The 54733-nt window shown below is 70.5% G+C and carries 55 protein-coding genes and 1 riboswitch; of the genes, 28 read left to right on the forward strand and 27 right to left on the reverse strand.

Annotation, left to right across the window (positions count from 1 at the left end; translation table 11 throughout):
• Positions 1 to 40: 40 nt before the first annotated feature.
• From B8W67_RS12910 to glpX, 3 genes are all read right to left on the reverse strand, one after another.
• The gene (locus tag B8W67_RS12910; protein ID WP_133056109.1) at positions 41 to 310 is read right to left on the reverse strand and encodes a hypothetical protein; all 270 of its coding nucleotides are present in this window, start codon (positions 308 to 310) and stop codon (positions 41 to 43) included.
• A gap of 114 nt (positions 311 to 424) precedes the next feature.
• On the reverse strand, positions 425 to 1822 hold the full coding sequence (locus tag B8W67_RS12915; RefSeq protein ID WP_069392498.1) for a class II fumarate hydratase: 1398 nt from the start codon (positions 1820 to 1822) through the stop codon (positions 425 to 427).
• 49 nt (positions 1823 to 1871) lie between these two features.
• Positions 1872 to 2933, reverse strand: coding sequence for a class II fructose-bisphosphatase (gene glpX, locus B8W67_RS12920; protein ID WP_197747574.1), 1062 nt, complete (start codon positions 2931 to 2933; stop codon positions 1872 to 1874).
• A gap of 54 nt (positions 2934 to 2987) precedes the next feature.
• Here glpX and B8W67_RS12925 point away from each other — a divergent pair, with 54 nt between their 5' ends.
• Positions 2988 to 3623, forward strand: coding sequence for a DUF4245 domain-containing protein (locus tag B8W67_RS12925; RefSeq protein ID WP_085304386.1), 636 nt, complete (start codon positions 2988 to 2990; stop codon positions 3621 to 3623).
• Between the two features lie 3 nt (positions 3624 to 3626).
• On the opposite strand, the gene B8W67_RS12930 is transcribed toward B8W67_RS12925, so the two are convergent.
• The 5 genes from B8W67_RS12930 to B8W67_RS12950 form a co-directional block, all read right to left on the reverse strand.
• Complete coding sequence (locus B8W67_RS12930) at positions 3627 to 4775, reverse strand: AI-2E family transporter (protein ID WP_069392500.1); 1149 nt, start codon at positions 4773 to 4775, stop codon at positions 3627 to 3629.
• Between the two features lie 168 nt (positions 4776 to 4943).
• Positions 4944 to 6029: a 3-beta-hydroxysteroid dehydrogenase gene (locus B8W67_RS12935; RefSeq protein ID WP_069392547.1), complete on the reverse strand. Its 1086-nt coding sequence runs from the start codon at positions 6027 to 6029 to the stop codon at positions 4944 to 4946.
• 85 nt (positions 6030 to 6114) lie between these two features.
• Positions 6115 to 6384, reverse strand: a complete 270-nt coding sequence (locus tag B8W67_RS12940; RefSeq protein ID WP_085304388.1) for an exodeoxyribonuclease VII small subunit — start codon at positions 6382 to 6384, stop codon at positions 6115 to 6117.
• Entirely contained in the window at positions 6374 to 7627 is a 1254-nt protein-coding gene (xseA, locus tag B8W67_RS12945; RefSeq protein ID WP_085304390.1) for an exodeoxyribonuclease VII large subunit, read from the reverse strand. Before xseA ends, B8W67_RS12940 begins: the two co-directional genes overlap by 11 nt.
• A 7-nt stretch (positions 7628 to 7634) precedes the next feature.
• The gene (locus tag B8W67_RS12950; RefSeq protein ID WP_069392503.1) at positions 7635 to 8237 is read right to left on the reverse strand and encodes a lipid droplet-associated protein; all 603 of its coding nucleotides are present in this window, start codon (positions 8235 to 8237) and stop codon (positions 7635 to 7637) included.
• A gap of 81 nt (positions 8238 to 8318) precedes the next feature.
• On the opposite strand from B8W67_RS12950, the gene B8W67_RS12955 reads away from it, so the two are divergent.
• On the forward strand, positions 8319 to 9326 hold the full coding sequence (locus B8W67_RS12955) for a 4-hydroxy-3-methylbut-2-enyl diphosphate reductase (protein ID WP_069392504.1): 1008 nt from the start codon (positions 8319 to 8321) through the stop codon (positions 9324 to 9326).
• A gap of 134 nt (positions 9327 to 9460) precedes the next feature.
• Here the strand turns inward: B8W67_RS12955 and B8W67_RS12960 are convergent, their stop codons facing one another.
• A complete protein-coding gene (locus tag B8W67_RS12960; protein ID WP_085304392.1) occupies positions 9461 to 10555 on the reverse strand; it encodes a DUF6542 domain-containing protein in 1095 nt (364 codons plus the stop codon).
• Positions 10556 to 10673: 118 nt separating this feature from the next.
• Here B8W67_RS12960 and ychF point away from each other — a divergent pair, with 118 nt between their 5' ends.
• The 5 genes from ychF to B8W67_RS12985 all read left to right on the forward strand — a co-directional run bounded on the left by ychF (position 10674) and on the right by B8W67_RS12985 (position 15503).
• On the forward strand, positions 10674 to 11744 hold the full coding sequence (ychF, locus tag B8W67_RS12965; protein ID WP_069392505.1) for a redox-regulated ATPase YchF: 1071 nt from the start codon (positions 10674 to 10676) through the stop codon (positions 11742 to 11744).
• Positions 11745 to 11761: 17 nt separating this feature from the next.
• Complete coding sequence (locus B8W67_RS12970) at positions 11762 to 12484, forward strand: phosphotransferase (RefSeq protein WP_085304394.1); 723 nt, start codon at positions 11762 to 11764, stop codon at positions 12482 to 12484.
• A 251-nt stretch (positions 12485 to 12735) separates the two neighbouring features.
• Positions 12736 to 14199, forward strand: a complete 1464-nt coding sequence (locus tag B8W67_RS12975; protein WP_218959023.1) for an MDR family MFS transporter — start codon at positions 12736 to 12738, stop codon at positions 14197 to 14199.
• Positions 14200 to 14296: 97 nt separating this feature from the next.
• A complete protein-coding gene (locus B8W67_RS21125) occupies positions 14297 to 14587 on the forward strand; it encodes a hypothetical protein (protein WP_197747575.1) in 291 nt (96 codons plus the stop codon).
• A 403-nt stretch (positions 14588 to 14990) separates the two neighbouring features.
• Positions 14991 to 15503, forward strand: a complete 513-nt coding sequence (locus B8W67_RS12985; RefSeq protein ID WP_069392508.1) for an OsmC family protein — start codon at positions 14991 to 14993, stop codon at positions 15501 to 15503.
• Positions 15504 to 15507: 4 nt separating this feature from the next.
• Here B8W67_RS12985 and B8W67_RS12990 read toward each other — a convergent pair whose 3' ends face one another.
• Positions 15508 to 16392: a LysR family transcriptional regulator gene (locus B8W67_RS12990; RefSeq protein ID WP_085304396.1), complete on the reverse strand. Its 885-nt coding sequence runs from the start codon at positions 16390 to 16392 to the stop codon at positions 15508 to 15510.
• Positions 16393 to 16467: 75 nt separating this feature from the next.
• Between B8W67_RS12990 and B8W67_RS12995 the strand changes: the two genes are divergently transcribed.
• Together B8W67_RS12995 and B8W67_RS13000 are read left to right on the forward strand one after the other, a co-directional pair.
• Positions 16468 to 17739, forward strand: a complete 1272-nt coding sequence (locus B8W67_RS12995) for an MFS transporter (RefSeq protein ID WP_338043106.1) — start codon at positions 16468 to 16470, stop codon at positions 17737 to 17739.
• Complete coding sequence (locus B8W67_RS13000; RefSeq protein WP_133056110.1) at positions 17705 to 17932, forward strand: hypothetical protein; 228 nt, start codon at positions 17705 to 17707, stop codon at positions 17930 to 17932. Before B8W67_RS12995 ends, B8W67_RS13000 begins: the two co-directional genes overlap by 35 nt.
• A 39-nt stretch (positions 17933 to 17971) precedes the next feature.
• Here the strand turns inward: B8W67_RS13000 and B8W67_RS13005 are convergent, their stop codons facing one another.
• Positions 17972 to 18652, reverse strand: coding sequence for a guanylate cyclase (locus B8W67_RS13005; RefSeq protein ID WP_109561789.1), 681 nt, complete (start codon positions 18650 to 18652; stop codon positions 17972 to 17974).
• 52 nt (positions 18653 to 18704) lie between these two features.
• Here B8W67_RS13005 and B8W67_RS20310 point away from each other — a divergent pair, with 52 nt between their 5' ends.
• Positions 18705 to 18863, forward strand: a complete 159-nt coding sequence (locus B8W67_RS20310; RefSeq protein ID WP_109470126.1) for a hypothetical protein — start codon at positions 18705 to 18707, stop codon at positions 18861 to 18863.
• Here B8W67_RS20310 and B8W67_RS13010 read toward each other — a convergent pair.
• Together B8W67_RS13010 and B8W67_RS13015 are read right to left on the reverse strand one after the other, a co-directional pair.
• A complete protein-coding gene (locus tag B8W67_RS13010) occupies positions 18860 to 19663 on the reverse strand; it encodes an adenylate/guanylate cyclase domain-containing protein (protein ID WP_069392512.1) in 804 nt (267 codons plus the stop codon). The two genes, B8W67_RS20310 and B8W67_RS13010, sit on opposite strands and share 4 nt — an antisense overlap.
• Before the next feature lie 2 nt (positions 19664 to 19665).
• Positions 19666 to 20526 carry an alpha/beta fold hydrolase gene (locus B8W67_RS13015; RefSeq protein ID WP_085304402.1) on the reverse strand — a complete coding sequence of 287 codons (861 nt, stop codon included), beginning with the start codon at positions 20524 to 20526 and terminating at the stop codon, positions 19666 to 19668.
• Positions 20527 to 20624: 98 nt separating this feature from the next.
• Here B8W67_RS13015 and B8W67_RS13020 point away from each other — a divergent pair, with 98 nt between their 5' ends.
• From B8W67_RS13020 to B8W67_RS13030, 3 genes are read left to right on the forward strand one after another with little or no spacing between them, the layout of a single operon-like run.
• On the forward strand, positions 20625 to 21539 hold the full coding sequence (locus tag B8W67_RS13020) for an alpha/beta fold hydrolase (RefSeq protein WP_085304429.1): 915 nt from the start codon (positions 20625 to 20627) through the stop codon (positions 21537 to 21539).
• 19 nt (positions 21540 to 21558) lie between these two features.
• On the forward strand, positions 21559 to 22788 hold the full coding sequence (locus tag B8W67_RS13025) for a WS/DGAT domain-containing protein (RefSeq protein ID WP_085304431.1): 1230 nt from the start codon (positions 21559 to 21561) through the stop codon (positions 22786 to 22788).
• Between the two features lie 54 nt (positions 22789 to 22842).
• Complete coding sequence (locus tag B8W67_RS13030; protein WP_372507486.1) at positions 22843 to 23352, forward strand: DoxX family protein; 510 nt, start codon at positions 22843 to 22845, stop codon at positions 23350 to 23352.
• A gap of 13 nt (positions 23353 to 23365) precedes the next feature.
• Here B8W67_RS13030 and B8W67_RS13035 read toward each other — a convergent pair whose 3' ends face one another.
• Positions 23366 to 24769: a short-chain fatty acyl-CoA regulator family protein gene (locus tag B8W67_RS13035; protein WP_084228866.1), complete on the reverse strand. Its 1404-nt coding sequence runs from the start codon at positions 24767 to 24769 to the stop codon at positions 23366 to 23368.
• A gap of 128 nt (positions 24770 to 24897) precedes the next feature.
• On the opposite strand from B8W67_RS13035, the gene prpD reads away from it, so the two are divergent.
• From prpD to B8W67_RS13050, 3 genes are read left to right on the forward strand one after another with little or no spacing between them, the layout of a single operon-like run.
• On the forward strand, positions 24898 to 26409 hold the full coding sequence (prpD, locus tag B8W67_RS13040; RefSeq protein WP_085304404.1) for a 2-methylcitrate dehydratase PrpD: 1512 nt from the start codon (positions 24898 to 24900) through the stop codon (positions 26407 to 26409).
• Positions 26409 to 27326, forward strand: a complete 918-nt coding sequence (prpB, locus tag B8W67_RS13045) for a methylisocitrate lyase (protein WP_085304406.1) — start codon at positions 26409 to 26411, stop codon at positions 27324 to 27326. The genes prpD and prpB overlap by 1 nt, the downstream gene beginning before the upstream one ends.
• 2 nt (positions 27327 to 27328) lie before the next feature.
• Positions 27329 to 28456 (forward strand): bifunctional 2-methylcitrate synthase/citrate synthase, encoded by a 1128-nt coding sequence (locus tag B8W67_RS13050; protein WP_372507487.1) that lies wholly within the window; start codon positions 27329 to 27331, stop codon positions 28454 to 28456.
• A 12-nt stretch (positions 28457 to 28468) separates the two neighbouring features.
• On the opposite strand, the gene B8W67_RS13055 is transcribed toward B8W67_RS13050, so the two are convergent.
• Positions 28469 to 29446 (reverse strand): acyl-ACP desaturase, encoded by a 978-nt coding sequence (locus B8W67_RS13055; RefSeq protein ID WP_085304408.1) that lies wholly within the window; start codon positions 29444 to 29446, stop codon positions 28469 to 28471.
• Positions 29447 to 29649: 203 nt separating this feature from the next.
• Between B8W67_RS13055 and B8W67_RS13060 the strand changes: the two genes are divergently transcribed.
• Positions 29650 to 30810, forward strand: a complete 1161-nt coding sequence (locus tag B8W67_RS13060; protein ID WP_069392519.1) for an acyl-CoA dehydrogenase family protein — start codon at positions 29650 to 29652, stop codon at positions 30808 to 30810.
• 77 nt (positions 30811 to 30887) lie between these two features.
• Positions 30888 to 32624 carry a DUF3556 domain-containing protein gene (locus B8W67_RS13065; protein ID WP_085304433.1) on the forward strand — a complete coding sequence of 579 codons (1737 nt, stop codon included), beginning with the start codon at positions 30888 to 30890 and terminating at the stop codon, positions 32622 to 32624.
• Between the two features lie 22 nt (positions 32625 to 32646).
• Here B8W67_RS13065 and B8W67_RS13070 read toward each other — a convergent pair whose 3' ends face one another.
• From B8W67_RS13070 to B8W67_RS13090, 5 genes are all read right to left on the reverse strand, one after another.
• Positions 32647 to 33507 carry a cyclopropane mycolic acid synthase family methyltransferase gene (locus B8W67_RS13070; RefSeq protein ID WP_085304410.1) on the reverse strand — a complete coding sequence of 287 codons (861 nt, stop codon included), beginning with the start codon at positions 33505 to 33507 and terminating at the stop codon, positions 32647 to 32649.
• Positions 33508 to 33722: 215 nt separating this feature from the next.
• The gene (locus B8W67_RS13075; RefSeq protein WP_109561788.1) at positions 33723 to 35090 is read right to left on the reverse strand and encodes a flavin monoamine oxidase family protein; all 1368 of its coding nucleotides are present in this window, start codon (positions 35088 to 35090) and stop codon (positions 33723 to 33725) included.
• Positions 35091 to 35141: 51 nt separating this feature from the next.
• A complete protein-coding gene (gene metE, locus B8W67_RS13080) occupies positions 35142 to 37430 on the reverse strand; it encodes a 5-methyltetrahydropteroyltriglutamate--homocysteine S-methyltransferase (RefSeq protein ID WP_234806752.1) in 2289 nt (762 codons plus the stop codon).
• A gap of 160 nt (positions 37431 to 37590) precedes the next feature.
• A riboswitch (cobalamin riboswitch) is annotated at positions 37591 to 37760 on the reverse strand.
• A 53-nt stretch (positions 37761 to 37813) separates the two neighbouring features.
• On the reverse strand, positions 37814 to 38530 hold the full coding sequence (locus tag B8W67_RS13085; protein WP_085304414.1) for an SDR family oxidoreductase: 717 nt from the start codon (positions 38528 to 38530) through the stop codon (positions 37814 to 37816).
• A gap of 50 nt (positions 38531 to 38580) precedes the next feature.
• Positions 38581 to 39534, reverse strand: coding sequence for a sensor domain-containing protein (locus B8W67_RS13090; protein ID WP_163797308.1), 954 nt, complete (start codon positions 39532 to 39534; stop codon positions 38581 to 38583).
• A gap of 174 nt (positions 39535 to 39708) precedes the next feature.
• On the opposite strand from B8W67_RS13090, the gene B8W67_RS13095 reads away from it, so the two are divergent.
• The 3 genes from B8W67_RS13095 (at position 39709) to B8W67_RS13105 (ending at position 42474) form a co-directional block, all read left to right on the forward strand.
• Complete coding sequence (locus B8W67_RS13095; RefSeq protein WP_069392525.1) at positions 39709 to 40857, forward strand: thiolase family protein; 1149 nt, start codon at positions 39709 to 39711, stop codon at positions 40855 to 40857.
• Positions 40854 to 41654: a crotonase/enoyl-CoA hydratase family protein gene (locus tag B8W67_RS13100; RefSeq protein ID WP_069392526.1), complete on the forward strand. Its 801-nt coding sequence runs from the start codon at positions 40854 to 40856 to the stop codon at positions 41652 to 41654. Before B8W67_RS13095 ends, B8W67_RS13100 begins: the two co-directional genes overlap by 4 nt.
• A gap of 100 nt (positions 41655 to 41754) precedes the next feature.
• On the forward strand, positions 41755 to 42474 hold the full coding sequence (locus B8W67_RS13105) for a CPBP family intramembrane glutamic endopeptidase (protein ID WP_085304437.1): 720 nt from the start codon (positions 41755 to 41757) through the stop codon (positions 42472 to 42474).
• A 160-nt stretch (positions 42475 to 42634) separates the two neighbouring features.
• Here B8W67_RS13105 and B8W67_RS13110 read toward each other — a convergent pair whose 3' ends face one another.
• Complete coding sequence (locus B8W67_RS13110) at positions 42635 to 43432, reverse strand: enoyl-CoA hydratase (protein WP_085304418.1); 798 nt, start codon at positions 43430 to 43432, stop codon at positions 42635 to 42637.
• Between the two features lie 89 nt (positions 43433 to 43521).
• On the opposite strand from B8W67_RS13110, the gene B8W67_RS13115 reads away from it, so the two are divergent.
• From B8W67_RS13115 to B8W67_RS13125, 3 genes are read left to right on the forward strand one after another with little or no spacing between them, the layout of a single operon-like run.
• On the forward strand, positions 43522 to 44607 hold the full coding sequence (locus B8W67_RS13115) for a CaiB/BaiF CoA transferase family protein (protein WP_069392528.1): 1086 nt from the start codon (positions 43522 to 43524) through the stop codon (positions 44605 to 44607).
• Positions 44608 to 44661: 54 nt separating this feature from the next.
• The gene (locus tag B8W67_RS13120; RefSeq protein ID WP_085304420.1) at positions 44662 to 45426 is read left to right on the forward strand and encodes a 3-hydroxyacyl-CoA dehydrogenase; all 765 of its coding nucleotides are present in this window, start codon (positions 44662 to 44664) and stop codon (positions 45424 to 45426) included.
• A 25-nt stretch (positions 45427 to 45451) separates the two neighbouring features.
• On the forward strand, positions 45452 to 46450 hold the full coding sequence (locus B8W67_RS13125) for an NAD(P)H-dependent flavin oxidoreductase (RefSeq protein WP_085304422.1): 999 nt from the start codon (positions 45452 to 45454) through the stop codon (positions 46448 to 46450).
• A gap of 188 nt (positions 46451 to 46638) precedes the next feature.
• On the opposite strand, the gene B8W67_RS21535 is transcribed toward B8W67_RS13125, so the two are convergent.
• Positions 46639 to 46770: a hypothetical protein gene (locus tag B8W67_RS21535; protein ID WP_109470128.1), complete on the reverse strand. Its 132-nt coding sequence runs from the start codon at positions 46768 to 46770 to the stop codon at positions 46639 to 46641.
• A gap of 193 nt (positions 46771 to 46963) precedes the next feature.
• Here B8W67_RS21535 and B8W67_RS13130 point away from each other — a divergent pair, with 193 nt between their 5' ends.
• Together B8W67_RS13130 and B8W67_RS13135 are read left to right on the forward strand one after the other, a co-directional pair.
• On the forward strand, positions 46964 to 49177 hold the full coding sequence (locus tag B8W67_RS13130; RefSeq protein ID WP_069392531.1) for an MMPL family transporter: 2214 nt from the start codon (positions 46964 to 46966) through the stop codon (positions 49175 to 49177).
• A 39-nt stretch (positions 49178 to 49216) separates the two neighbouring features.
• Positions 49217 to 49855 carry a class I SAM-dependent methyltransferase gene (locus B8W67_RS13135; RefSeq protein WP_069392532.1) on the forward strand — a complete coding sequence of 213 codons (639 nt, stop codon included), beginning with the start codon at positions 49217 to 49219 and terminating at the stop codon, positions 49853 to 49855.
• 10 nt (positions 49856 to 49865) lie between these two features.
• On the opposite strand, the gene B8W67_RS13140 is transcribed toward B8W67_RS13135, so the two are convergent.
• Positions 49866 to 50585 (reverse strand): NAD-dependent deacylase, encoded by a 720-nt coding sequence (locus tag B8W67_RS13140; protein ID WP_069392533.1) that lies wholly within the window; start codon positions 50583 to 50585, stop codon positions 49866 to 49868.
• 58 nt (positions 50586 to 50643) lie between these two features.
• Between B8W67_RS13140 and B8W67_RS13145 the strand changes: the two genes are divergently transcribed.
• Positions 50644 to 51069 (forward strand): Rv1152 family transcriptional regulator, encoded by a 426-nt coding sequence (locus tag B8W67_RS13145; RefSeq protein WP_069392534.1) that lies wholly within the window; start codon positions 50644 to 50646, stop codon positions 51067 to 51069.
• Here the strand turns inward: B8W67_RS13145 and B8W67_RS13150 are convergent.
• Together B8W67_RS13150 and B8W67_RS13155 are read right to left on the reverse strand one after the other, a co-directional pair.
• Positions 50991 to 51845, reverse strand: a complete 855-nt coding sequence (locus B8W67_RS13150; protein WP_372507488.1) for a class I SAM-dependent methyltransferase — start codon at positions 51843 to 51845, stop codon at positions 50991 to 50993. The two genes, B8W67_RS13145 and B8W67_RS13150, sit on opposite strands and share 79 nt — an antisense overlap.
• 17 nt (positions 51846 to 51862) lie before the next feature.
• Entirely contained in the window at positions 51863 to 52387 is a 525-nt protein-coding gene (locus B8W67_RS13155; protein WP_069392535.1) for a DUF1697 domain-containing protein, read from the reverse strand.
• A gap of 49 nt (positions 52388 to 52436) precedes the next feature.
• Here B8W67_RS13155 and B8W67_RS13160 point away from each other — a divergent pair, with 49 nt between their 5' ends.
• Entirely contained in the window at positions 52437 to 52880 is a 444-nt protein-coding gene (locus B8W67_RS13160) for a PPOX class F420-dependent oxidoreductase (protein ID WP_069392536.1), read from the forward strand.
• Here B8W67_RS13160 and B8W67_RS13165 read toward each other — a convergent pair.
• Positions 52810 to 54168 (reverse strand): acyltransferase family protein, encoded by a 1359-nt coding sequence (locus B8W67_RS13165; protein ID WP_085304424.1) that lies wholly within the window; start codon positions 54166 to 54168, stop codon positions 52810 to 52812. The genes B8W67_RS13160 and B8W67_RS13165 overlap by 71 nt on opposite strands.
• Before the next feature lie 63 nt (positions 54169 to 54231).
• Positions 54232 to 54534, reverse strand: coding sequence for a DUF732 domain-containing protein (locus tag B8W67_RS13170; protein ID WP_069392538.1), 303 nt, complete (start codon positions 54532 to 54534; stop codon positions 54232 to 54234).
• Positions 54535 to 54733 lie beyond the last annotated feature (199 nt).

The following is a 54733-nucleotide window of genomic DNA, read 5'->3' on the forward strand; positions in this document are numbered from 1 at the left end:
CCCCCCCCCCCCCCTTTTTTTTTTACACCCCCACCCCGCATTACCCCTTCGCGTCGCGTCTGGTGGGGTCGTAGTTGTTTATACGAGACTGGTAGCCGCCGCCGGGGTACTGCGGCGGCGGATACCCGCCGGGGGGCGGGCTCGTCGGGGCGTATTGGGTCTGCGCGTACGGGTCGACGCCGTAGGGCGGCGGGTAGCCGGGCTGACCGCCCTGCGGCGGCTGGCCCCACCCGGGGTTCTGGCCGTACGGGTCGTACGGGTTGGGGTCGTACGGGTTCGGGCCGTGGGGGCCGCCGGGGGGAGCGGTCATCTGCGCACCACCTTCACTGTCGTCGCGCACTGTCGTCGCGCCGGAAACCCGACGGTCAGCGCCACAGCATAGTCGGCCCGCCATGGTCGGCCGGTCATGGTCGGCCCCGCGGTGCTAGTCGGTCTGCGCCTTCGCCATCGCCAGCACGTCGAGGCGACGATCCAGCTCGGCTTCCGACAGCTTCTCCCCGATCAGGCCGCGGTCGATGACGGTCTGGCGGATCGTCTTGCGCTCCTTGAGTGCCTCCTTGGCGACCGCGGCGGCCTCCTCGTAGCCGATCGCGGAGTTCAGCGGCGTGACGATCGACGGCGACGATTCGGCCTGCTCGCGCATGTGCGCCTCGTTGGCCACCAGCCCGACGATGCACCGCTCGGCGAACAGCGTCGACACGTTCGCCAACAGCGTGAACGACTCCAGCAGGTTGCGCGCCATCATCGGGATGTAGACGTTGAGCTCGAACGCCCCACCGGCGCCGCCCCAGGCGATCGCCGCGTCGTTGCCGACCACCTGGGCGGCGACCTGGGTGACCGCCTCGGGCAGCACCGGGTTCACCTTGCCCGGCATGATCGAGCTGCCCGGCTGCAGATCCGGCAGCTGGATCTCGCCGAGACCGGTCAGCGGACCCGACCCCATCCAGCGGACGTCGTTGGCGATCTTGGTCAACGACACCGCGATCGTGCGCAGCGCCCCGGACGCCTCGACCAGCCCGTCGCGGGCGGCCTGGGCCTCGAACGAGTTCGTGGCGGTGGTCAGCTCGGCCAGTCCCGTGTCGGCGACGAGCACCTCGACGACCTTGGCGCCGAACCCGTCGGGGGCGTTGAGCCCGGTGCCGACCGCGGTGCCGCCGATGGCGAGCTCACCGAGGCGCGGCAGGCAGGCGCGGACCCGCTCGATGCCGGCGGCGATCTGGCGGGCGTAGCCGGAGAACTCCTGGCCGAGGGTGACCGGGACGGCGTCCATCAGATGGGTGCGCCCGGACTTGACCACGGTGCGCCACTGGTGGGCCTTGTCGTCGAGCGCGGTGTGCAGCACCTCCAGCGCGGGAATGAGGTGGCGCACGGCGGCCTCGGTGGCGGCGATGTGGGTGGCGGTCGGGAACGTGTCGTTCGACGACTGGGACATGTTGACGTCGTCGTTGGGGTGCACCGTGACCCCGCCCGCCGCGGCGATCGAGGCGATCACCTCGTTGGTGTTCATGTTGGAGCTGGTGCCCGAACCGGTCTGGAACACGTCGATGGGGAACTGGTCGTCGTGGCGGCCCTCGGCGATCTCGGCGGCCGCGGCGATGATCGCGTCGGCGCGGTCGGCCGCCAACAGCCCCAGGTCCTTGTTGACCTGGGCGCAGGCGCCCTTGAGCAGTCCGAGGGCGCGGATCTGGGTGCGTTCCAGGCCGCGATGCGAGATCGGGAAGTTCTCCACCGCGCGCTGGGTCTGGGCCCGCCACAAGGCGTTGACGGGCACCCGGACCTCGCCCATGGTGTCGTGTTCGATGCGGTATTCGGTGTCGGCCATCGGATCAGTCCTCGGTGTCGCGGAGTCGGGAATCGGTGAACAGGGGAAATCAGGGCAGCGGGTAGGCGGCTTTGGCGTCGCCGGTGAAATCCACCGCCGAGTACTCGGTGAGTTTCGACAGCCGGTGGTAGGCCTCGATCATGCGGACGGTGCCGGACTTCGAGCGCATCACGATCGACTGGGTGGTGCAGCCGCCCGGGTAGTAGCGCACCCCCGTGAGCAGGTCACCGTCGGTCACCCCGGTCGCCGAGAAGAACACGTTGTCCCCGGCGACGAGGTGTTCGGTGGTGAGCACCTCGTCGAGGTCGTAGCCGGCGTCGAGGGCCTTGCGCCGCTCGGCGTCGTCGGTGGGCGCCAGTTGCGCCTGGATCGCCCCGCCCATGCAGCGGATCGCCGCGGCGGCGATGATGCCCTCCGGGGTGCCGCCGATCCCGGCGAGCATGTCGGTGCCGGACTCCGGTCGGCACGCCGAGATCGCCCCGGCGACGTCCCCGTCGGAGATCAGCCGGATCCGCGCCCCCGTCTCGCGGGCGTCGGCGATGAGCTGGGCGTGGCGCGGCCGGTCCAGGATGCACACGGTCATGTCCCGCACCGACAGGCCCTTGACCTTGGCCACCGCGGCGATGTTGGCGCTGATCGGGGCGGTGATGTCGAGCACGTCGGCGGCTTCGGGGCCCACCGCGATCTTGTTCATGTAGAACACCGCCGACGGGTCGAACATGGCGCCGCGCTCGGCGACGGCGAGCACCGAGATGGCGTTGGGCATGCCCTTGCTCATCAGGGTGGTGCCGTCGATCGGGTCGACGGCGAAGTCGCAGTCCGGCCCGTCGCCGTTGCCGACCTCCTCGCCGTTGTAGAGCATCGGGGCGTGGTCCTTTTCGCCCTCGCCGATGACGACCACGCCGCGCATCGACACCGAGTTCACCAGTTCGCGCATCGCGTCGACCGCGGCCCCGTCGCCGCCCTCCTTGTCGCCGCGCCCCACCCAGCGGCCCGCGGCCATCGCACCGGCCTCGGTGACCCGCACCAACTCCATGGCCAGGTTGCGGTCCGGGGGTTCCGGGCGGGGCGGCTGCGCTGCGGCGCCGGGGGATTCGGTGGCGTCAGTCATGCCCCCGATTGTCCCAGAAGCACGTCGGCGGCCGTGAGCTGGGATACTGGCCCGGTGACTAGCCAGCCGCAGCCCGCGCCCAAACCGGATAAACCGCGGTTGCTCCAGGACGGCCGGGACATGTTCTGGTCGCTGGGGCCGCTGGTGCTCGCCTGCATCCTGCTGGCCGGGCTGGTCGGGATGTGCTCGTTTTCCCCCACCGGGGTGCACAACGGGCCGGTGCCGGACTACGACGCCGACGCCGCCCTGCACGCCGATGCCACCACGCTGGGCTTCCCGGTGCGGCTGCCGCGGCTGCCCGAGGGCTGGCAGCCCAACTCCGGGGCCCGCGGCAGCATCGAGGCCGGCCGCACCGACCCCGTCAGCGGGCAGCCGAGCCGCGCGGTGACCTCCACGGTCGGGTTTTTAAGCCCCACCGGCCAGTACCTGGCGTTGATCCAGAGCAACGCCGACGAGGAGAAACTCGTCGCCAGCCTGCAGCCGCAGGCCCACCCCACCGGCGTCGAGGACGTCGACGGCACCACCTGGGTGGTCTATGAGGGCGCCGACGTCGAACCGATCTGGACCACCCGGTTGACCGGCCCCGGCGGTGCCGCGCAGGTGGCGATCACCGGGGCGGGCAGCGCGCAGGAGTTCCGCACGCTGGCCGCGGCGACCGCATCCCAGCCCCCGCTGCCCGCCGACGAATAGCCCTCAGCGCCGGGCCAGCCGCGCGCGCAGCGCCTGCAGCCAGCGCGGCCCGTCCTCGGCGTCGTCGTCGCAGGAGGGCTCCTGGAGATCCACGCCCTTGTAGACGGCCAAATAGACGTCGATGGTGGTGACGATGACGATCATGATCACCGGCCCGATGACGATGCCCCAGAAACCGAACATGGTGATCCCGGCGAACACCGCCAGCAGCATCAGCGCCGGGTGCAGGCGGGCGTCGCGGGGCACCAGGAACGGGCGCAGCACGTTGTCGATGTTGGTCACCACCACCAGGTGGAACACGAAGACGAACACCCCGCCGGCGATGTTGCCGAAGAACATCATCCCGATCCCGAACGGCATGGTCACGATGCCGCCGCCGAGCGGGATGATCGACAGGGCCGTCAGCAGGATCGCGAAGATGAAAAAGCCGCGGTGGAACCCGCCGATGTAGATCGAGGCGGCACCGGCCACCCCCTGGCACAGCGCGATGACGAACTGTCCGCTGACGGTGCCGCGCACCATCGACCCCATCTTGGCCAGGTACAGGTCGGTGACGTCCTCGCCGAGCGGGTTGAGCCGGCGGATCAGCGTCTGGATGCGGTCGCGGTGGATCAGCAGCGCCACGAACACGTAGAGGAAGATGATCGCCGAGGTGACCGCCGCGGCGATGCCGCCGACCGCGCCCTGCGCCTGGCCCAGCAGCCACTGGCCGCCTTCCTGGCCGACCCGCACCATGCCGCTGCGCAGCATCTCCGGGGTCACCGTCACCTCGACGTAGGGCACCCGGTCGAGGGCGTCGTTGACCACGGTGAGTGCTTTTTCGCCGAGCTTGTCCGGGCTGGTGTCCCCGACCCACCCGGTGACCTGATCGACCATGTGCGAGACCTGGATGACCGCGAGCACCAGACACCCGCCGACCGGGATGAACACGACCGCCATCGCCGCCAGCAGCGTCGCGGTGGCCGCCAGGCCCGTCGACACCCGGCGGCACAGTCGGGTGAACAGCGGGGTGAACAGGTACGCCCCGACCGCGGCGACCACGATCAGCACGAAGTAGCTGCGCAGGAAGTACGCACCGAACGCCAGCGCGCCGGCCGTGGCGATCGCCAGGGCGCGCCGCTGGGTGAGGGTGAATTCCTGCTCAAGGGCCATGGTCTGTCCGCCCTCCCGTCTCGTCACCGCGTCGGCGGTGTACCAGCGATCTTTCCCGGCCGCCGCGCCGGGCGGGCACCGTTCGGCGGGAAAAGCCCCTACACCGCGGGCCGGCCGTAGATCGGCGGCGGGATCACCGCTGCCCGAAGCGGTGGCCCGCCGCAGGGGCTACCCGGCGTTGCGCTCCGCTTTGACCGTCTCGAACAGTTCGACGTAGTAGGGCAGGCACTGCTGCATGGCCTGCTCGGTGGTGTAGAGCGGCTCGTAGCCCAAATCGCGGCGCGCCTTGGCGATCGAGAAGTAGTTGTCGATGTAGAGACGTTCCACCGCGCCCGGCTCCAGCAGCGGGGCGGGCAGCTTGAACTTGTAGTGCGCCCACTGCCAGGCCGCCATCGCCGCGCGCACCGGCGCGCCGGGGATCCGCAACCGCGGGAAGGGTTGGCCGCAGGCCTCCATGACCGGCCGGGCGAACTCGAACATGTTGATCGGTTCGCCGTCGTTGATGAAGTAGGCCTGGCCCGGGGCGGTGCCGCCGGGCACCAGGTGTTCGGCGGCGAGGATGAACCCGTGGATGAGGTTGTCGACGTAGCTGTTGTCCAGCTTGGCGTTCTTGCCGCCGATGAGCACCTTCACCTGTCCGGAGAGCATGCTTTCGAACAGGCGGCGGAACATCGTCTGGTCGCCGGTGCCCCAGATGCCCGACGGGCGGATCGAGCAGGTGAGCATGCCGGCGCCGTCGTCGGGGTTCGCGCCGAGCACGAACTTCTCCGCCGCGACCTTCGTCTCGGTGTACAGGTCGTTGAACCGGGTGGTGTAGGGCATCGTCTCGTCGCCGTTGCGGATGTGTTGGCGTCCACCCATCACCACGCTGTTGGAGGCGGTGTAGACGAACCGCCGCACCCCGGCCAGCTGGCCGGATTCCACCAGGTTCTTGGTGCCGTCGACGTTGATGGCGAAGCTGCGCTGGCGCAGTTCGTCGGTGACCTCCGCACCGCCGGCCAGGTCGATGATCGCCGCGGTGTGGAACACGGTGTCGATCCCGTCGACGGCGGCGGCCACCGTCTCCGGGTTGGTGATGTCGCCCTGCAGCACCTGCAGTTTCGGGTGCTCGGCGATCGGGGAGGGGGCCCGGTCGAAGGCGCGCACCTCGTAGCCGCGCTCGAGCAGCGTGCGCACCAGGTTGGCGCCGACGAACCCGGATCCGCCGGTCACCAGGCAGCGGCCGAGCTCGGTGGTCAGTGATGCATCACCCATGGCGGGGAGCATAACTGAAACATGTTCCAGAGTTGCCGCTTCGGGGGGGGGATTCGGCCGCGGGCGCACCGCTGGTCACCGCGGTCTACTCCGGCGCGCCGTCGTCGGCGTCATCGCTGTGGAGGACCTCGGCCACCCGCTCGCGGGCCCCGGCCAGGTGTTCTTCGCAGCGCCGGGCCAGCGCTTCGCCGCGCTCCCACAGCGTCAGCGACTCATCGAGGCTCAGCCCGCCGAGTTCGAGCACCCGCACCACCTCGACCAGCTCGTCGCGGCACTGCTCGTAGCCCAACGCGCCGATGGGTGTCGCGTCGGCCTCGCCGGTCGCGTCGTGCTCGGCGTCGTGCTCAGTCGCCATCGGTGCTCCCCTCACTGATTGCCGCCACCGCCCCGTCGGCCACCCGGATCCGCAGCCGGGCACCGGCCGGGGCGTCGCTCACCCGGTGTACCACCGCCGGGCGGGCGTCGGTGCCGTCGGTGGGCATCACCTGGACCACCGCGTAGCCGCGGGCCAGGGTGGCCGCCGGGCCCAGCGTGCTCAGCCGGGCCGACAGGTGCCCGATCCGGTCGGTTTCGCCGGCGACCGCCCGGGTGATGTCGCGGCGCACGGCGGCGCGCGCCCGGGCGATCTCCTCGGCGCGGGTGGTCAGCGCCGCCAGCGGGTCGGCCAGCACCGGGCGGCTGCGCAGATGCTGCAGCGCCCGGCGCTCGCGGGTGACCCAGTTGCGCAGGGCCCGGGCGCTGCGGCCCCGCAACCCGTCGAGCAGCGCCTGCTCGGCGGCGATGTCGGGCACGATCTGTTTGGCCGCATCGGTGGGTGTGGCGGCCCGCAGGTCGGCCACCAGGTCGCACAGCGGAGCGTCCGGTTCGTGGCCGATGGCGCTGACCACCGGTGTGGTCGCCGCGGCGATCGCCCGGCACAGCGTCTCGTCGGAGAACGGCAGCAGATCTTCCACGCTGCCCCCGCCGCGGGCGATGACGATGACGTCGACCTCGGGATCGGCGTCGAGTTCCCGCAGTGCCGCCACCACCTGCGCCACCGCGGTGGGGCCCTGCACTGCGGTGTTGCGGATGGCGAACCGCGCCGCCGGCCACCGCTCGGACGCCACGACCGTCACATCGCGTTCGGCCATGCTGGCGCGTCCGGTGATCAACCCGATCATGTTGGGCAGGAAGGGAATCGGGCGTTTGAGGCGGGGGTCGAAGAGTCCCTCGGCGTCCAGCAGGCGACGCAACCGGTCGATGCGAGCGAGCAGTTCGCCGACACCGACGGCGCGGATCTCGGTGAGCCGCAACGAGAACGTGCCGCGTCCGGTGTAGAAGTTGGGTTTTCCGCAAACCACCACCCGGGTGCCCTCGGTCAGGGTCACCGGGGCGTTGGCGAGCAAGGTGGGCGAGCAGGTGACGGTCAGCGACATGTCGGCTGCCGGGTCGCGCAGCACCATGAACGCCGTTCGGGTGTTGGGCCGCAGTTTGATCTCGGTGAGCTGACCCTCCACCCACACGGTGCCCAGCCGGTCGATCCAATTCTTGACCCGCACGGCGACCGCACGCACGGGGAACGGGTTCTCCGCCGAGGCGCCCTGGGCCGCGGCGGTCACCGACGACTCACTTGGTCGACACGCGGGTGATCCTGTTGGCGAGCAGCGTCTGGAACGGGGCGCGAGCCTTGGTGGATTCCTCGTAGCTCAGCAGCGCCTGCAGGTCCTCGACGCTCAACGACGTCAGGCGCGCACGCAACTGGGCCAGGGTGAGGCTCGGGTAGTTCAGCTCGGTGACCACCGCCGGGGTCTGCGGCGCGGCCTCGGCGGCCGGCGGCGCCGGTCGGTCCTCGTCGGGCGTGCCCTCGGCGGTGGAGTACAGGGCGAAGCGGCCCGCCGTGCGGCGCTCCCCGTTGCCGGCCGCGTCGCCGGACTGGTCACCGCGCTGCGGCGCGGTGTCACCGGCGTCACCGGCGCCCTCGGGCAGGTCCTCGTCGAAGACCGCCCACTCGGGCTGCTCGTCTTTGGGGGGGAACAACGTCTCCAGAGTGGCGTCACCCTTGATGACCACCTCGGCGATGTTCTGCTGCACCGACATCACCAGGTGCGCTGCCTGACTGGCCAGCGTCATGGGGTACATCAGGACGTTTCGTGGCAGTTTGCGGGTCTCTTCGACAGCGATCGCGGCCGCGCCGACCAGCAGTCGGACTCCGTACGGTGCACTAGACATGCCTCCAGCCTGCCTTAACCTGCGGTCGAGGCCAAACGCCGGGTGTGGCGGGTGGTGTCGGCCCAACGTACTCTGGTGAGCATGCCGCCGACCGTCAACATGGGGATCCCCGGTGCGGCCAGCTCGCTGGTCACGCGGGGTTCCGGGAAACAAGTACTGCTCGCCGAGCCGCGCGGATACTGCGCCGGCGTGGACCGAGCGGTGGAGACGGTGGAGCGCGCGCTGGAGAAACACGGGGCTCCGGTCTACGTGCGCCACGAGATCGTGCACAACCGCCACGTGGTCGACACCCTGGCCGCCGCGGGGGCGGTCTTCGTCGACGAGACCGACGAGGTGCCCGAGGGGGCGATCGTGGTGTTCTCCGCCCACGGGGTGGCCCCGAGCGTCCACGAATCGGCCGCCGAACGGGAGCTGCAGGTCATCGACGCCACCTGCCCGCTGGTCACCAAGGTGCACAACGAGGCGAAGCGGTTCGCCCGCGCCGACTACGACATCCTGCTGATCGGCCACGAGGGCCACGAGGAGGTCATCGGCACCGCCGGTGAGGCACCCGACCACGTGCAGTTGGTCGACGGCCCCGACGCGGTCGACGCGGTGGTGGTGCGCGACGAGAACAAGGTGGTGTGGCTGTCGCAGACCACGCTCAGCGTCGACGAGACGATGGAGACCGTGCACCGGTTGCGGGAGCGGTTCCCCAAGTTGCAGGACCCGCCCAGCGACGACATCTGCTACGCCACCCAGAACCGCCAGACCGCCGTCAAGGCGATGGCCCCGGAGTGCGAGCTGGTGATCGTGGTGGGGTCACGCAACTCGTCGAACTCGATGCGGCTGGTCGAGGTGGCGCTGGGCGCCGGTTGCCCGGCCGCGCACCTGGTCGACTACGCCGGGGACATCGAGGAGAGCTGGCTCGACGGGGTGCAGTCGGTGGGCGTGACCTCCGGGGCGTCGGTGCCCGAGGTGCTGGTGCGCGGTGTGCTGGACACGCTGGCCGAGCACGGCTACGACACCGTGCAGCCGGTGACCACCGCCAACGAGACCCTGGTGTTCGCCCTGCCCCGCGAGATCCGCCCGGCGCGCCGCTCCAGCTAGCGGGCGACCGTCGGCGTGTCGCCGCCGTGGATGCACAAACCCCGATGCACACTCCCGCTGCTCGCCGCCGGGACGGTGGCTACCGATCCGCAGCCCATCCGCGGCCGATCCACCCGCGCAGACCCTGCCGCTGGTCAGATGTCGTATTGCCAGGTGTCCGCGGGATCGGTGTCGCGCAGTCGCCGGCCGGGGGGAGCCTCACCCGAGCCCGAGCCGCGGTAGCGGACCCGCGACACCGGGTGGTGGGTGCTCTCGGCGGTCGGCACCCGCGGGCGCCGCGGCGGTGGGCGATCCGGGCGATCCGGGCGATCCATCGTGTCGTACGGGTCGAACCGGGTGCCGCGGCGCTCCGGCTCACCGGCGCGGCCCGGGTCGCGGGGGCGACGCGGGCGCGGCGGGGGCAGGTCGTCGTCGCGGCGGCGACGCGACCGCTCGGCGTCCCGGTAGTCGGCCGCGGGCCGGCGGCGCCGCACGGGACGGTCGGGATCGGCGGTGGCACCGGGTCGGGGCCGTCGCCGCGGCTGCTGCCCGTCGCGATCGACGGCATCGCCACCGCGGGGGCGCCGCGGGCGTCCGGCCCGATCGGTGGGCGGACGCTGGGGACGGCGGGCGCTGCCACGCCGCGCGGAGCGGTCGATGGTGTGCCGCCGTGGACGGTCCGTCCCGTCCCCGGTCTCCTCCGAGCCGCCGCCCCACAGCGAGGTGAGTTTGGCCAGCAGCGTCGCGACCGGGCCGGGCTCACCCGACGCACCGGCGTCGGTGTCGGGGATGTCGTCGGCGGTGTTCGCGCTGTGCCCGACCGCACCGAGCACCCACCGGATCGCCCCGATCACCAGCACCACCACGGAGGCGAACACCATCAGCGGGAACCGTTCGATCAGCGGATAGCCACAGTTGATCAGCAGGTTCTTCAGCCCCGAGACGGTCGCGCCGTGGAACAGGAAATAGGCGCCGGGCACGCTGCAGAACAAGATCAGCGGCGGCTGGATCACCGCGGTGAACAGCCCCGACTGCTGGACCGCGAGGACCGCGACCACACAGCCGAGCACGTACAGCGCGGCGAACACGGTGGTCAGTTGTTTGTCCCCGGAAGCGGCGTCGACGGCGAATCCGACGGTGGTCAGGGCCACCGCGAGCACGATCGCACCCCACCACGGCACCCCCGCGACACCGGGGTGCACCGAGCGGTGCTCGGCGCTCACCGCCCACCGGGCACGCTGTGCTGACACAGGTAGACCGTACCGGCTGCGGTTGTGAGCGCGGCGGCAGCACGCCTGCGGTGTGGCGCACAGTCTCCCGGTCGGCGGGGGTGAACGGTGCGATCGGCACCGATAGACTCTGGTCCCTGTGAGTCTGAGCCTGGGGATCGTGGGACTGCCCAACGTCGGGAAATCAACGCTGTTCAACGCGTTGACCCGCAACAACGTGCTGGCCGCGAACTATCCGTTCGCGACCATCGAACCCAACGAGGGCGTGGTGCCGCTGCCGGACTCCCGGCTGGACAAGCTCGCGGAGATCTTCGGCTCGCAGCGCATCCTGGCCGCCCCGGTGACGTTCGTCGACATCGCCGGAATCGTCAAGGGCGCCTCCGAGGGAGCCGGGCTGGGCAACAAGTTCTTGGCCAACATCCGCGAATGTGACGCGATCTGCCAGGTGGTGCGGGTCTTCGCCGACGACGACGTGGTGCACGTCGACGGCAAGGTCGACCCCGCCGCCGACATCGAGGTCATCGCCACCGAGCTGATCCTGGCGGACCTGCAAACCCTGGAGAAGGCCGTGCCGCGGCTGGAGAAGGAAGCCCGAAACAACAAGGACCGCAAACCGGTTCTGGAGGCGGCGGTCGCCGCGGGTGAGATCCTCGACAGCGGCACCACCCTGTTCTCGGCCGGGGTGGATCCCGCGCCGCTGCGGGAGCTGAACCTGCTGACCACCAAACCGTTCCTGTACGTGTTCAACGCCGACGAGACCGTACTGGCCGACACGGCGCGCATCGCCGAGTTGCGGGAGCTGGTGGCCCCGGCCGACGCGGTGTTCCTCGACGCGAAGATCGAGGCGGAGCTGGCCGAACTCGACGACGACTCGGCGCTGGAGTTGCTGGAGTCGATCGGGCAGACCGAACGCGGCCTCGACGCGCTGGCCCGCGCCGGGTTCCACACGCTGGCCTTGCAGACCTATCTGACCGCCGGGCCCAAGGAGGCCCGCGCCTGGACGATCCGCCAGGGCGACACCGCGCCGAAGGCGGCCGGGGTGATCCACACCGACTTCGAGAAGCGCTTCATCAAGGCCGAGGTGGTCTCCTTCGACGATCTTGTCGCCGCCGGGTCGATGGCCGCGGCCAAAGCCGCCGGCAAGGTCCGCATGGAGGGCAAGGACTACGTGATGGCCGACGGGGACGTGGTGGAGTTCCGGCACGGATAGCCATCTGGCCGGCAACGATGAGCGCGCAGGTCCCCGAGACTCCTCCGGACATCCCGGGCAAGGTCGTGGAACTCGCCGGAGCGGATCCCATCGCGGCGGTATGGCGAAACGAGCTGGGGGGATGGACCTTTCGGGCGTGCGGTCGTCGGGGGACCCGCTATATCAAGTGGCAGCCTTACGCGGGCCTGGATTCGGGGCGCCGCGGGGATGTGGACCTTCTCGTGGAGTCGGAGAAGCTGCGGTGGGCCGCTCAGTTCATTGCCGTCCCGCGGGTCCTTGACGGCGGCGAAGACGATGATCACGCCTGGCTGGTCACCGAGGGAATCGACGCGATTCCGGCGGCCGACCCGCGTTGGCGTGACACGCCGGACGTCGCGGTGCGGGCCATCGCCACAGGCCTTCGGCGCATCCACGACGCCCTGCCGGTCGACACCTGCCCCTACCGCGGCGCGTGGCTCGGATCAAAGGCGCCGCCGGAGCCGGAGCGTCTGGTCGTCTGCCACGGCGACCCCTGTGTGCCGAACACGCTGATGAACCGCGATGGCGAGTTCGCCGGGCATGTGGATCTGGCGCGACTCGGTGTTGCCGACCGTTGGGCCGACCTGGCGATCGCGACGTACAGCATCAGTTGGGAGGTCAACTTCGGGCGGAGGTTCGATGAGCTGTTCTTCCAGGCCTACGGGGTGAAGCCCGACGACGAGCGGATACGCACCTACCGAGAACGCTGGGATGCGCAGTGAACAGATGCGACGGCGGCGTGGTGGAGTCCGGGTTCAACGTCTAGCGTTGGTGACTCACGCTCGAACGGCAGGCACTGCGGGACACGATCACCGCGATCACTGCGTTGCGAAGCGTAGTCACGATCGCAGAACCACCCGGGCAGGGCCGCTGCCGCACGGCCGCCGTTGACGAACTCACCGCGTCCGCCGGGGCGTGCGCCGTCGCGCCGACCTCGACACCACCGGCACGCCCGCCCCACGAAGGAGACCACGTGGCAGCCCCCGACAGCCATCCGGCGACACGCGCCGCCGACCCGGGCTCCCCGGGCGCGGGCCGCCCACCGCGTGCGGGCCCGACGATCGGCATCCTGGTCTTGGCGGCCTTCACGATGTTCCTCAACGAGACCGTCCTGGCCGTCGCGCTGAAGACCCTCAGCGAGAGCCTCGCCCTGCCGATATCGACCGTGCAGTGGGTGACCAGCGTGTTTCTGCTCACGATGGCTGTGGTCGTCCCCGTCACCGGCTATCTGCTGGAGCGGTTCGACGAACGTCAGGTGTTCTTCGCCTCCACCGGGCTGTTCTCCACCGGCACCCTGGTGTGCGCGCTGGCCCCCGGCATCGAGATCCTCATCGGCGGGCGCGTCCTGCAGGCCGGTGGCACCGCGCTCATCATGCCGCTGCTGATGACGACCATCATGCGTTCGATCGCCCCCGAACGGCGCGGAACCGTCCTCGGCACGGTCACGATCGTGGTCGCCGTCGCGCCCGCGCTCGGGCCGACCGCCGGCGGCTTCGTGCTCGGATCGTTGAGCTGGCGCTGGCTGTTCTGGATCGTGCTGCCCATCCTGGTCACCGTGATCCTGGTCGGAGTGGTTGCCCTGCGGCCCGCCCATCAGGGCGCGCGCTGCGCACTCGACGTCCCCTCGATCCCGCTGGTTGCCGTCGGCTTCGGCGGACTGGTCTACGGGCTGACCGCGATCGGCGAGTCGACCGGTGGGCTCGACGTCGTGGCCGTCGCGGCGCTGAGCATCGGCTGCGTCGCGATCACGGGATTCGTCGCCCGGCAGTTGCGCCTGCAGCGCCGCGACCGTGCACTGCTCGACCTGCGGGTGTTCACCCATCGGCGGTTCCGGGTCGGGGCCGGCATCGTCGGGTTGCTGTTCGTCTGCATGATGGCGCTCAGCGCGGTGCTGCTGCCGATCTACCTGCAGACGGTGCTGGGGCAAACCCCGATGGCGACCGGGCTGGTACTGCTTCCCGGGGGTCTCGCGCTCGGCGTTTTGGGGCCGGTGGTCGGGCGCGTTTACGACAGGATCGGTGCACGGGGCCTGGTCATCGCCGGCACCGCCGCGGCCACGGCGGCGGTGGGCATGCTGGCCCTGCTCGGTGTCGGCTCACCGCTGTGGTGTGTCGTGGTGGCGAACCTCGCGCTCATGATCGGCATCAGCTTGGTGATGACCCCGCTCAACACCGACGCCCTCTCGGCACTGCCCAAGCACCTCTACTCCCACGGCGCTGCGACTTTGACGACCGTCCAACAGATGGCCGGGACGATCGGCATCGCCGTGTTCGTCACCATCGCCACCCGGGCATCCGGCAGCGTCGCGGCGGCACCGGATGCGGCCGGTTTGCATCGGGCCTTCGCGGCGATGGTGTGGTGTCCGCTCGCGGCGCTGGCGCTTGCCTTCCTGGTCCGTGGCCCCCGGCCGGGCCCACTCGACGCCGAAGGACGGTGAGGCCCGACCAGCGGTCACCGCGGGTGGGCCGGATCCGTCACCGGGGTGAGTCGCTGCGGTGACCGGACCGCAACGCCGACAGGGAAGGCTTGACGCCGTGTCGGTGGTTGAGGCGATCTACCTGGCGGCGGCGGTGCTGTGGATTCTCGTGGTGGTGACCGCGGCCGGTGTCGCCGGCCGCTACCTGCTGAAGCTGCGGGCCCGGCGGCGTCGGGTGCAGCGGTGGATCGCCGGTGTGCGCCGGCCCATCGACCGCGCCGCCGGCCCGTACCGCGCCGCGGCGATGCGCGGCGCGGCGCTGGTGCAGCGGGTGGTGATCGACATCCGGGCGGTGCCCGCCGACCGCCCGGGTGGCCGCCGACCCCGGCCGCCGATGCTCACCCGGTGACCGGTTGGGGCGGCTGGGGTAACCGGGGCCGGTGGGGTGACTGGCAGCGACGGGGAGCGCCTGAAATCAGCTCAGATCGACTGAGTGCGACTGAGATCGACGCTGTGGTGGACATACACCGTCCTATAGAGCCGAGTATGTCCACCACAGCGTCGATCTCAGCAGCCACCCCGGTCGACCCGGGCGTCAACGGGGCGGGTGGGCGCTGAACCGAATCGGGCAGTCGACCCGGAATCCGCGTGAGGCAAAAGCCGCGCGTGGTGCCGGCGGGTGCCGGGCAGCCCGCGCCACCAGCGAAAATGCCGCCGATTGGCCCGGTCCCGGCGCTGCGCCAGCTGCCGGGGCTCGCATCGCGCACCGTGCACGACCCGCTAGTCTCGCCCACAGGTGAAGGGAGCCGAGCATGACCACCTCAACGAACCACCTGGGCGATCTGATCGCCGCCACCGACGCGGCGGTCAGCGCCGATCCGGCCAATGCCGACGCGGTGTTCCGGGCCTCGGCGATCGCCCACGACGCGGTGGCCAGCACCGTGACCCTGGGCCGTTACCGGGTGGAGGTCGATGAGCCGCCGGCACTCGGCGGGCAGGGCAGCGCCCCCAACCCGGTCGAGTACTACCTGGCGTCGCTGCTGTCGTGCCAGATCGTCACCTGGCGGTTCTGGGCGCAGAAGCTCGGCATCGCGGTCGAGGGCATCTCCGCGAGCGCGGAGGGCGATCTGGACGTGCGCGGCTTCTTCGGCTTCGACGACGCGGTGCGCCCCGGCTTCAGCGCGGTGCGGGTGGCGGTGACGGTGACCGGACCGGAGCCCGCGGAACGCTACGAGGAGCTGCTGGCGGTGGTGGAGAAACACTGCCCGGTACTGGATCTGACGCTGAACCCGACTGCGGTGCACACCACCGTGACCAAGGGTTGAGGACTCACCGCGGCAGCAACTCCAGAAACGCCCGGGCGACCGGGTTGCTGGGCTCGCGGGTGCGTGCGGCCAGCGCGAGCCGCCGGCTCGGCGGCGCGTCGCCGGGAGTGAGGGGGTGCATCCCGATCACCGGCAGGCCGCTGCGGCGCGCCACCGGCTCGGGCACCACGGCGATCCCCAGCCCGTGGCGCACCAGGCTCAGCGCCTGATCCATCTGAGAGGTCCGAAACGCGATCCGGCGGGTGACCGCGGCCGCGGTGAACAGCGCCGCCACCGCGGTCTGCAGCCCCAGCCCGGCCTGGAACTCCACGAACGGTTCCTCGGCCAACTCGGCCAGGCGCACCCGGGCGCGCGGGGCCAACCGGTGGTCGGGGCCGACGACCACCACCAGGGTCTCCGGGTAGTCCCGCAGCGACACCATCCCGGCCGGCAGCGGTGTGGCGTCCAGGGCGACGAACGCCAAGTCCAGCTCACCGCTGTCCAGCACGTCGAGCAGCTCGCGGGTGGGCGCCTCACGCAGCAGCACCTGCACGGAGGGGTGGCGCCCGTGCAGCCGGGCGATGGTGGCGGGCAGGTCGACCGCGGTGAAGGTCTGCACCACCCCCAGCGCCAGCATGCCCGCCTCGGTGCCGCGCAACGCGGCGATCGCGCTCTCGGCGGCCGCCGCCTGCCGCAGCAGCCGGCGGGCGTGGCCGAGCAGCACCCGCCCGGCGGCGGTCACCACCACCGACCGGGTGGTCCGCTCGAACACCGGCAGGCCCAGGTCGCGTTCCAACGCCCGGATCGAGGCACTCAACCCCGACTGGGAGATCGCCAGCGCATCGGCGGCGCGGGTGAAATGGCCCACGTCGGCGACCGCCACGAAATGGCGCAGCTGCCTGAGCTCCATAAATCGATCATATCGATCAATTAAAGAAGAATGAATTGTTTTACATCTGATTGTCGGGTGTCGATGATGGGAGCCATGTCGTCTCCCGCCGCCCCGCAGCGCATGGATCGGCGCTTGGTGCTGGTCATGGCGTTGATCACCGGGCTGGTGGTGGCCAACAGCTACTACGCCCAACCGCTGGTGAGCACCATCGCCGCCGAGTTCGGCGCCTCGACCACCAGCGTCGGGCTGATCGTCACCGCCAGTCAGGTCGGCTATGCGGTCGGTCTGGCGCTGCTGGTGCCGCTCGGCGACCTGATGGAGCGACGACGGCTGCTGACCGCGATGCTGCTGGGCACCGCGGTGTGCCTGGTGGGCATGGCGTGCGCGCCGAGCTGGCCGGTGCTGGCCGGCGCGGCGATCCTGGTCGGGCTCGGCTCGGTGGTCGGCCAGGTGCTGGTGCCGTTCGCCGCGACCCTGGCCTACGAGGAGGAACGCGGCCGGGTGATCGGCAGCGTCATGACCGGTCTGCTGCTGGGCATCCTGCTCTCGCGGGTGGTGGCCGGGCTGATCGCCGGGGTGGCCGGCTGGCGGGCGGTGTTCGTCGTCGCGGCGGTGCTGATGCTGGTCTGCTGCGCGTTGGTGCGCACCCTGCCGGCGCGCGCACCCGAGGTGGAGATGGGCTACGGGCGCCTGCTCGCCTCGGTGATCGCGATCGTGCGTGAGGAACCGGTGCTGCGGCCGCGCATCGTCTACGGGATGGCGACCTACGCCTGCTTCGGGGTGTTCTGGACCAGCATCGGTTTCATCCTCGCCGGCGGGATCTACGGCTGGTCGGACACCCAGATCGGCTTGTTCACCCTGTTCGGGGTGGCCGGTGCGGTGGCGGCGAAGTTCGCCGGCGCGCTGGCCGACCGCGGCTACGCCCGGGTGCAGACCGGGGTGTTCGTGGCCGTGACCGCGGCGAGCTTCCTGCTGCTGTGGATCGGCCAGACCCAGGTGGTGGCGATGGCCGTCGGGGTGGCGCTGCTGGACCTGGGCATTCAGGGCACCCACATCAGCAACCAGAGCATCTTCTACCCACTGCGCCCCGAGGCCCGCAGCCGGCTCAACACCGCCTACATGACCAGCTACTTCGCCGCCGGCTCGCTGGGCAGTGTGGCCTCGGCGATCGTCTACGGCACCTACGGCTGGGGCGCGGTGTGCCTGCTCGGCGCGGCGTTCCCGGTGCTGGGCGTGCTGGTCTGGCTGGCCGAGATGGCGCGGGCGGTGCCCGCCCGCCGCGCGGGCGGCGACGGGCCGGCGGCTCCGGGCGCGCCGGTAGATTCCTCTCGTGCGTCGATTGTTGGAGCGGGCCCTGCTCGGTGACCCCTGGCCATGGCACGCGGTCCTGGCCGCGGCGGGCCTGATCTACGCGGGTTTCGCCGCCGTCGACGCGCAGTGGGCCTTCACGGCCGCCGGCGCCGCCGCCGCGGTCTACTTCGGCCAGCACGCCCTCCGCGGATTCCGGCACCGCCACGACGAGCCCGACGGGCGGCACCGCCCCGATCGGGCGCCGTAGCGCCGACCGCCCCCGGCCGACCGTCCCACGGCGACCGCCTCAGCGCACCAGGACCTCGATCTCGCGGCCGAGCTGGTATCCGGCGGTCAGCGGGAGGATGTCGCCGCTCCAGAATGATCCCGGGTCAAACCAGCTGGACTCCTTGTCGGTGGCGATCAACCCCATCTCCTCGTAGGTGATCGCCACCGTCTCGGCGCAGTAGGCGGTCTGCAGGCCCACCGAGCGTCGGCGCTGCTTGCGGCGCCGGCCGACCTCGCGCACCTTGCGGTCGACCACCGGGATGCCGCGGGTCCAATCCGCCGCGGTGGGCAGCCGGCCGCGAAACCAGCGCGCGGTCAGCCGTGCCGTCGACGGGAACGGGGTGCCGTCCATGCGCGAGATCACCCGCAGCAGCCGGTCCTCCTGTTCGCGGCCGGCATAGGGGGTGAGCTGGCGCAGCCAGCACCGCTGGCCGTAGGTGTGGACCCACTGCTCGACGGACTCGCGGGCGTCGTTGAGCTGCACCCCGCGGTGGTGGGTCCCGGTCCACACGTCGAGCAGCTTCTGGCCGAGTTCGGCGTGCCACATCAGCGGCGGCAGGTCGTCGATGGCCACCGTCATCCCGACGTGGTTCACCGGCGCGTTGGACAGGGCCTGGATGGCCCGGTCCGGGCCGGAGTGGCCCCGGAACAGCCAGACGTCGCCGGTGCGGGTGGAGTCGAGGGCTTCATCCAGGCTCACCGTGTGTGCGGTCACGACAGCACTGTAGACACACACCGGGCAGACTGTCGGCATGCGCAAGTTCTGGAAGTGGCTGGGATTGGCCGGTGTCGTCGGTGTCGCCGCCGGTGGGGTGCTGGTCGCCCGCGACCAACGGCGCCGCAAGGCCTACACCCCCGAGGAGATCCGGTCCCGGCTGCACCAGCGTCTCGCCGAATCCCCGCAGGGCTAGTAGTCGACCGGGAACAGCCGGTGACGGCCGCCGAACCCTTTGAGCTCGGTGTCGATGCCCGCGCCGATCTCGATGTCGTCGCACGCGGCGACCGCGTCGCGCACCGGTTCGCTGAGCAGGATCTCCCCGCCGTCGGCGTAGCCGGCGACACGGGCGGCCATCGCCACGTTGCGCCCGAACAGGTCATCGCCGCGGCGCACCGACGGGCCGACGTGCATCCCGATGCGCACCCGCACCGCACGATCGGTCTTCGCACGCTGACGCCGGCCCAGGGACTGCTGGATGGCGATCGCGCAGCGCACCGCCGGCTCCGGGCGGGCGAACGCGATCATGAACCCGTCGCCTTGCCCCTTGACCACATGGCCGTCATGGGAGGCGACGAGTTTGCGGATCAGCTTGTCGTGCGTGGCGATCAGCTTCACCCAGGCACGGTCGCCGATCTGTTCGTTGAGCGCCGTGGACTCCTCGATGTCGGTGAACAGGATCACCACGTTGCCGTCGCGGGTGACCCGGGCCAGATCGGGCTGTTCGACCTGCGCCCACCCGGCCAGGTCCTCGATCGAGGACCGCACCGCGGCGCCGAAACCTTCGGTGCGGACCAGATTGGCGGTCTGCCACACCGTTTTGACCGCCTCCCGCCCCCCGGTGAGCAGCATGGTGCGGGTGTCGAGGCGCCGGCGCAGCCGTGCGGTCTCGGTCTCGGTGGCGGCCAGCGCCCGGGTGTGGACCCGCCAGAGCACCACTAGCGCGATCGCCTCGGCCACCGCGATCACGCCCAGCACCCACAGCGCGATCACCATGGTCAGACCTGCGGACGGGACACGAAGTCGACCACCGCGGCGCTGAACGCGTCGTTGTCGTCGCCGGCGGCGGTGTGCCCGGCGTTGCCGAGTTCGACGAACTCCGCGCCCGGCACCTTCGCCAGAAAGTCCTGCACCCCGGCCGTGCTGACCACGTCGGAGAGCTTGCCGCGGATGAGCAGGATCGGGATGGTCAGATCCCGGGCGGCCCGCTCGAGCTTCTCGGTGCGCAGCGCCGGGTCGTCGCCGGGCTTGGTCAGCAGCGCCGGGTCCCAATGCCAAAACCAGCGGCCGTCGCGGTGGCGCAGATTCTTCGTCAAGCCCTCGATGCTGCGCGGGCGGTCCCGGTGCGGCAGATAGGCGGCGATGGCGTCGGCGGCGTCCTCCAGGCTGTCGAACCCGTCGACGTGGCGGAACATGAAGTCGCGGATGCGGGCACTGCCGCTCTTCTCGAAGCGCGGCACCACGTCGACGAGCACCAGTTTGCGCACCGCCTGTGGGCCGGCCTGATCGGCGACGAGGATCGCGGTCAGCCCACCCAGGCTCGCCCCCACCAGGGCCACCGGCCGGCCGATGGCGGCCAGCACCGCGGCAACATCGGCGGCGAGGGTCTCGATCGCGTAGTCCGCCCCCGGGGAGCGCTGGCTGTCGCCGTGGCCGCGGGTGTCAAGGGCCACCACGTGGAAGCCGCGATCGGCGAGCACCTGGCCGGTGCGCTTCCAGGAGAACCGGTTCTGCCCGCCGCCGTGCAGCAGCAGCACCGTCGGCAGCGCCGCGTCGGCGCCCTCGGTGTTCCACTCGTCGGCGGTCAGGATGATGCCGTCGGCACCGGCATACTGCGTGGTCTGCGGCGGACTCGACATTGCCCCACCGTAGCGCCGCGGCGCGGCCGGGGTGCCGGCCGGTGGCCGACCACGTAGGTTGGGTAACAACTGTGTGGCAACGGATCGTGATGGCAGAGATGACTGAACCTGACTGGATCGACATCGAGACCCCCGAAGTGAGCCTGAAAGCGTTGGCGTGGGGTCGCCGTGGCGCGCCGATTGCGCTGTGCCTGCACGGTTTTCCCGATACCGCCTACAGCTGGCGCAAGCTGGCGCCGCGGCTCGTCGAGGGCGGATGGCGGGTGGTGGCGCCGTTCATGCGCGGCTACGCCCCGTCGGCGATCCCGCGCGACGATGCCTACCACGTCGGGGCGTTGATGGCCGACGCGCTGCAGGTGCGCGAGGCCGCCGGTGGCACCGACCGCGACGTGGTGATCGGCCACGACTGGGGAGCGATCGCCGCCAGCGGGCTGGCCGCCGCACCGGGCAGTCCCTTCGCCAAGGCGGTGATCATGTCGGTGCCGCCGGTGGCGGCGTTCCGGTCGCCCGGCGGCATCGCCGACCGGGCCCGGTTGCTGAGCCGGCTGCCCGGGCAGATGCTGCGCAGCTGGTACATCGGGTTCTTCCAACTGCCGTGGCTGCCGGAGCGTTCCGCGGCCACCGTGGTCCCGCTGCTGTGGCGGCGCTGGTCACCCGGCTACGACGGCACCGAGGCCGCCGAGGATCTGCGCCACGTCGACGCGGCGATCGGCAGCCCGGAGAGTTGGCGCGCCGCGCTGGGCCCCTACCGCGCCACCATCCGCGGCTCCCGCCCGCCGGAGCCCTACGCCGAGTTGCACCGGCACTGGATGAGTCCGCCCCGGCTGCCCAGCCTGTATCTGCACGGCCGCGACGACGGCTGCCTGTCAGCGGGTTTCGTCCCGTGGGCCGGTCGGGTGCTGCCGCTGGGCAGCGACGCCGCGGTCATCGACCACGCGGGCCATTTCCTGCAGCTGGAACAACCCGACCGGGTCGCCGAGGTGGTGCTGCCGTTCCTCGGCGCCACCGGGTGACGCGGTGCCCACCGTGCCGATGGCCCCGGTCGACGCCCAGTTCCATTGGATCTCGGCGATCCTGCCCAGCGATCAGTTCCTGGTGTACGGATTCGGCGGGGAGCCCACCGATTTCGACGCCGCCGTCGCCGCGGTGATGCAGCGGGCGCGAAGCTGCCCGGCGCTGACGGTGCGTCTCGACGACCGCGGCGTGCTCACCTATCCGCGGTGGGTGCCCGCCGCCCCGCCACCGCCGCGGGTGCACCAGGTGAGCCGGCCGGAGTGGGCGCAGTGCCTGCAGGCGGTGGCCCGTCTCGGCGACGACCCGGTGGACGCCGGCGTGTCGCCCTGGCGGCTGCACCTGTTCCCCGGGGTGCGCGGGCTGCCCGGATCGCCCGGCACCGGCACCGTCGCGGTGTTGCAGGTCGCCCACGCGCTGGCCGACGGGGCCCGGGCGGCCCGGTTGGCGGCGTGGCTGTTCGGCCGGCCGGCACCGGTGCCGGAGGTGGCGACCCGCCGGCGCGGATGGCTGCCGTGGCGGGCGGTGCAGGCCGCCCGCGCGCACCGGCGACTCGAGCGCGACATCGCCGCCGGTGTGCTGGCACCGCAGCCCGGTCCGCGGCCTGCGTTGGTGACCAACAGCCGACCCGACGGGCCGCCGGTGCTGCGCACCCTGGTGCGCCGCCGTGATCAACTCGGCGATACGACGGTGACCGTGGCGGTGCTCAGCGCGGTGTCCACGGCGCTGAGCCGCCACCTCGGTACGGTCATCGACACCCTCGGCGCGGAAGTGCCGATGACCAAACCGTTCTCCCGCCAGGCGAACAACCATTTCCACAACGTTGCCGTCGGTCTGCACCCGCAGGTGGATCCGGCCGAACGGGCCCGCCGCATCGCCGCCGAGTTGGCCCAGGGGCGCGCCCGAGCCGACCATCCGGCCACCATCGCCGCCAACCGGGCGTTCGCCACGGTCCCGGCGGCGCTGCTGCGCTGGGGGGTCGGCCGTTTCGATCCGGGACTGCGCTCGCCGACGGTGGCGGGCAACACGGTGGTCTCCAGCGTGCACCGCGGACCCGCCGACCTGCGATTCGGTACCGCGCCGGTCGTGTTGACTGCCGGGTATCCGGCACTGTCGCCGATGATGGGTCTCACCCACGGGGTGCACGGCATCGGCGACACCATCGCGATCAGCGTGCACACCGCCGCCCCGGCGATCACCGACGTCGACGCCTACCTCGAGCACCTCGACGCCGCCCTGCCGCGGGGGTAGGCGCCGGCGGCCGATCGCTGCACCGCGACGCGATCACCCGATAGCGTGGAGACCATGACTGCCGACATGACTGCCGACATCGCGATCCTGATCCTGCGGTTGCTGCTGGGGTTGACTCTGGCGGCCCACGGCTTGAACAAGTTCTTCGGCGGTGGTCGCATCCCCGGCACCGCCGCCTGGTTCGACAGCATCGGGATGAAGCCGGGCAGGCTGCACGCGCTGGCCGCAGCCAGCGCGGAGACCGCGGCCGGCCTGGGGCTGGCGGTCGGGCTTCTGACGCCGATCACCGCAGCCGGGTTCGTGGCGTTGATGGTGGTCGCGGCGTGGACGGTGCACCGCGGCAACGGCTTTTTCATCACCAACCAGGGGTGGGAGTACAACCTGGTGCTGGCGGTGGCGGCGAGCGCGGTGGCGATGCTCGGTGCCGGTCGTTACAGCCTCGACCAGGTGATCTTCGGGCACAGCTGGGCCGCCGGATGGTGCGGGCTGGTCATCGCGGTCGGTCTGGGCCTGGCCGGGGCGATCGGCCAGCTGGCGATCTTCTACCGCCCGCCCGCGCGCTAGCGGACCGGCCCGGTCAGCCCGCCGCGTACGGTAGGTCGCTGCTGGTGTTCGGGTCGGCGACCACGCGGCGGCCCAGGTAGGGGAAGGCCCGCTGGGGGCAGGCGGGGCGGGGGCAGATCTTGCAGCCCGCCCCGATCGGGACCGCGGTGCCCGGGTCGTCGAGGGCGACGCCGGTGGAGTAGACCAGGGCGGGCGCGTGTGCGAGGTCGCACCCGAGCCCGATGGCGAACCGCTTGTGCTGGCCCAGATAACCGCGCCCGTCGGGCTCGGTGGTTTTGGCCAGCCAGAAGTACGACCGGCCGTCGGGCATCTCGGCGACCTGGGTGATGATGCGGCCCGGTTGGGCGAACGCGTCGTGCACCACCCACAGCGGGCAGCTTCCCCCGACCCGGCTGAAGTGAAATGCGGTCGCCGACTGGCGTTTGGAGATGTTGCCCGCGCTGTCGGCGCGGACGAAGATGAACGGCACGCCCTGCACCCGCGGGCGCTGCAGCGTCGACAGCCGGTGGCACACCGTTTCGAACCCCACCTCGAAACGACGCCCCAGCAAATCGATGTCGTAGTGCAATTCTGTTGCCGCGGAGTGGAATTGATGATATGGCAGCAGGAAGGCCCCGGCGAAGTAGTTGGCCAGGCCGATGCGGGCCACCTCGCGGGCCTCGGTGCTGAGCTGATCGTCGGCGGCGATGATCGCGGTGATCAGCTCCGACTGGGTCAGTAGCGCCAGCTGGGTGGCCATCTGAAAGGCGCGCTGGCCCGGCAGCAGCCACCGGGCGACGCGCAGGACCCGGGTGTCGGGGTCGTAGTGGCGTTTGGTGCGCTCACCGAGGTCGGCGTCGACGGTGACGGTGACCCCGTAGCGTTCGGCCATCAGTGCGGTCAGCTGGTCGTCGAGGCCGCCGATGCGCATGCCGTTGTCGGCGAACATCGCCTCGGCCGCCACGTCGAGGTCGCCGATGTAGTTGTTGCGGTCGTAGAAGAAGTCGCGGACCTCCTCGAACGGCATCGGCCCGCCCAGGGGCGTGTCGGTGTCCGCCGACGCGCGCGACCGGTAGCCCTCCAGTTCCTCGGTGGCGTCGCGCAGCCGGCGGTGCAGGCTGAGCACACCGCGGCCGATGTCGGGCATGCGGGCGACCAGTTGCTCGAGTTGGCCGCTGCTGGCGGCCGGTTCGGCGCCGCTGGTGGCGAACACCTCGGCCAGCTCGGCGATGAGCCGCGCGTCGGTGTCGGGGGAGAAGTAGTGCGCCGGCAGATTGAATCGCTCGGTCACCACCAGCAGCACCGACACCGTCAACGGACGCTGATCGTTCTCCAGCTGGTTGACGTAGCTGCTCGACAGGTCCAGCGCCTTGGCCAACGCCAGCTGGGTCAGACCGCGCTCCTCGCGCAGCCGTCGCAGCCGGGCACCGGCGTACATCTTCGCCACGGCTGACACAGTACCGCGCGCGAGGTTCGCAACGTTCGCAAAATGGAGCCGTTCGGGACGCAAAACTCCGCATATCCAGGGACTTTCCTCGCCGTGCGGATATGCATAGTGTGTGAATTATGTTGACCCATTCCGTACGCACCCGCCGCAGCGCCGAGGAGTTCCCGCGCACCGAACAACTCGCCTGGAAGATCGCCGAGGTGGCCGCCGACCCGGTCGCCGTCGACGTGGAGACCGCGGACATGGTCATCAACCGGATCATCGACAACGCGGCGGTCAGCGCGGCCGCGGTGCTGCGCCGGCCGGTGAGCGTGGCCCGCGCGCAGGCGCTGGCGCATCCGGCGTCGACCGGCGGGGCCGGTGCCGCGGTGTTCGGCGTCGACGGCGCCCACTCCCCGGAGTGGGCGGCCTGGGCCAATGGGGTGGCGGTGCGCGAACTGGACTTCCACGACACGTTCTTGGCCGCCGATTACTCCCATCCCGGCGACAACATCCCGGCGCTGGTGGCCGTCGCCCAGCACCGCGGCGTGTCGGGGGCGGATCTGCTGGCAGGGATCGCCACCGCCTACGAGGTGCAGATCGACCTCACTCGCGGAATCTGCCTGCACCAGCACAAGATCGACCACGTGGCGCATCTGGGCCCGTCGGTGGCGGCGGGACTGGGCACCATGCTGAAACTGGACACCGAGACGATCTATCAGGCGATCGGGCAGGCGCTGCACCTGAGCACCGCCACCCGGCAGTCCCGCAAGGGGCTGATCTCCAGTTGGAAGGCGTTCGCGCCGGCCCACGCCGGCAAGATCGCGATCGAGGCGGTCGACCGCGCCGTGCGCGGCGAGGGGGCCCCCGCACCGATCTGGGAGGGCGAGGACGGGGTGATCGCCTGGCTGCTGGCCGGACCGGAGCACACCTACGAGGTCCCGCTGCCGGCGCCCGGCGAGCCCAAGCGGGCGATCCTGGACAGCTACACCAAGGAGCACTCCGCGGAGTACCAGAGCCAGGCGCCGATCGACCTGGCCCGCCGGATGCGGCAGCGCCTCGGCGATCTGGACCAGATCGCCACGATCGTGCTGCACACCAGCCACCACACCCACTATGTGATCGGCACCGGCTCCGGTGACCCGCAGAAGTTCGACCCCGACGCCTCCCGGGAGACCCTGGACCACTCGCTGCCCTACATCTTCGCGGTCGCGCTGCAGGACGGCAGCTGGCATCACGAACGCTCCTACGCCCGGCAGCGGGCTCACCGGCCCGACACCGTGGCGTTGTGGCGCAAGATCTCCACCGTCGAGGACCCCGAGTGGACGCGGCGCTACCACTCCACCGATCCGGCCGAGAAGGCGTTCGGGGCGCGGGCGGTGATCACCTTGAAAAACGGGGAGGTGATCACCGACGAACTCGCCGTCGCCGACGCGCATCCGCTGGGGGCGCGCCCGTTCGCCCGCCCGCAATACCTCGACAAACTGCGTGAACTGGCCGCCGACGTCGTCGACGCGTCCGAACAGCAGCGGTTCGTCGACGCCGCCGAGGGTCTCGGTGCACTCGACGGCGGCGCGCTGGGGGGACTCAACGTCACCGTCGATCCGCGGGTGCTCGACACCGCCCCCACGATCCCGGCGGGGATCTTCTGATGGCCGGGCTCATCGGGTCGGCGCGCAGCGCCGCGCAGAAGCGGGTCGCGTTGCGCGACGGGTTGAACTCCGGTCGCTTGCAACGGCTTCCGGGTGCGTTCTCACCGCTGGTGGCCAAACTGGTCGCTGAGATCGGCTTCGACGGGGTCTACGTCTCCGGGGCCGCGCTCTCCGCGGACCTGGCCCTGCCCGACATCGGGCTGACCACCCTGACCGAAGTCGCCGGGCGCGGGGGTGCGATCGCCGCGGCCACCGAGCTGCCGACCCTGATCGACGCCGACACCGGCTTCGGTGAACCGATGAACGCCGCGCGCACGATCACCGTGCTCGAAGACGCCGGTCTGGCCGGATGCCACCTCGAAGACCAGGTGAACCCGAAACGGTGCGGGCATCTCGACGGCAAGGCGGTGGTCGCGGTGGAGGAGATGGTCAAGCGGGTGCGCGCGGCCGTGGCCGCCCGGCGCGATCCCAACTTCGTCATCTGCGCACGCACCGACGCCGCCGCCGTCGAAGGGCTGCCCGCCGCGATCGAGCGGGCCCGCGCCTACGCCGACGCCGGCGCGGACCTGATCTTCACCGAAGCCCTCACCGAGGCGGCGGAGTTCGAACAGTTCCGCGCCGCGGTCGACACCCCGCTGCTGGCCAACATGACCGAGTTCGGCAAATCCGAACTGTTGACCGCCGACCAGCTCGCCGGGATCGGCTACAACGCGGTCATCTACCCGGTGACCACGCTGCGGCTGGCGATGTTCGCCGTGGAGGCCGGTCTGCGTGAGATCGACGCGGCCGGCACCCAGGGCGGGCTGCTCGACCGCATGCAGCACCGCAGCCGACTCTACGAGCTGCTGCGCTACGCCGACTACAACCAGTTCGACGACGACATCTTCAACTTCACGCTGCGCGAAGGGAACCGATGACGATGGCCGGCAACACCGACCCACAGATCCGCAAAGGCCTGGCCGGGGTGGTCGTCGACACGACCGCGATCTCCAAGGTGGTCGCCGAGACCAACTCGCTGACCTACCGCGGCTACCCGGTGCACGACCTCGCCGGGGCCTGCACCATGGAACAGGTCGCCTACCTGCTGTGGCACGGCGAGCTGCCCTCCGATGCTGAGCTGGCGCTGTTCTGCCAGCGGGAACGGGCCAGCCGCCGACTGGACCGGTCGCTGCTGTCGCTGCTGGCGAAACTGCCCGACACCTGCCACCCGATGGACGTGGTGCGCACCGCGATCAGCTACCTGGGCGCCGAAGACCCGCAGGAGGACGACAGCACCGCCGCCGCCAACTACGCGAAGTCGCTGCGGATGTTCGCCGTGCTGCCCACCATCGTCGCCGCCGACCAGCGCCGGCGCCGCGGGCAGTCCCCGATCCTGCCGCACAGCCAACTCGGCTACGCCCAGAACTTCCTGCGGATGTGCTTCGGGGAGGTGCCCGACCCGCTGGTGGTCGACGCCTTCGAACAGTCGATGATCCTCTATGCCGAGCACGGATTCAACGCCTCGACGTTCGCCGCGCGGGTGGTCACCTCCACCCACTCCGACATCTACAGCGCGGTCACCGCGGCGATCGGGGCGCTCAAGGGCAGTCTGCACGGCGGGGCCAACGAGGCGGTCATGCACGACATGATCGAGATCGGTGAGCCCGACCGCGCCGCCGACTGGCTGCACGCCAAGCTCGCCGGCAAGCAGAAGGTGATGGGATTCGGTCACCGCGTCTACAAGCACGGTGATTCCCGGGTTCCGACGATGCGGGCCGCGCTGGAGCGGGTCGCAGACGCCCGCGACGGAGACCGTTGGCTGCAGATTTACCGGGTGCTCGAGGCCGAGATGGCCGCAGCGACCGGGATCAAACCCAACCTCGATTTCCCGACCGGCCCGGCGTATTACCTGATGGGGTTCGACATCGCGATGTTCACCCCGCTGTTCGTGATGAGCCGGATCACCGGGTGGACCGCCCACATCATGGAACAGACCGCCTCCAACGCCCTGATCCGCCCTCTGAGCGCCTACTCGGGCCACGATCAGCGGCCGCTGCGCGCCGGGTAGCTCGGGGCGCCCTCAGGCGCGCGCGGCGGCCTTGGCTGCTTCGGCTTTCTTGGCCGCCTTGGCGGCTTCCCGCTCCAGCAGGTGGGCGCGTCGCTCCTCGAACCGCACGACGTCGTGCTGCAACTTGTCGAGGTACTCTCCGAGCTCGTTGCGGCGCTGCTCGCCGAGCGGCCCGAAATCGTTGCGGTCGAACACCTTCCACTTCTTCAGAGTGGGAATCAGCACCTCGTCGAGATGCTGGCGCAGGTCATAGATGCCGTGTTTGACCATCAGCACCCCGTTGCGCCGCCAATTGGGCATGCCCCGGCCGGGCATGTCGAATTCCTTGACCACCCGGGTGACGGCGTCCATCGTCTGGTCGGGGGCCAGGTCGAACGCCGCGCCGGTGATGTTGCGGTAGAACACCGAGTGCAGGTTCTCGTCCAAGGCGATGCGTTTGAGCATGTTGTCGGCGATCGGGTCGTTGCAGACCCGGCCGGTCTGGCGGTGGCTGACCCGGGTGGCCACCTCCTGGAAGGTCACATAGGCGGACTGGATCAGCACCCCCCCGAAGTCCGGTGGCGCGACGATGCCGCGGGTCATCACGATCGTGCGGGTCTTCTCCAGCTCGATCGGGTCGACGCCGCGGGTGACCACCAGGTAGTCGCGCATGGCGATGCCGTGCCGGTTCTCCTCGGCGGTCCAGGTGCCCACCCAGGTGCCCCAGGCGCCGTCGGTGGAGAGGTTCTCGGAGATGTAGCGGTGATAGGACGGCAGATTGTCCTCGGTGAGCAGGTTGGTGATCATCGCGACGCGAGCCACCTCGGAGAGCTCGGACTGCTCGGGCTCCCAATCGACCCCGCCCAGCGCGGCGTAGTTACGGCCCTCCGACCACGGCACGTAGTCGTGCGGATTCCAGGGTTTGACCAGGGAGAGGTGTCGGTTCAGGTTGTCGGCTACCGACGGTTCCAGCTCGGTGAGGAGCTGGAGTTCGGTTAACTCCTTTGCCATGTCCGCCCAATCGTTGTCGCTCGGCGTGCGCTATCGTCCGCGCGGTACCGCCTGTTCCACGGTATCGCGGATGCGGTGCGGGTGAAAATCCTCGGCGCCCGACACGCCGGGCCGGATCGGGGGTGTGAACCCCCGGTGCCCTCGGTACTCCCACGATACTAAGGTCAGCCTGTCCCGCGGACCAAACCGAACTGAGGTGGCTGATGTCGCGACTGTTCCCCGAGTACCGGCCCGGCTGGGAGACCGATCAGCACCGTGAGCTGCGCAAACATGCTCGGGAGTTCTTCGCCAAGGAAGCCACCCCGCACCAGGAGCGGTGGGTGGAACAACACGGCGTCGACCGCGAGTTTTGGACCAAGGCCGGGGCGGCGGGTCTGCTCGGATTGGATCTGCCGGAGGAATTCGGCGGTGCCGGCGGCGACTACGCGATGCACGCCGTGGTGCAAGAAGAACTGGTCTACGCCCACGACCAGTGTTTCGGGTTCTCGGTGCACTCGCCGATCGTGGCGCACTACCTGTACACCTACGGCAACGCCGAACAGCGCCAACGGTGGCTTCCGAAGGTCATCAGCGGCGAGGCGGTGCTGGCGATCGCGATGACCGAGCCCGGCACCGGCTCGGATCTGCAGTCGGTGCGCACCACCGCGGTGCGTGACGGTGATCACTACGTCATCAACGGGTCGAAGACGTTCATCTCCAACGGCACCCACTGCGACATGGTGGTGATCGTGGCCAAGACCGACCCGTCGCAGGGGGCGGCCGGGGTGTCGCTGATCGTCGCCGAGACCGACGGTCTGGCCGGCTTCGAACGCGGCCGGGTGCTCGCCAAGATGGGGCAGCACGGCCAGGACACCCGTGAGCTGTTCTTTTCCGACATGCGGGTGCCGGTCGCCAACCTGCTGGGGGAGCGCGAGGGGCTCGGTTTCTACCAGCTGATGGAGCAGTTGGCCCGCGAGCGGCTGATCATCGGCAGCCTGTGCGCCGCGCTGGCCGAGGCGGCGATACTGGAGGCGATCGACTACTCCCGCCAGCGCGAGGCGTTCGGCCGTCCGATCGGCAACTTCCAGAACACCAAATTCGTGCTGGCCGAATGCAAGACCGAGGCGCTGGCGATCAAAACGTTGGTCGACTACGCCATCGCGCAGTACGTCGACGGCCACAACGACCCGATGACCGCGTCGATGGCCAAGCTGTTCGCGGCGGAGAAATGCGATCAGATCGTCGACAAGTGCCTGCAGATCTTCGGCGGCTACGGCTACATGACCGAATACCCGATCGCCAACATGTACACCGGTTCGCGGGTCAACCGCATCTACGGCGGGACCAGCGAGATCATGAAGGAGATCATCAGCCGGTCGCTGTGAGCGCCGGCAGCGGGACGCCCGACGGGCGAACGCCGAACCCGCCCCCGGGCGGCGAGAACACGTTCTACGGTGTCGGCATGGGATTCCTCAAGCCGGACCTGCCGGTGGTCGACTTCGCCGAATGGAGCACCGGGACCCGTGCGCAGAAGATCCGCCCGATGGCCAAACAGTGGGCGGAGGTCGGCTTCGGCACCCCGGTGGTGCTGCACCTGTTCTACGTCCTCAAGGTCGCCCTCTACGTCGTGGGCGGGTGGCTGGTCGTCGTCGCCACCCCCGGCATCGACGGGTTCACCGCGGTGGCGGCGTGGTGGCGCGAGCCGATCGTGTTCGAAAAGGTCGTGCTCTACACGATGCTGTTCGAGGTGATCGGGCTCGGGTGCGGCTTCGGTCCGCTGAACAACCGGTTCTTCCCGCCGCTGGGGTCGATCCTGTACTGGCTGCGCCCGGGCACCATCCGCCTGCCCCCGTGGCCGCGCCGGGTGCCCGGCACGCGCGGCACCACCCGCACCCCGCTGGACGCGGCCCTCTACGGCGGCCTGCTGGTGATGCTGACGGTGGCGCTGTTCTCCTCCGGCACCGGCCCGATCCCGGAGTTGGGCACCACCGTCGGTGTGCTGCCGGCGTGGCAGGTGATCACCGTGCTGGCGCTTCTCGGCGTCGTCGGGCTGCGCGACAAGGTGATCTTCCTGGCCGCGCGCGCCGAGGTCTACGCCCCGCTGACGGCGGTGTTCCTGCTCACCGGGGTCGACATGCTCATCGGCGCCAAGGTGATCTTCATGGTGATCTGGATCGGCGCGGCCACCTCCAAACTCAACCGGCACTTCCCGTTCGTCATCGCCACGATGATGAGCAACAACCCGCTGGTGCGGCCGCGGACCCTCAAACGCCGGTTCTTCCGGCAGTTCCCCGACGACCTGCGCCCGGGGTGGCCGGCACGGACCCTCGCCCACATCTCCACCGCCATCGAGATGGGCGTTCCGCTGGTGCTGTTCTTCTCCCACGGCGGCTGGCCCACCGCGATCGCGGCGCTGGTCATGGTCGGCTTCCACCTGGGCATCCTCGCGGCGATCCCGATGGGGGTGCCGCTGGAGTGGAACGTGTTCATGATCGTCGGCGTGCTGACGCTGTTCGTCGGGCACGCCGAGTTGGGTCTGACCGATCTGCATCACCCGTGGGCGGTGGCGCCGCTGTTCGCGATCAGCGCGGGCACGGTGGTGGTGGGAAACCTGCTGCCGAACAAGGTGTCGTTTCTGGCGGGGATGCGCTACTACGCCGGAAACTGGGACACCACCCTGTGGTGTCTGACCCCGGCGGCGGAGGAGAAGATCAACCGCGGCCTGGTCGCGATCGCCAGCATGCCCGCCGCCCAGCTGGAGCGGTTCTACGGCAGCAAGGAGGCCGCCCAGATCCCCATCTACATGGGGTACGCCTTCCGCGGGTTCAACACCCACGGCCGGGCGTTGTTCACGCTGGCGCACCGGGCGATGGCCGGGCGCGACGAGGGCGACTACACCCTGACCGACGGGGAGCGGATCTGTTCGACCGCGGTCGGCTGGAACTTCGGCGACGGGCACATGACCAACGAACAGTTGATCGCCGCGATGCAGCAGCGATGCGCATTCGCGCCCGGCGAGGTGCGGGTGGTGATCCTCGACGCCCAGCCGATCCACCGCCATACCCAGCGCTACCGTCTGGTCGACGCCGCCACCGGCGAGTTCGAGCGCGGATTCATCAAGGTGGCCGACATGGCCGACAGCCAGCCGTGGGAGGACGACCTGCCGGTCCATGTGACCGCGCCGCGCCAGCCCGGTTGAGCCCGGCCGGGCCGGGCCCCGGTCACTTCTGCAGGGTGTACTGGCAGACGTCGAGATGGCCGCTGGCGAAGTACTGTCCGCACCCGTTGAGGTATTTGTCGAACCGCTCGTAGGCCTCGCGGCCCTGGATCTCGATGGCCTTGTCCTTGTGGGCCTCCAGCGCGTCGGCCCAGTCGCGAAGCGTGCGCACATAGTGCGGCTGCAGCGACTGGACCCGGGTCACGGTGAATCCCGGCTTCGGGGCGATCCGCTCGATCATGTCGCGTGACGGCAACTGGCCGCCGGGGAAGATCTCGGTCATGATGAACTTCGCGAACCGGGCCTGCTCGAAGGTCATCGGCAAACCGCGCCGGCGCATCTCGTCGACGTGCAGGGAGCTGATCGTGTGCAGCACCATGACCCCGTCGGCGGGCATCGCGTCATAGGCCATCTGGAAGAACGCGTCGTACTTCTCGTGGCGGAAATGCTCGAACGCCCCGATCGACACGATCCGGTCGACCGGCTCGTCGAACTCCTCCCAGCCCTGCAGGCGGACCTCGACGCGGCGGTCGGTGGGGATCGCCGCGAGCCGCTCGTCGGCCACGATCTTCTGCTCCTTGCTCAGCGTCAGCCCGATGACGTTGATGTCGTAGTTCGCCAGGGCCCGTTGCAGGCCGCCGCCCCAGCCGCAGCCGACGTCGAGCAGCGTCATCCCGGGTTGCAGTCCCAGCTTGCCCAGCGCCAGATCGAACTTCGCGTTCTGGGCTTCGCTGGTGGTCGTGTCGTCACGCTCGTAGTAGCCGCAGGTATAGCCCATCGTCGGGCCCAAAAACAGCGCGTAGAACTCGTTGGAAATGTCGTAGATCGACTGGAGAAGCTCATAGTTCGGCGTCAATGTTGCCATGGGATATCCACTCTTGCGAAGGAAAGTCGCGGCTGTCCGATCCGGGGGGATAAAGACGCTTTCCGGTGTCTTGCGCAACCGCTGGTGCATTCGGGAACTATAACACCGGAACGCCATTGTGAATGGTCGAGGAAATCGTATTGTGACCATTGTTTACGCAGTTCAGCGAGCCATATGGCGATGCATTTCGATGCGTAAGAGTCTTTGGTCCCGAATTAATCCGCGACGGTCAGTATTTCGTCGGCGACGCGTTCACCGGAACGGATCGCGCCGTCAATGTAACCGGTCCAAATGGTGGCCGTTTCGGTGCTCGCCCAGTGAATGCGTCCGACCGGCTGGCGCAATGCGCGCCCGTAGCGGGTCCAGGTTCCCGGCCCCAGCACCGCGGTGTAGCCGCCGCCGGAGAACGGGTCGGCCGACCAGTCCTTCTCCACATAGGTGAGCGGGTGCCGGGCGCGGGGGCCGAACAGCCGGGTGAAGGCGGCGACGACGGCCTCGCGGCGCTCGTCGGCGGACCGCCGGGAGAACCGGCGGGCGGCCGCGCCTTCGAAGAAGCCCAGCAGCACCCCCGGGGAACCGCCGGGCGCGGTGTTGTCGAACACCGCGCTGAGCGGTCCGGCGATACTGGCGGCCTGCCCGCTGAGGCCGTCCCGGCGCCAGAACGGCTCGTCGTAGGCGGCCATGCATTTGATCACCGACCCCATCGGGGTGCGCCGGGTCAGTGCGGTGCGGGCGGCCGGCAGCACCGGGTGGTAGTCGAGTTGACCGGCCAGCGCCGGTGGCAACGCCACGACCACCCGGGGGGCGCGCCAGCCCTCGCCGTCACCGGCGACGACGGTCACCGTGTCGGCGTCGCTGTGGATCGCGCGGACCGGCCGGCCCAGCAGCACCCGTGGCCCGAGCCGGCTCGCCAGCCCGGTCGCCAGCAACTGGGTGCCGCCGACCACCCGGTCCTGCCGGGCGCCGCCGCTGGTGCCGATCAGGCTGTCGAAACCACCCCCGGAATGCAGGTAGAACAGCGCATGCAGCAGCGACAGCTCATCGGGTTCGCACGCCCACACCGCCCGGACGGCCACCGTCAGCAATTCGCGTGCGGTGCGGGTGGCGACGTTGCGGGACAGCCACGTCGCCAGCGTCACGCCATCCCGGCGCCCGGCGTGCGGGGCGCTCCACGGCGCCTGCAGCGGAACCCGCCGCGCCATCCGATCCAGCCGGGTCTGCGCCTGGGCGATGTCGGCGAGCACCACCGGGTTGATCCGCGGGATCGTGCCGCGGTAGCGCAGCAGCGCCCCGTCGCGGCGCTCCAGCAGGTTCGCCCCCGCCGTGTGGGTCGGATACAACGCCAGATCCAGCCGGGCCGCCAGCGTGCGGGCCCGGGTCTGGGTGGGCCCCAGCCACTGGCCGCCGACCTCGACCACCTGGGTCGGGTCGGCCGGGTCCAGGACCTCGTTGAGCACCCGGCCGCCGACGCGCTGGCGGGCCTCGATCACCAGCACCGACCGCCCGGCGGCGCTCAGGCGGTCGGCGGCGGTGAGCCCGGCCATCCCCGCGCCGACGACGATGACATCCGCGTCGGTGCCCACGGGAAAAACGGTAGCCCACCGCCGCCGGGCCGATCGCGGTGACGGCGGGTGTTACAGGCCGGCGCGCGCCTCCTTGGCGGCGGCGACCAGGTTGGTCAGCGAGGCGGTCACCTCGTCGGTGCGGCGGGTCTTCAGACCGCAGTCGGGGTTGACCCACAGCCGCTGGGCGGGCACCGCCTGCAGCGCCTCCCGCAGCGACTCCACCATCTCCTCGGCGCCGGGCACCCGCGGCGAGTGGATGTCGTAGACGCCCGGCCCGACGCTGTTGGAGAACCCGATCGCGTTGAGGTCGTCGAGCACCTCCATGTGGGAGCGGGCCGCCTCGATCGAGGTGACGTCGGCGTCCAGATCGGCGATCGCGCCGATGACCTCGCCGAACTCCGAGTAGCACAGGTGGGTGTGGATCTGGGTGGCGTCGGACACCCCGGAGGTGGCCATCCGGAACGCTGCGACCGCCCACCGCAGGTAGGCGTCCTTCGCGGCGTCGCGCAGCGGCAGCAGCTCACGCAGGGCCGGCTCATCGACCTGGATCACCGCGATCCCGGCGTCCTGCAGATCGACGGTCTCGTCGCGGATCGCCAGGGCCACCTGGTTGGCGGTGTCGGCCAGCGGCTGGTCGTCGCGGACGAACGACCACGCCAGGATCGTCACCGGACCGGTCAGCATGCCCTTGACCGGCTTGTCGGTCAGCGACTGGGCGTAGCTGATCCAGTCGACGGTCATCGGGTGCGGGCGGGCCACATCGCCGTAGAGGATCGGCGGGCGCACACACCGGCTGCCGTAGGACTGCACCCAGCCGTTCTGCGGGGCGAAGAACCCGTCGAGCTGCTCGGCGAAGTACTGCACCATGTCGTTGCGTTCCGGCTCGCCGTGCACCAGCACGTCGAGGCCGAGCTCTTCTTGCAGCGTGATCACGTCGGCGATCTCGGCCTTCATCCGCCGGTCGTATTCGGCGCGGTCGATCTCCCCGGAGCGCAGCGCCGCGCGGGCCTTGCGGATCGCCGAGGTCTGCGGGTAGGAGCCGATCGTGGTGGTCGGCAGCGGCGGCAGCTTCAGACGGGCGTCCTGGGCTTCGCGCCGCGCCGCCGCCGCACCGCGCTGGGTGCCCGCGCCGGTGATCGCCGCGATACGGCTGCGCACCTGCTCGTTGCGCAGCCGGGGGTCGGTCTTGCGGGCGGCCACCGCCGCATCGGAGGCCGCGATCTGATCGGCGACGGTGTCGCGGCCGTCGCGCAGCGCCCGCGCCAAGACGATCACCTCGGTGACCTTCTCGGCGCCGAACGCCAGCCAGCTGCGCAGGCTGTCGTCGAGGTCGGTCTCGGCCGCCAGGGTGTAGGGGACGTGCAGCGTCGAGCAGGACGTGGACACCGCCACGGTCTGCGCGCTGCCGAGCAGCGTGGCCAGCGTCGCCAGCGCGGCCTCCAGGTCGGTGCGCCACACGTTGCGGCCGTCGACGATGCCGGCCACCAGGGTCTTCTCCCGGAGCTCCGGGACGGCGCCCACCTGCGCCAGGGCGGTCTTTCCGCCGGCGACCAGGTCGACCCCGATCGCCTCGACGGGGGTGCGGGCCAGCGCGGCCAGCCCGTCGCCGGGGTCGCCGAAATAGGTGGCGACGTGGATGGCGGGCCGTTTGCTCGCCGAGCCCAGCGCGGTGTAGACGCGCTCGGCGAGCGCCGGGGCGTCCGCGGAGATGTCGGTGACCAGCACCGGCTCGTCGAACTGCACCCAGTCCGCCCCGGCGTCGGCCAGTTGGCCGAGCAGCTCGGTGTAGAGCGGCACCAGCTCGTCGATCCGGTCGATCGGGGCGCCGGCGCCGCCGACGGCCTTGCTCAGCAGCAGGAAGGTGATCGGGCCGACCACGACCGGGCGCGCGGCGACGTCGCGGCCCAGCACCTCGGCGGCCTCCGTGAGCTCAGCGAGCACCTTGGTGGCGTCCAGGGCGAACCGGGTGTCGGGGCCGATCTCCGGGACGATGTAGTGGTAGTTGGTGTCGAACCACTTGGTCATCTCCAGCGGCTGGATGGTGTCGGTGCCGCGGGCGGCGGCGAAGTAGCGGTCCAGCTCGTCGTCGACCTCGGCGACCCGCGGCGGCAGCGCCCCGAGCATCACGGCGGTGTCGAGCACCTGGTCGTAGTAGGAGAACGTGTTCACCGGAACGGAGTCCACCCCGGCCTCGGCCAGCGCGGACCAGGTGTCGCGGCGCAGCGTGGCGGCGACCGACTCCAGGTCGGCACGGCTGGTGCGGCCGGCCCAATAGCCCTCGGTGGCGCGCTTGAGTTCGCGGCGCGGGCCGATGCGGGGAGAGCCGGTAACGGTGGCGGTAAACGGTTGAGCGGTCACTGTGGGTCCTTCACTCGCGGATGGGGCCATCGCCAGCGGACGCGCAGCCGATCCGGTTGTGGTCAGTGCGCACGCCAGGCGTAGCCACTGCAACCCAGACGGCCTGGCGCCCATTCCTCGAGGCGATCAGCCACCGGGCGCGGCGCGCCCGGTGCAGCAGGCAGGTTTTCGGACTCGCAGGCGCGCACCGAGGGTGCTCCTAGTGGCCGTCGCTTCCCAGTCGGGGCAGAGCCCCGGGCGACCAGTGCTGATGACGGCGGTCGTTCCTGCATACCGCTGCGGGACAGTCCCGGATTCTCACCGGGTTCCCTCTCGTGGCACGGGTGCCACTCGATGCCGTCCCCGCCGGGGGGCGGGTGGGCAGACCAGCTGCACGCCCGAGGCTACCGGGTCGCGTCCGGCTGCGGGCGCCCGGTGAGGGCCTCGGCGATGGGGGTGGGGCCGTCGTTGAACTCGATCGTGCGCCGGATCGTCGCCGCACCGGTGCCGGGGTCCAGGGTCGCGGCGATGACCAGAGCGACGTTCTCCCGGGACACCTCGGCCTTGTCGACCTTGTCGGCCCGGTCGGCCTTGTCGGCCCGGTCGGCGTGGGTGCCCACCGCGATCGTGCCGGTGGCCGGCCCCAGCGTGAGACGACTCGGGCCGAGCACCGTCCAGTCCAGATCGGTGGCGCGCAGGTGCGCATCGGCGGCCGCCTTGGCCTGCGCATACGGGTAGAAACTGTTGTCGGCGGGCACCCCGTGGTCGGGTCCGGCGCCGAAGTAGGAGACCATCACGAACCGGCGCACGCCGGCCGACCCGGCCGCGTCGACGACCCGGATGGCGGCGTCGCGGTCCACCGCGTAGGTGCGCTCCGGGTTGCCCCCGCCGGCGCCGGCGGTGAACACCACCGCGTCGTGGCCGGTGATCAGCTCCGCCAGGGCGGCGGTGTCGAGCTGCTCGATGTCGCCGACCAGTGGTGCCGCCCCGGTCACCGCGACCTCTTCGGAATGATCCGGGTTGCGGAACACCGCGGTCACGGTGTCACCGCGCTCGGTGAGGATGCGGTGCAGATGCATGGCGACCTTGCCGTGGCCGCCGAAAACGATGATGCGTGCCATGGCGGCGACGCTACCGGAGTTCGCCGGCGAGCCCGGTCAGTCGAGCCCGGTCAGTCGATGGCGCGCAGGATCGCGCGGGCCAGACCGGTGCCGTAGCCGCCCGACCCCGCGTCACGGCACACCGCGACGTCGACGATGACGGCGTCGTGGCGTCCGAGGGCGCGGTCACAGCCCTTGCCGGTGTCGGCCGGCAGCGGATTGGGGAACACGATCGTGTTGAGCAGGTCGCCCTCGGTGTCGGTGTTCTTGCCGACCGCGGTGGTCTTTCCGTCGAAGGTGGCGCCGTCGGGGTAGGTGACCGTCACCGCCTTGTAGACGCAGCTGGACATGTCGGCGTACTGGTCGTTGAGGAACCGTTTGGCCGCCGCGGCGTCGGGGAACCGCACCACCGCCTCGATGACATTGGTGGTCACGCTGTTGCCGGGGCCGCGGAACCCCTGCACCACCATGTCGGTGTAGTCGATCCCGGAGTAGATCGTGGCCGTGGCGGGGATGACGTTGCCGGTGCACTCCGGCGGCGTGACGGTCACGGCCAGCGGTGCGGTGCCCGACTCGCCGGCCGACGGCGTCAACGGGCCTTTCATCCGCTCCTCGAGTTGCTCACGTGTTTGCAGGTACCCCGCCAGCGTGGAGTTCCCCGACTCCGGCGGCGAGCCCGCCGACGTCGACACGGGACTCGACGACGGGCCGGCATCCGGGCCGGCCGTATCCGCCGGCGGCGCCGACACCGTCGTCGAGGGGCCGGCCGCGGTGGAGTCCGATCCGGACCTGTCGCCGCGCGCCAGCACGATCAGCACCGTCGCCATCAGCAGCGCCGACACGGCGCCCACGGCGACCCACACCCAGACCCGCTTGTTCTTCGGCGGCGGGGGAAGAGGCGCCTGCGGGTACCCGGGGTAGGGCGGGTATCCCGGCTGGGGTGGCGGCCCGGCCGGCGGCCGGCCGTAGGGGCCCGGTGGCGGCGGCGCCCCGTGTGACCAGGGCCGGTGCGGGGGCGTGCTCATCGTCGCGGTCTCCTCGGGTGGATGTCGATGCATTCGGGTGCGCCGACGGGCCGGATCAGCATAACCACCGGCAGGCCCGGCGCCGGACACCAAAAGGGGTACCGGGCGTGGCCGCCGCGGGCCGCCCTGAGATCCTGGTCACTACGTGCGGTCCGAGATTCAAAGGAGAACGACATGGCCGAAGCCGTCATCGTCGAGGCGGTGCGCTCACCGATCGGCAAGCGCAACGGTGGTCTGGCCGGGGTGCACCCGGCGGACTTGTCCGCCCAGGTGCTCAACGGTCTGGTGCAGCGCACCGGGATCGACCCGGAGATCGTCGACGACGTGATCTGGGGGTGTGTCATGCAGGCCGGTGAGCAGGCCCTCGACATCGGCCGCACCGCGCTGATCACCGCCGGCTGGCCGGAGAGTGTGCCCGGGGTGACCGTCGACCGGCAGTGCGGGTCCAGCCAGCAGTCGGTGCACTTCGCCGCGGCCGGTGTGGTCGCCGGGCACTACGACGTGGCCGTCGCCGGCGGGGTGGAGTCCATGTCGCGCACCCCGATGGGATCGTCGCTGGCCAACGGTGGTCGGCCGTACTCGAAGACCTACCTGGATCGTTACGACGGGGTGGTTCCGAACCAGGGCATCGGCGCGGAGATGGTCGCCGAACAGTGGGGCCTCTCGCGCACCCAGCTCGACGAGTTCTCTCTGGCTTCCCATGAAAAGGCTGCCGCCGCACAGGATTCCGGTGCCTTCGAAGACGAGATCGTCGCCATCAAAGACGCGGACGGGGCCGCGGTGACCACCGACGAGGGCATCCGCCGGGGCACCACCTTGGAGAAGATGGGCCAACTCAAGCCCGCGTTCAAAGAAGACGGCGTCATCCATGCCGGCAACTCCAGCCAGATCTCCGACGGAGCCGCGGCACTGCTGTTCATGTCGGCGGAGAAGGCGAAGTCGCTGGGGCTCAAACCGCTGGCCCGGGTGCACACCGCCACGCTGGCGGGGTCCAATCCGGTCATCATGCTGACGGGCCCGATTCCGGCAACCCAGAAGGCGCTCAAGCGATCCGGGCTCAGCGTCGACGAGATCGGTGTGTTCGAGGTCAATGAGGCGTTCGCTCCGGTGCCGATGGCCTGGCTCGCCGACATCGGCGCCGACGAGAAGAAGCTCAACCCCAAGGGTGGGGCGATCGCCCTGGGGCACCCGCTGGGCGGGTCGGGTGCACGGTTGATGACGACTATGCTCTACCACATGCGGGACAACGGTATTCAGTACGGCCTGCAGACCATGTGCGAGGGTGGCGGCCAGGCCAACGCGACGATTTTGGAGTTGCTGTGACAGACACGACCGACCAGCCCGCGGCTCTTCAGGAGCTCCGCGGCAACGTTCTGGTGATCACGATCAACCGGCCCGAGGCGCGCAACGCGGTCAACGGCGCGGTCAGCACCGCCGTGGGCGACGCGCTGCAGAAGGCCCAGGACGACCCGGAGGTCCGTGCGGTGGTGCTCACCGGCGCCGGGGACAAGTCGTTCTGCGCGGGAGCGGATCTCAAAGCGATCTCCCGCGGGGAGAACCTGTTTCACCCCGAACGTCCCGAGTGGGGCTTCGCCGGCTACGTGCACCACTTCATCGACAAGCCGACGATCGCGGCGGTCAACGGCACCGCGCTCGGCGGCGGCACCGAGCTGGCGCTCGCCAGTGACCTGGTGGTCGCCGAGGAGCGCGCCCAGTTCGGGCTGCCCGAGGTCAAGCGCGGACTCATCGCCGGTGCCGGCGGGGTGTTCCGGATCATGGAGCAGCTGCCGCGCAAGATCGCCCTGGAGATGTTGTTCACCGGCGAGCCGATGAGCGCGGCCGATGCGCGCACGTGGGGCCTGATCAACGACGTCGTCGCCGACGGCACCGTGCTGGACGCCGCCTTGGCGCTCGCCGAGCGGATCACCGTCAACGCGCCGCTGTCGGTGTGGGCCAGCAAGCGGGTCGCCTACGGCGCCGACGACGGCGTGATCGCCGAGGAGGAACTCGGCTGGTCGCGGACCACCCGCGAGTTCGGCACCCTGCTCAAGTCCGAGGACGCCAAGGAAGGGCCGATGGCGTTCGCCCAGAAACGCCAGCCGGTGTGGAAGGCGCGCTAGAACCCGGGCCCGGGATCGGCTCGGTCAATCTGCCGCGGCGCGACGCGGTGCTCGCTAAGTTGGGGTGATCGGACCCGGCGACGTCGAGGAGGCGCTCGGTATGAGCCACCCCAGCGCGAACGAGCCCGGTGTGGCTCGCGAGTTCCTCACGATCATCACCAATATCGCTGTGCCGCACAACGAGCCGCCGTCGCTGGTGTTGCGGCGCCGGGCGGTGGTCGCAGTGGTGCTGGTGGCCGGTGCGGTGCTGCTGGGCTGGGGGATGCGCCACGACGTCACCGACCCGGCGTTCGCCTGGTCGATGGTCGCCCTGGCCGGGGTGTGGGCCGGCGGTGCGCTGGCCTCCGGGCCGCTGCACCTGGGCAGTGTCCGGTTCCGTGGGCGCTATGAGCGTCCGGTGTTCACCGGCACCGGGATCGGCGTGGTCGTCGGAGCCCTGTTCGTGCTCGGAGCGTGGGCAACCCGGCAGATCCCCGCGGTCGCCGACGCCGCCGACGGGCTGCTGGGGCGGGCCGACGAGAGCAGCCTGCGGCTGCTGGTGGGCCTGGTGGTGCTCAACGCGATCGCCGAGGAGATGTTCTTCCGCGGTGCGGTCTACACCGCGGTGGTGCGGTTCTACCCGCTGGTGATCTCCACGGTGCTCTACGCCGCGGTCGTCGCGGCCAGCGGCAACTGGCTGCTGGTGGTGGCCGCGGTGATCCTCGGTGTGGTCTGCGGGGTGGAGCGTCGCGCCACCAACGGGGTGCTGGCGCCGGTGTTGACCCACCTGGTGTGGGGCCTGGCGGTGGTGCTGGTGTTGCCGTCGCTGTTCGGGGGTTAGCCGCGCCCAGGGTTAGCGGCGCGCGGGGTTAGCGGCGCCCAGCGTTAGCCGCACCGAGCGTGAAGCTAGGTTCACGTTCGGTCGCGAGCGTGAACCTAGCTTCACGTTCGGCGGGGTGGGGGCGGGGCCCCGGGCGCCCGAGGCCCGGGCCCCGGAGCGCTCAGCTGTCGGTGAACTCCGGGTTGCGGCGCTCCTGGAACGCCTTGATGCCCTCACGGAAGTCGTTGGCCGCCAGCAACTGTGACTGCCCGACGTACTCGCGGTCGAGGGTGGAGTCCAGGGCGGTCAGGGTCGCGGTGTTGATCGCATCCTTGGTTCTCGCGAACGCCACCGCGGCCCCGGTCTTCAGTCCGTCGATGACCGCGGCGACCTCGTCGTCGAATTTCTCGGCCGGGTAGACCGCGCTGATCAGGCCCCAGTCCAAAGCGTCGGCCGCGGGCAGCCGTTCGGCGAGCAGCGCCATCCGCAGTGCGCGGATCCGGCCGATCGCCGCGGCCACCAACGCCGAGGCGCCGCCGTCGGGCATCAGCCCGATCTTGGTGAACGCCAACATGAAAAACGCCTTCTCCGAGGCGAGCACCAAATCGCAGGCCAGGGCCAACGACACCCCCACCCCGGCGGCCGGTCCCTGCACGACGGCCACCACGGGTCGCGGCAGCGCGGTGATCGCCCGCACCGCACGGTTGGCGGCGACGATGATGTCGGTGGGCACCCCGCCGGCGACGTCGTCGGCGCCGATGCCGGCACCGGAGCTGAAGCCGCGCCCGGCGCCGCCGAGGCGCACCACCTTGACCCGCGCGTCACGCGCGGCGGCCTCCATGACCTCGGCGATGCCGTCGAGCACGTCGGTGGTCACCGAGTTGAGGCTGTCGGGGCGGTTGATCGTCACCGACAGCACACCGTCGGTGAGGTCGACGAGGATCCCGTCGACGGGGGCCAAGATGTCCAAAGTCGTCATGGGCCACACCTTAAGCGGCCGGGTTGCCGAGGTCTCACCGGAGGCTGCCATGATGCACAGCACACAGTTCGGCGACGAGGAGGTCGGTCATGGCAGGTCCACTGCAGGGGTTGCGGGTCATCGAGTTGGCCGGGATCGGGCCCGGCCCGCACGCGGCGATGATCCTCGGTGATCTCGGCGCCGATGTGGTCCGGGTGGAGCGGCCGCCGAAATTCGGCAACGAGCCCAGCAAGGACACCATGCTGCGCAACCGGCGGTCGGTGACCGCCGACCTGAAGTCCGATGAGGGGCGCGAGCTGGTGCTGGCGTTGGTCGCCAAGGCCGACGTGCTCATCGAGGGGTTCCGCCCCGGCGTCACCGAGCGTCTCGGGCTCGGGCCGCAGGACTGCGCGAAGGTCAACGAGAAGCTGATCTACGGCCGGATGACCGGCTGGGGTCAGGACGGTCCGCGGGCGCTGCAGGCCGGCCACGACATCAACTACATCTCGCTCAACGGGGTGCTGCACTCGATCGGCCGCAAGGGGGAGCGGCCGGTGCCGCCGCTGAACCTGGCCGGTGACTTCGGGGGCGGGTCGCTGTTTTTGCTGGTCGGCATCCTCTCCGCGCTGTGGGAGCGGCAGAGCTCCGGCAAGGGCCAAGTGATCGACGCCGCGATGGTCGACGGCGCCAGCATGCTCGGCGCGATGATGTGGAGCTTCCGTTCGCAGGGGCTGTGGAGCGACGAGCGCGGTGTCAACATGCTCGACACCGGCGCCCCCTACTACGACACCTACACCTGCGCCGACGGGCGCCACGTCGCCGTCGGGGCGATCGAGCCGCAGTTCTACGCCGAGCTGCTGGCCAAGCTCGGGCTCGACGGCGCCGAGTTGCCCGCGCAGAACGATGTGAGCCGCTGGCCGGAGCTGCGGGAGCGCTTCACCGAGGCGTTCGCCGCCCACGACCGCGAGCACTGGGCGGGCGTGTTCGCCGGCTCGGACGCCTGCGTGACCCCGGTGCTGTCCTTCGGCGAGGTCCTCGAGGATGCGCACATCGTCGAGCGCGACACCTTCTACGACGTCGGCGGCTACCTGCAGCCGCGCCCGGCGCCGCGGTTCTCCCGCAGCGTGCCCGACACCCCGGTGCCGCCGGCCACCCCGGGGGCCGACAACCAGACGATCCTCGACGATTGGGTATAGTCCAACCAACCAGTAGGTTGGGCGGCGCCCGGGGCGCCGGAAAGGAACCGATCAGTGCAGATCAAAGACGCGGTAGCGGTCGTCACCGGCGGAGCCTCCGGGTTGGGGTTGGCCACCACCAAACGGCTGCTTGACGCCGGCGCCCAGGTGGTGGTGATCGACCTCAAGGGAGCCGAGGCGGTCACCGAACTCGGGGAGCGTGCCCGCTTCGCCGAGGCCAACGTCACCGACCCCGACGCGGTCGCCGCCGCCCTCGATGTCGCCGAGGAACTCGGCCCGCTGCGGATCAACGTCAACTGCGCCGGCATCGGCAACGCGATCAAAACCGTCAGCAAGAACGGGGCGTTCCCGCTCGACGAGTTCACCCGGGTGCTGCAGGTCAACCTCGTCGGCACCTTCAACGTGCTGCGGTTGGCCGCCGAGCGGATCGCCAAGACCGACCCGGTCGGTCCCGCCGACACCCCCGAGCGCGGGGTCATCATCAACACCGCCTCGGTGGCCGCCTTCGACGGCCAGATCGGCCAGGCCGCCTACTCGGCGTCCAAGGGCGGGGTGGTCGGGATGACCCTGCCGATCGCCCGGGACCTGTCGCGTGAGCTGATCCGGGTGTGCACGATCGCGCCCGGGCTGTTCAAGACGCCGCTGCTGGGCTCGCTGCCGGAGGAGGCGCAGAAATCGCTCGGCGCGCAGGTGCCGCACCCGGCCCGCCTGGGTGACCCCGACGAGTACGGCGCGTTGGCCGAGCACATCATCGTCAACCCCATGCTCAACGGCGAAGTGATCCGCCTCGACGGCGCGATCCGGATGGCGCCGCGGTAAACGCCGCGGCAGAGGAGGACAGACCATGAGCCTGACAACGAAGTTCACCGACACGTTCGGTGTCGAGCACCCGATCGTGCAAGGCGGGATGCAGTGGGTCGGCCGCGCCGAGCTGGTGGCCGCCGTCGCCAACTCCGGTGCGCTGGGGTTTCTGACCGCGCTGACCCAGCCGACGCCGGCGGATCTGGCCGCCGAGATCGAACGCACCCGCGAGCTGACCGACAAGCCGTTCGGGGTGAACCTGACGATCCTGCCGACGATCAACCCGCCACCGTATGACGAATACCGCCAGGTGATCGTCGACGCGGGCATCAAGATCGTCGAGACCGCCGGATCCAACCCGGCCCCGCATCTGCCGATGTTCCACGACAACGGCATCAAGGTGCTGCACAAGTGCACCTCGGTGCGTCACGCGGTCAAGGCCCAGAGCCTCGGCGTCGACGGCATCAGCATCGACGGCTTCGAATGCGCCGGCCACCCCGGCGAGGACGACGTCCCGGGGCTGGTGCTCATCCCGGCCGCGGCGAACGAGATCGACATCCCGATGATCGCCTCCGGTGGGTTCGGCGACGCCCGTGGCCTGGTGGCCGCGCTGGCGCTGGGCGCCGACGGCATCAACATGGGATCGCGGTTCATGTGCACGGTCGAGTCGTGCATCCACCAGAACGTCAAGGAAGCCATCGTCGCCGGCAGTGAACGCGACACCGAACTGATCTTCCGGCCGCTGCGCAACACCGCCCGGGTGGCCTCCAACACGGTCTCTCGTGAGGTCGTGGAGATCCTCGACAAGGGCGGCCAGTTCCCCGACGTGCAGGAATTGGTGTCCGGGAAACGCGGCAAGCGGGTCTTCGACGACGGCGATCTCGACGCCGGGATCTGGACGGTGGGCACCGTGATGGGCCTCATCGACGACATCCCCACCGTCGGGGAGCTGGTGTCGCGGATCGTCGGGGAGGCCGAGGACCTGATCACCGGGCGGCTGGCCGGGATGGTCGAGAGCGAAAAAGAAGAGAACGTGGCCTGACCGGGGGTGACCCGGTCGGCGATCGGGCGGCAGCCCGGACAGGGATTGGGCGGCAGCCCGCCGGCTCAGTGCCGGTCCAGTGCCGGCTCAGTGCCGGTCACGCCGGTCCCATGCCGGTGACGCCGCAGGTGGGAACCGGTCAGGCGGCGCACGCCCGGTCTCGGGAGTGCGCCGCGCCGGTTACGGCGTCAGCTGGCGGTGGCCAGGTACTGGCCGTCGTCAAACTGCTCCGAGGTGTCGCCCTCCACCAGCACGTCGCCGTGGTAGAGCGCCTCGAAGTCAACCTTGATGACGTCAGAGCTTGAGTCGTCGATCCACATGCCTTGAAGCGTATGGGTCACTATTAAGGAATCATTGAGTCACGATTCGGAAAACAGTGGCAATTCCTACCGCGGAGTAGTGTTTGCCGTCGGGCACCGACCGGCCCGCTCACGCCGTCGTTTGCGGTGGTAGCAGCGGATCGACCCGCGGTGGTCGACTCGATGACCCGGTAGCGGAAGGACACCTCCGATCGTGCTGCACACAATCGCCTCCCTGGCCTTGGCGGCCCCGCGGCGGGTGCTCGCGGTGGCCGTGCTGGTGATGGCCGCCGCCGCGGTCTTCGGAGTGCCGGTGGTCGGCACCTTGTCCGCCGGCGGTTTCCAGGACCCCGCCGCCGAGTCGGCGCAGGCCACGGCGTTGCTCGCGGAGAAATTCCAGCAGAGCGACCAGCAGCTGCTGGTGCTGATCACCGCCGACGCCGGGGTCGGCGCGAAACCGGTGAGCCAGGTCGGCTCGGAGATCACCGGGCAGCTCGCCGACTCCCCGTGGGTACTCAGCGTCGACTCCGCGTGGACGCCCGGGGCGCAGGCCGCGCAGCTGACCAGCCGGGACGGTCGATCCGGGCTGATCGTCGCCAACCTCGCCGGCGGGGAGAACAACGCCCAGCGCTACGCCGACACGCTGGCCGCCGACCTGCCCGGCGACCGGGACGGGGTGCGGGTGCGCGCCGGGGGCAGTGCCATGGTCTACGCCCAGATCAACGCGCAGACCGAGCATGACCTGCTGGTGATGGAGTCGATCGCCATCCCGTTGAGCTTCGTGGTGCTGGTGTGGGTGTTCGGCGGGATGCTGGCGGCCGCCCTGCCGGTGGCGGTGGGGGCGCTGGCGATCGTCGGGTCGATGGCGGTGCTGCGGTTGATCACGTTCACCACCGACGTCTCGGTTTTCGCGCTGAACCTCACCGTGGCGATGGGGCTGGCGCTGGCCATCGACTACACCCTGCTGATCATCAGCCGCTACCGCGACGAACTGGCCGACGGGGTCGAGCCGCGGCTGGCCCTGATCCGCACGGTCGCCACCGCCGGACGCACCGTGTTGTTCTCCGCGGTGACGGTGGCGCTGTCGGTCTCGGCGATGGTGCTGTTCCCGATGTACTTCCTCAAATCCTTCGCCTACGCCGGGGTGGCGACCGTCGCGTTCGCCGCGTTCGCCGCGGTCGTGGTGACCCCGGCGGCGATCGTGCTGCTCGGCCCGCGCCTGGACGCGCTCAACGTGCGGGCCCTGGGGCGCCGGCTGCGTCGTCGTCCCGCCCCGGCGCCGCGGCCGGTGCGCGACCTGTTCTGGTATCGCTGGTCGCACGCGGTGATGCGCCGGGCGGTGCTGGTGGGCACGGCGGTGGTGGTGCTGCTGCTTCTGCTGGGGGCGCCGTTCCTCGGGGTCCGCTGGGGCTTCCCCGACGAACGGGTGCTGCCCACCTCGGCGTCGGCGCACCAGGTCGGCGACCAGATGCGTGAGGACTTCGCCGACACCTCCGCCACCGCGGTCACCGTGGTCGTCCCCGACGCCGACGGACTCGACCCGGCCGCGCTGGACCGCTACGGGGCGGCGCTGTCCCAGGTCGACGACGTCTCCGCGGTGTCCACGCCGACCGCCACGTTCGTCGACGGTGTCCACTACGGCCCGCCCACCGCCGCCGGTCTGGCCGACGGCAGCGCCTATCTCACCGTCAGCAGCCACGCCCCGCTGTTCTCCGACGCCTCCGAACGTCAACTCGACGCGCTGCACGCCGTGCCCGGCCCCGACGGGCGGGCCGTGGCGATGGCGGGCCTTGCGCAGATCAACCGGGACAGCGTCGCGGCGATCACCTCCCGGATGCCGCTGGTGTTGACGGTGATCGCGGTCGTGACGTTCGCGCTGCTGTTCTTGCTCACCGGCTCGGTGGTGCTGCCGCTCAAGGCGCTGGTGCTCAACGTGCTGAGCTTGACCGCGGCGTTCGGGGCGCTGGTCTGGATCTTCCAGGAAGGGCACCTGGGGGCGTTCGGCACCACCCCGACCGGCACGCTGGTCGCCAACATGCCGGTGCTGCTGTTCTGCATCGCGTTCGGGTTGTCGATGGACTACGAGGTGTTTTTGCTCTCCCGCATCCGGGAGTACTGGCTGGACTCGGCGCAGACCCATGCCGACAACGACGAAAGCGTCGCGTTGGGGCTCGCGCGCACCGGCCGGGTGATCACCGCCGCGGCGCTGATCATGTCGATCTCGTTCGCCGCGCTGATCGCCGCGCAGGTGTCGTTCATGCGGATGTTCGGGGTGGGGCTGACCGTCGCGATCCTCGTCGACGCGACCCTGGTGCGGATGGTGTTGGTGCCGGCGTTCATGCACGTGCTGGGCCGCTGGAACTGGTGGGCGCCGCCGGCGCTGACCCGGCTGCACCACCGCATCGGCATCAGCGAATCCAGCGGATAGGGTCGAAGACGCCCCACACACGTCCCCCGGAGGTACCTCGTGAGCGCCACCGCCACCGTCAACAACCCGTTTTTCGCCCGGGTCTGGACCTACCTGTCGGCCCACGAGACCGAGTGGCTGCACGACCGGCGTCGGGAGAACCTGGCCGGGCTGACCGGACGGGTGCTGGAGGTCGGGGCCGGCACCGGCACCAACTTCGCGTTCTACCCCGCCACGGTCACGCAGGTGGTGGCCGTCGAGCCGGAGCCGCGGCTGCGTGAGGTGGCCGAGCGGGCCGCGGCCGCCGCGCCGGTCCCGGTGACGGTGCGCGCCGGCACCGCCGAAGACCTCCCGGCCGGTGACCCGTTCGACGCGGTGGTGTGTTCGCTGATGCTGTGCTCGGTGGCCGACCCGGACGCGGTGCTGCGCCGGCTCGCCGACCAGGTGCGTCCCGGTGGGCAGCTGCGCTACTTCGAACACGTCGCCAGCCCCGGCCCGCGCGGCGGGCTGCAGCGCGCCGTCGACGCCACCTTCTGGCCGCGCCTGTTCGGCAACTGCCACACCCACCGCGACACCGAGGCCAGCATCGTCGCGGCCGGTTTCGTCGCCGCGGACTCCCGCCGCGGCCACCAGTTCCCGCGCTGGGCGCCGGTGCCGGTCTCGGAGTTCGTGCTGGGCCGCGCGGTCAAACCGGCCTGAGACCGCCGCGTCAGCGGTCGCCGAGCAGCGTCGGCAGCCGCGGCAGCAGGGTGGGCAGCGCCTGGCTGGCCGACTCGCGCACCACGACGGTGGCGCTGCTCGACAGCGGGGTGGGCTCCGGGTTGACCTCGACGACCACCGTGCCGCGCGCCAGCGCCATCTCCGGCAGCCCCGCCGCCGGGTAGACGATCGAGGAGGTGCCGACCACCACCACGACGTCGGCGGTCTCGGTGGCGTCCACCGCGCGCCGCCACGGCTCGGTGGGCAGTTGCTCACCGAACCAGACGATGTCGGGGCGGATCAGGTCACCGCAGCCGCAGTGCGGGGGATCGACCTCCAACGCCGGTTCGGTCATCTCCGGCAGCCGGCCCCGGTAGGGGGCGTCGCAGCCGGCGCAGCGGAACGCGAACAGGCTGCCGTGCAGATGCTGCACCCCGCGGCTGCCGGCGCGCTCATGCAGATCGTCGACGTTCTGGGTGATGACGGTGACCTCGGCGTGGTCCTCCCAGGCCGCCACCGCGCGGTGGCCGTCGTTGGGCTCGACGCGGCCCACCAGGTGGTGGCGCCACAGGTACCAGCCCCACACCCGCTCGGGATGCTGGCGCCAGCCGTCGACGCTGGAGAGCTCATAGGGGTCGAAGCGGGCCCACAAACCGTTCTTGTCGTCGCGGAACGTCGGCACCCCGCTTTCGGCGGAGATGCCCGCGCCGCTGAGCACCGCGATACGCATAGCCCCAACCTATCCGGGTCGGCCCGGTAGGAAGTCGGGGTGGGGCGATACTGGGGTCATGGACCCGGGGCAGTGGCGGCAATGGTTTCGCATCGACGACACCGCCGGCACGGCGCTGTTCGACCAGATCCGCAGCCAGATCGTCGACGGGGTGCAGGCCGGCACCCTGGCGCCGGGCACCCGGCTGCCGACGGTGCGCGACCTCGCCGCCGAACTGGGCTTGGCGGTCAACACCGTGGCGCGCGCCTACCGTGAGCTGGAGAGCGCCGGGGTGGTGGAGACCCGCCGGCGGTTCGGCACGTTCATCGCCCGCACCGACCCCACCGATGCGACGCTGGCGGCCGCGGCCGCCAGCTACGCCGACACCGTGCGCGGCTTGGGACTCGGCCGTGCCGAGGCGCTGGCCTATGTGGCGTCGGCGTTCGACGGGCCGAACTCGAGCAGTGTCAACGCGCCGCGCAGCCAGTCCAAAAGCGGCACCTGATAGCTGAAGCCCAAGATCGTGTTGAACATCAGTCCCCGCCCGGGTGGCAGCCGCAGATCGTGCACGGCGCTCACCCCCGGCACGGTGTCGACCAGCCTCGCCAGCTGCGACGGCGAGCGACTGAACGGCATCTCCGGGATCCGGTAGCGCGGCGACGGCTTCAGGCCGCGGCGGGTCAGCGCGGCCAGCCACATCGGGGGCAGGTCGAACAGCATCTGCGCACCCGGGAACCGTGCGGCGCAGGCGGCGATCAGCTCCAGCGCCTGCTCCGGCTGCAGATACATCAGCAGACCCTCGGCGGTGATGAACACACCGTCGTCGGGGTCGACGCGGTCCATCCAGCTGTAGTCCAGCGCGGACTGGGCGGCGGTGGTGATCCGCGGCGACGCCGGCAGCAGCCGTGTGCGCAGCTCGATCACCGGCGGCAGGTCGACGGTGAGCCACCGGAACTGCGGGTCGGCGATCTCGGCGTCCAGACGCCAGAAGCTGGTCTGCAGCCCCTCCGCCAGCGCCACCACCGTGGCCGACGGGTGCTCGCGCAGGTAGCGGGCGGTGTGGCTGTCGAACGCCCGGGCGCGCAGGGCCATGTCCTGACGGGTGTTGCCGAACTTGGCGTAGTCGAAGTCGATCGCGTCGGCCAACGCGATCGCCATCGGATCGTCGAGCACCGCGTCGGGCCGACGGGCCTCCCGGGCGCGGGAGTTCAACGTCAACAGTGCGGTCTCCGACACCCCGGTCAGCGTGGCCGTGTGTTTGGCTGCAGTCATCGACGCCATTGTGTCACTGGCTGGTGTCACTGTGCGCGAGCCAGCACCTTGCCCAGCGTGCGCAGATTGCGCGTCGTGGTCACCGGCTTGTAGCGCGCGGCGCCCATCGTGGCCCCGAGCGCGCTCTTCAGGGTGGTGTTCTTGGGAACCTGCCAGTACACGACACCGTCACCGCGGGCGATCTTCTCGTCGGCGCCGGCGGCCAGGCCCGCCAGTTCCTCCAGCGCGGCCGGGTCGGCGACGAAGGTGACGTAGGAGTGATAGCCGTCGACCTCGGGGGTGAACGGATAGTCGGCGGCGATCGCGCGCACCGCGGCCAGCTCGTAGACCAGCACCCAGGCCGGGTAGTCGAAGCGCTCCCTCAGCCGCTGTTGGGCGGTCTCGGTGACCGTCGCGCGATCGTGTTCCGAGTCGACCAGGATGTTGCCGCTGGCCAGCACCGTGCGCACGGCGGTGAACCCGGCGTCGGTGAGCGCGGCGGCCACGTCGGTCATCTTGAGGTTGACCCCGCCCACGTTGACCCCGCGCAGCAACAACACATAGGTAGTCACGGGACTCACCGTAGGGCCACAGCGCCCGCCGGCGACGTAGGCTTTGCCCATGGCACGCCACGTTTTCGACGACAAGCTGTTGGCCGTGATCCGGGGCAATTCGCTGGGGGTGCTGGCGACGGTGAAACGCGACGGGCGCCCGCAACTGTCGAATGTGTCCTACCACTTCGATCCGCAGGCGCTGGTGTTGCAGGTCTCGGTGACCGAACCGCGGGCGAAGACCCGCAACCTGCGCCGGGACCCGCGGGCGTCGATCCTGGTCAGCTCCGACGACGGCTGGTCCTACGCCGTCGCCGAGGGCACCGCCGACCTGTCCCCGCCGGCGGCGTCGCCGTCCGACGCCACCGTGGAGGGCCTGGTCTCGCTGTACCGCAACGTCGCCGGCGAGCATCCCGACTGGGACGACTACCGCCAGGCCATGGTCACCGACCGGCGGGTGCTGCTGACACTGCCGATCGAGCACCTCTACGGGATGCCGCCGGGGCTGCGGTAACCGCCGGGCGGGCCAGCAGCCGCGCCCCGCACAGCGCCACCAGGGTGAGCGCGGTGCAGTCCGCGCCCTGGTCTTTCAGGCCCCACTTCACCGAGATCAAGGTGGCCGCCCCGGCCACGCACAGCAGCACGCCGACGGCGGTGCTGCGCAGCCCGGTGGGGGTGACCGCGCCGCCGTCCCAGCCGGGCAACGGGGTGTTCTCCAGCGGGCGCAGCGCGACGAACAGCGCCGCGACCAGCACGGTCATCACCGCCGTCTGCGCCACGCTGAGCACGATCAGGTTCGGCTCGCCGGGGTAGCGCGCCCAGCCGAGGTAGTCGAAGACCAGATGCATGCCCAGCAGGGCGGGCATGTGCCACAGGTACAGCGTCATCGCGCCGGAGTTGCCGATCGCCGCCAGCCACCACACCCGCGGCCGGCGGGCCCACCGGTCGATCGCCGGGGCGACGGCGATCGCGAAGCAGCACATCATCACCGCATGACCGGCCAGCAGCAGCGACGGCGGCGACATGTTCGCCAACCGCTGGCCGTCGATGCCGACCAGGCTCAGGTCATACGGACCCCAGTGCACCAGGGCGAGGTTGACCGCCAGCATGATCAGTCCGCCGAACCAGGCCGCCTGCGCCGAGAGCAGTCGCCGTCGGTAGGCCACCCCGAGCATGCCGGGGATCAGCCACACCGCCATGTTCAGATAGCCCAGCGCCACCGGGGCGTCGGTGTGCAGACGCACCACGTCGACGACCGCGACGACGGCGTACACCCCGGCGAGCCCCAGCAGCAACCGGGTGACGGTGGTGATCCGGTGCAGCAGCGGCACCGCCGCCAGCACCAGGGTGTAGGCGCCGAGGAACCACAGCAGCTGCACGCTGATCCCGGCGATCGACTGGTAGACCCGGATCGGCAGGATCGCGTGTAGGCCGAGCAGCGCCACCGCCCAGAACCCCAGGTAGTAAAAGACCGGCCGGTACAACCGGGTGGCGCGGCGCAGCAGCCATCCACCCCAGCTTCCGCCCGGGCGCCACGAGTTCACGCTGGCGGCCATGCCGGCGAAAAAGAACAGCGGCATGATCTGGAACACCCAGGTCAGGGCCTGGAAGATCACCGACTCGGTGAGCAGGTTGCCCCAGACGAAGACACCGTCGCGGATCACGCTGGTCGCCATGATCGTGTGCCCGGCGACCACTCCGACCAGCGCAACGATTCTGATCACGTCGATCACGCGGTCACGGTCGGCCGGGGTCTGTGCGGCCACCTCGGCAGGGGAGGGGAATCTCAGCAGGTGCGTCATGGGAAAAACGCTAACCGCGACGACCCTAGGTAGTTCCCCCCGTTTTCGCCGCCCGGCGCGGGCCTACTTGACCGGGCAGGCGTACTGGCGGGCGACGTCCATCAGCCGCTGATCGGCGCCGGGGCCGATCACGCCCTGGGCGGCCAGCTCCCAGCCGATCAACCCGGGCACCCCGCCCTCACAGGCCTGGTGGGCGACCCGCCAGGCGGTGTCGGGGTTGAGGTGAAACCCGTTGCGTTCCAGGCCCTGCATGTAGTTGTCGAATTCCGGGGTGCCCTGATCGGGGATCGCGTTCGCCGCGCCGGCGAAGGCGACCGCGGCGACCAGCGCACCGAACAGCGCCGTCATCACACGTGTCATGGTCATCTCCTGAAGGCTTCGTGACACGTCCGATTATTGCTGACGGGCCCGACAATTGTTGCGCCGAGGATGTTCTTCGCGGCTTCTGCGACCGATCACCGCGACCACCGGGCACTCGATGACGACGATGACTATCGGCGCCGATCGTCGCCGCCGCGCGGTGTTCCTCCGCGAGGTTCGCAGACACGGCCGTTCGACCGCTGTC

The sequence above is a fragment of the Mycolicibacillus koreensis genome (assembly GCF_002104795.1).
Taxonomy (GTDB): domain Bacteria; phylum Actinomycetota; class Actinomycetes; order Mycobacteriales; family Mycobacteriaceae; genus Mycobacterium; species Mycobacterium koreense.

Excerpts from the sequence above, each read along its gene's own strand:
- B8W67_RS12910 (WP_133056109.1), bottom strand. The coding sequence starts at position 310 with ATGACCGCTCCCCCCGGCGGCCCCCACGGCCCGAACCCGTACGACCCC.
- B8W67_RS12915 (WP_069392498.1), bottom strand. The coding sequence starts at position 1,822 with ATGGCCGACACCGAATACCGCATCGAACACGACACCATGGGCGAGGTC.
- glpX (WP_197747574.1), bottom strand. The coding sequence starts at position 2,933 with ATGACTGACGCCACCGAATCCCCCGGCGCCGCAGCGCAGCCGCCCCGC.
- B8W67_RS12930 (WP_069392500.1), bottom strand. The coding sequence starts at position 4,775 with ATGGCCCTTGAGCAGGAATTCACCCTCACCCAGCGGCGCGCCCTGGCG.
- B8W67_RS12935 (WP_069392547.1), bottom strand. The coding sequence starts at position 6,029 with ATGGGTGATGCATCACTGACCACCGAGCTCGGCCGCTGCCTGGTGACC.
- B8W67_RS12940 (WP_085304388.1), bottom strand. The coding sequence starts at position 6,384 with ATGGCGACTGAGCACGACGCCGAGCACGACGCGACCGGCGAGGCCGAC.
- B8W67_RS12950 (WP_069392503.1), bottom strand. The coding sequence starts at position 8,237 with ATGTCTAGTGCACCGTACGGAGTCCGACTGCTGGTCGGCGCGGCCGCG.
- B8W67_RS12955 (WP_069392504.1), top strand. The coding sequence starts at position 8,319 with ATGCCGCCGACCGTCAACATGGGGATCCCCGGTGCGGCCAGCTCGCTG.
- B8W67_RS12970 (WP_085304394.1), top strand. The coding sequence starts at position 11,762 with ATGAGCGCGCAGGTCCCCGAGACTCCTCCGGACATCCCGGGCAAGGTC.
- B8W67_RS12985 (WP_069392508.1), top strand. The coding sequence starts at position 14,991 with ATGACCACCTCAACGAACCACCTGGGCGATCTGATCGCCGCCACCGAC.
- B8W67_RS12990 (WP_085304396.1), bottom strand. The coding sequence starts at position 16,392 with ATGGAGCTCAGGCAGCTGCGCCATTTCGTGGCGGTCGCCGACGTGGGC.
- B8W67_RS12995 (WP_338043106.1), top strand. The coding sequence starts at position 16,468 with ATGTCGTCTCCCGCCGCCCCGCAGCGCATGGATCGGCGCTTGGTGCTG.
- B8W67_RS20310 (WP_109470126.1), top strand. The coding sequence starts at position 18,705 with ATGCGCAAGTTCTGGAAGTGGCTGGGATTGGCCGGTGTCGTCGGTGTC.
- B8W67_RS13010 (WP_069392512.1), bottom strand. The coding sequence starts at position 19,663 with ATGGTGATCGCGCTGTGGGTGCTGGGCGTGATCGCGGTGGCCGAGGCG.
- B8W67_RS13015 (WP_085304402.1), bottom strand. The coding sequence starts at position 20,526 with ATGTCGAGTCCGCCGCAGACCACGCAGTATGCCGGTGCCGACGGCATC.
- B8W67_RS13020 (WP_085304429.1), top strand. The coding sequence starts at position 20,625 with ATGACTGAACCTGACTGGATCGACATCGAGACCCCCGAAGTGAGCCTG.
- B8W67_RS13025 (WP_085304431.1), top strand. The coding sequence starts at position 21,559 with ATGGCCCCGGTCGACGCCCAGTTCCATTGGATCTCGGCGATCCTGCCC.
- B8W67_RS13030 (WP_372507486.1), top strand. The coding sequence starts at position 22,843 with ATGACTGCCGACATGACTGCCGACATCGCGATCCTGATCCTGCGGTTG.
- B8W67_RS13035 (WP_084228866.1), bottom strand. The coding sequence starts at position 24,769 with ATGTACGCCGGTGCCCGGCTGCGACGGCTGCGCGAGGAGCGCGGTCTG.
- prpD (WP_085304404.1), top strand. The coding sequence starts at position 24,898 with ATGTTGACCCATTCCGTACGCACCCGCCGCAGCGCCGAGGAGTTCCCG.
- prpB (WP_085304406.1), top strand. The coding sequence starts at position 26,409 with ATGGCCGGGCTCATCGGGTCGGCGCGCAGCGCCGCGCAGAAGCGGGTC.
- B8W67_RS13050 (WP_372507487.1), top strand. The coding sequence starts at position 27,329 with ATGGCCGGCAACACCGACCCACAGATCCGCAAAGGCCTGGCCGGGGTG.
- B8W67_RS13055 (WP_085304408.1), bottom strand. The coding sequence starts at position 29,446 with ATGGCAAAGGAGTTAACCGAACTCCAGCTCCTCACCGAGCTGGAACCG.
- B8W67_RS13060 (WP_069392519.1), top strand. The coding sequence starts at position 29,650 with ATGTCGCGACTGTTCCCCGAGTACCGGCCCGGCTGGGAGACCGATCAG.
- B8W67_RS13065 (WP_085304433.1), top strand. The coding sequence starts at position 30,888 with ATGGGATTCCTCAAGCCGGACCTGCCGGTGGTCGACTTCGCCGAATGG.
- B8W67_RS13070 (WP_085304410.1), bottom strand. The coding sequence starts at position 33,507 with ATGGCAACATTGACGCCGAACTATGAGCTTCTCCAGTCGATCTACGAC.
- B8W67_RS13085 (WP_085304414.1), bottom strand. The coding sequence starts at position 38,530 with ATGGCACGCATCATCGTTTTCGGCGGCCACGGCAAGGTCGCCATGCAT.
- B8W67_RS13090 (WP_163797308.1), bottom strand. The coding sequence starts at position 39,534 with ATGAGCACGCCCCCGCACCGGCCCTGGTCACACGGGGCGCCGCCGCCA.
- B8W67_RS13095 (WP_069392525.1), top strand. The coding sequence starts at position 39,709 with ATGGCCGAAGCCGTCATCGTCGAGGCGGTGCGCTCACCGATCGGCAAG.
- B8W67_RS13105 (WP_085304437.1), top strand. The coding sequence starts at position 41,755 with ATGAGCCACCCCAGCGCGAACGAGCCCGGTGTGGCTCGCGAGTTCCTC.
- B8W67_RS13110 (WP_085304418.1), bottom strand. The coding sequence starts at position 43,432 with ATGACGACTTTGGACATCTTGGCCCCCGTCGACGGGATCCTCGTCGAC.
- B8W67_RS13115 (WP_069392528.1), top strand. The coding sequence starts at position 43,522 with ATGGCAGGTCCACTGCAGGGGTTGCGGGTCATCGAGTTGGCCGGGATC.
- B8W67_RS13125 (WP_085304422.1), top strand. The coding sequence starts at position 45,452 with ATGAGCCTGACAACGAAGTTCACCGACACGTTCGGTGTCGAGCACCCG.
- B8W67_RS21535 (WP_109470128.1), bottom strand. The coding sequence starts at position 46,770 with ATGTGGATCGACGACTCAAGCTCTGACGTCATCAAGGTTGACTTCGAG.
- B8W67_RS13140 (WP_069392533.1), bottom strand. The coding sequence starts at position 50,585 with ATGCGTATCGCGGTGCTCAGCGGCGCGGGCATCTCCGCCGAAAGCGGG.
- B8W67_RS13145 (WP_069392534.1), top strand. The coding sequence starts at position 50,644 with ATGGACCCGGGGCAGTGGCGGCAATGGTTTCGCATCGACGACACCGCC.
- B8W67_RS13150 (WP_372507488.1), bottom strand. The coding sequence starts at position 51,845 with ATGGCGTCGATGACTGCAGCCAAACACACGGCCACGCTGACCGGGGTG.
- B8W67_RS13160 (WP_069392536.1), top strand. The coding sequence starts at position 52,437 with ATGGCACGCCACGTTTTCGACGACAAGCTGTTGGCCGTGATCCGGGGC.
- B8W67_RS13165 (WP_085304424.1), bottom strand. The coding sequence starts at position 54,168 with ATGACGCACCTGCTGAGATTCCCCTCCCCTGCCGAGGTGGCCGCACAG.
- B8W67_RS13170 (WP_069392538.1), bottom strand. The coding sequence starts at position 54,534 with ATGACCATGACACGTGTGATGACGGCGCTGTTCGGTGCGCTGGTCGCC.